Source organism: Falsiroseomonas sp. E2-1-a4 (assembly GCF_051433165.1).
Taxonomy (GTDB): domain Bacteria; phylum Pseudomonadota; class Alphaproteobacteria; order Acetobacterales; family Acetobacteraceae; genus Falsiroseomonas.
In genome coordinates this window covers 1-57,457 of record NZ_JBHMFS010000016.1, presented here as the reverse complement: position 1 = coordinate 57,457, position 57,457 = coordinate 1, and the positions used below count along the sequence as shown (strand labels likewise).

Here is a 57,457-nt window from a genome sequence, read left to right as displayed (position 1 = left end):
GTACCGCCTGGGATTTCCGCGGCGCCGATCGCTGCCGCGACGAACTGGACAATGGCGCGGCGCGTTTGCGCGTCGGCATCCAGCCGGAAGGGCGCCAGCCCGCCCGCGGCCACACGCCGATCCAGGCGGGTGGTTCCGTGGTGGGTGAGATCACCTCCGGCGGCTTCGGCCCCTCCGTCAATGCGCCCATCGCCATGGGCTATGTCGCGCGCGGCGCGGCGGCCGATGGCACCGCCCTCGAACTGATGGTGCGGGGCAAGGCGCTGCCCGCCCGCATCTGCGCCCTGCCCTTCGCTCCCCACCGCTACGCTCGCTGAGAAGGTTCACGACAATGGCCGAACTGCGCTTCACCAAAGACCATGAGTGGATCCGGCTGGAAGGCGATGTCGCCACCATCGGCATCACCGACCACGCCCAGAACGCGTTGGGCGACGTGGTCTTCGTCGACCTGCCGGAAGCCGGCCGCGACGTGACCGAAGGCGAGGCCTGCGCCGTGGTCGAGAGCGTGAAGGCGGCCTCCGACGTCTATGCCCCCGTCGCGGGCAAGGTTGTCGAGACCAATGCCGCGCTGGTGGAGAACCCGGCGCTGATCAACAGCGCGCCGACCGGCGAGGGCTGGTTCTTCAAGATCGGCGGCGTCGAGGCCGCGACGGTCGAGGCGCTGATGGATGAAGCCGCCTACGCCGCCTTCGTGGACACCCTCGCATGAACGCCATCGCCGAGCTTTCCGCGCTTGAGGACAAGGGCGAATTCGCGCGCCGCCATATCGGGCCTTCGGAAGCCGAAATCACCGCCATGCTGAAGGTGGTGGGCGCCGAGAGCCTGGAGGCGCTGGCCGCCCGCACCGTGCCCGCCGATATCCGCAGCACCGCGCCGCTGCCCCTGCCGCCCGCGGCGACGGAGGCCGAGGCGATCGCGGAACTCCGCGCGCTGGCCGGCAAGAACCGCGCCGACATCAAGTCGCTGATCGGCATCGGCTACCACGGCACGCTGACGCCGCCCGTGATCCTGCGCAACGTGCTGGAGAATCCAGGCTGGTACACGGCCTATACGCCGTACCAGGCCGAGCTCGCGCAGGGTCGGCTGGAAGCGCTGCTGAACTTCCAGACGATGGTGACGGACCTGGCCGGGCTGCCGGTGGCGAACGCCTCGCTGCTCGATGAAGCGACGGCGGCGGCCGAAGCCATGGCGCTGGCGCATGCGGCGACGCGCGGCAAGTCGGACACGCTGGTGATTGCCTCGGACGTGCATCCGCAGACCCGCGCCGTGGTGTCGGGCCGTGCGGAGCCGCTCGGCTTCCGGGTGCTGATCGCGAAGCCGGCGGACATCGTGGCGACCTGCAATGCGGAAAAGCCCTTCGCGCTGCTGCTGCAATATCCGGGCACGACCGGCGAAGTGCGCGACCTGACGCGGGAGATCGCGGCGGTGCATGGCGCCGGTGGCCTCGCCATCGTCGCGGCCGATCCGCTGTCCCTGGTGCTGCTGAAGCCGCCGGGCGAGATGGGGGCGGATGTCGTCGTCGGCTCGACGCAGCGCTTCGGCGTGCCGATGGGCTATGGCGGGCCGCATGCCGGCTACATGGCGGTGAAGGATGCGCATAAGCGGCTGATGCCGGGCCGGCTGGTGGGCGTTTCGCTCGACGCCGCCGGCCAGCCCGCGATGCGCCTGGCGTTGCAGACGCGCGAGCAGCACATCCGGCGCGAGAAGGCGACGAGCAACATCTGCACCGCGCAGGTGCTGCTGGCGGTGATGGCCAGCATGTATGCCGTGTGGCACGGGCCGGAGGGCCTGGCCCGCATCGCCAAGCGCGTGGCCTTGAAGGCGCGTCTGCTGGCGGGCGCCGCCAAGCGCGCCGGCTTCGCGCTGCGCCACCGCGACATCTTCGACACCATCTGCATCGAGGCCGGCGGCAAGGCGGAGGCACTGATCGCCGCCGCCCTGAAGCGCGGCTTCAACCTGGCGCGCCATGAAGGCGGCGGTGTCGGCATTGCGCTGGATGAGACGGTCACCCGGCAGGATCTGCTGGCGCTGGTGGATGCGATCGCGGAATCGGCCGGCCAGGCCGCGCCGCAGATCGACGGCATCGACCCGGAAGGCGGCATCCCCGCCTCCCTCACCCGCACCAGCGCCGTGCTGACCGCCGAGGTGTTCCGCAGCCATCACGCGGAACACGCGATGCTGCGCTACCTGAAGAAGCTGGAGGACAAGGACGTCGCGCTGAATCGTAGCATGATCCCGCTGGGGTCCTGCACGATGAAGCTGAACGCGACGGCCGAGATGATTCCCGTCACCTTCCCGGGTTTCGGCAACATCCATCCCTTCGCGCCGGTGGATCAGGCCAGCGGCTATATCGAGATGATCCGCCGCCTGGAATCCTGGCTCTGCGCCGTCACCGGCTTCGCCGCCGTGTCGCTGCAGCCGAATGCAGGCAGCGCCGGGGAATATGCCGGGCTGCTGGCGATCCGCGGCTGGCATCGCGCCCGCGGTGACATGGCACGCGACATCTGCCTGATCCCGTCCTCCGCCCATGGCACCAACCCGGCCTCTGCCGTGATGGCGGGCATGAAGGTGGTGGTGGTGGGCTGCGACCGCGACGGCAATGTCGATCTGGATGACCTGCGCGCCAAGGCGGACCAGAATGCGGACCGTCTCGCCGCGCTGATGGTCACCTACCCCTCGACGCATGGCGTGTTCGAGGAAGCCATCCGCGAGATCTGCGCCCTGATCCATGAGAAGGGCGGCCAGGTCTACATGGACGGCGCCAACATGAACGCGCAGGTCGGCCTCACCTCCCCGGCCCTGATCGGCGCGGATGTGTGCCACCTGAACCTGCACAAGACCTTCTGCATTCCGCATGGCGGCGGCGGGCCGGGTGTCGGCCCGATCGGCGTCGCGGCGCATCTGGCACCCTACCTGCCGGCGCATCCTATGCTGGCGGAAGCCGGTCCGCAGGCAACCAGCCATGGGCCGGTGGCCGCGGCCCCCTTCGGCAGCGCATCCATCCTGCCGATCTCCTATGCCTATATCCGCATGATGGGGCCGGATGGTCTGAAGCGCGCGACGGAGGTTGCGATCCTCAACGCCAACTACATGGCGGTGAAGCTCTCCGAACATTTCCCGGTGCTGTATCGCGGCCGCCAGGGCATGGTCGCGCATGAATGCATCCTGGATTGCCGCGGCTTCCAGCAGAATGGCGGCGCCTCGGTCGAGGATATCGCCAAGCGGCTTCAGGATTACGGCTTCCACGCGCCCACCATGTCCTGGCCGGTGACGGGCACGCTGATGGTGGAGCCGACCGAATCCGAGACGATGGGCGAGCTGGATCGCTTCATCGCCGCCATGGTCTCGATCCGCGGCGAGATCCGCGCCATCGAGCAGGGTCGCATGGACCGCGCCGACAACCCGCTGAAGAACGCCCCGCACACGGCGGTGGAGGTGACGGCCAGCGACTGGTCGCATCCCTACACCCGCGAACAGGCCGCCTTCCCGCTGCCCTATGTGGCGCGCCAGAAATACTGGCCACCGGTGAAGCGGGTGGACAATGTGCATGGCGACCGCAACCTGGTCTGCACCTGCGCGCCGCTCGAAGCCTATGCCCATGCGGCGGAATAGGTGCAGGACCTGTTCGCCACCGGTGAGATTGTCGGCGCGCTGCTGAAGGCGCGGCGAGAGACGGTGGCGGTGGCCGAAAGCTCCGCCGGCGGGCTGATCTCGGCCAGCCTGCTCGCGGTGCCTGGGGCCAGCGCGTATTTCCTGGGCGGTGCCGTGGTGTACACGGCGACGGCGCGGGAACAGCTGCTGGGCATCACCAAGGAGGAGATGGCCGGCATGCGGTCCTCCTCCGAACCTTACGCCCTGCTGCTGGCGCGAACCCTGCGGGCGCGCTTCGGCACGGTCTGGGGCATTGCGGAGACGGGTGCGTCCGGGCCCACAGGCAACAGCTATGGCGATGCGGCCGGGCATAGCTGCCTCGCCATTTCCGGCCCGGTGGAGCGTGTGATGACGCTGGAAACCGGGCATGGCGACCGCGCCGCCAACATGCAGCACTTCAGCCTGGCACTGCTCGGCCTTTTCGAAGCGGCCCTGTCGGAACCTTAGGGTCGGAACCTTAGGCCGGAATCGGCACCCGGGCGGCGAGGGGGTCGATCAGGCTCTCGATCTGCGCCGATTCGGCCCATTCCAGCCCCACCGTCACAACGGTGACGCGGGACCGGAACTGCGCCGGGATGCGGACGAAATCCTTCTTGGTGGTGACAAGCTGGGCGCGGGCGGCATCCGCCTGCGCCAGCAGTTCCTGGATTTCGGCGGCATCGTATTGGTAGTGGTCGCCGAAGGCCTCCCGCCCCGCCAGCACGGCGCCGGCCTCCTGCAGAGTGGCGAAGAATTTGCGCGGGTTGGCGATGCCGCAGAAGGCATAGACCGGCTGGCCACGCAACATCAGCGCCTCCGGCCCCGGCACCAGGCGCGCGTTCAGCACGGGCAGGCCGGGTGGCAGCAGCTCCAGCGCGCCGGTCTCATCCTCCCCGATCAGGACCGCGACCTGGCAGCGGGCGGCGGCGGCGGCCACCGGTTCGCGCAGCGGGCCGGACGGGATGACGCGATTATTGCCGAAACCGAAACTGCCATCGATCACCAGCAGCGACAGATCCTTGACCAGGCCGGGGTTTTGCAGCCCGTCATCCATGACGATGGCGCGCGCATTGCCCGCCACCGCTGCCTGCGCGCCGGCGGCACGGTCGGCGCAGACCCAGGTGGGGCGGACCTCGGCCAGCAGCAGCGCCTCATCGCCGACCATGGTGCTGTCATGCGTGGCGGGATCGACGCGCACCGGCCCCTTCAGCCTGCCGCCATAGCCGCGCAGCAGGAAATGCGCGGCGATGCCACGATCGGCGAGGCGCCGGCCGAGGTCCATCGCCACGGTGGTCTTGCCCGCGCCGCCGGCCGTGGCATTGCCGCAGCAGATCACCGGCACCGGCGCCTGCCAGCCGGGCTGCGCCATGCGGCGCGCGGTGGCTTGCGCGTAAAGCGCGGAGAAGGGGGACAGCAGCAGCGGCATCACGCCGCCACTGCCCGCCCAGAAGGCGGGTGCTCGCATCAGGCCTCGACCATCAGGTTTCGTTCACCAAATCGCCGCGAAGGGCGGCTTCGACGCGGGGCCGCCCGTGGCGGCCGGCCCCAAACTAACGCCCCGGCTCATAGGCCCCGAGCGGAGGCCGCGCGCCACCCTCGGAAGGTCCGGAGTCATCCGGCAGCAGATCCAGCAGCGCCGTGGCCACCATGTCCGGCAGACCGGCTTGGCCCGCCGCGATGGAAGCGGCGGCGGTGACCATAACCTGACGCCTAGCTTGATCGGATAGCATACTGGCCACCTTCTCCGCCAGCGCCACGGGTTCGGCCATCACCCGCCGGGCAGCGCCGGCCGCCAGCAGCCGCGCCACCGGTTCCTCGAAATTGTCGGTATGCGGGCCGAGCAGGATCGGGCAGCCCAGCCGCGCCGCCTCCAGCGGGTTCTGGCCGCCGCGCGGCACCAGGCTGCCGCCCACCAGGGCGAGTGTGGCCAGGCGATAGAACAGGCCAAGCTCGCCCAGCGTATCGGCCACATAGACCGCCACATCCGCCCCCGGCGCGCCGCCGCCGGCCCGCCGCGCCACCGCCACCCCCTGCCGCGCCGCCAGTTCCGCCACCGCCACGCCGCGGTCCGGGTGGCGTGGCACCAGCACGGTCAGCAGCCGCGGCCAGTCCGGCGCCAGGCGCGCATGGGCGGCCAGCAACAGCGCCTCCTCCCCCGGATGGGTGGAGGCGGCGAGGAAAACCGGGCGGTCGCCGATCAGCGCGCGCAGCCGTTCCAGCGCCTCCGCATCCGCCGGCAGGGGCTCGGCCGCGGCCTTCAGGTCGCCCCAGCATTGCGGCGCCGCCGCGCCCAGCGCCGCCAGCCGGGCGCGATCCCCCTCCGACCGTGCCAGCACCAGGGCGAAGCCGCCCAGGATCTCGTCGGCGCTGCGCGGAAAACGGCGCCAGCGGGCGAAGGAGCGTGGGCTGATCCGGGCATTGAGCAGCGCCATCGGCAGGCGCCGGGCGCGGGCAGCGGCGATCAGGTTGGGCCAAAGCTCGCTTTCCACCAGCACGCCCGCATCCGGCCGCCAGCCATCCAGGAACCGCGCCACCCAGGCCGGCACGTCCAGTGGCAGGAAGCGGTGGGTGACGCGCGGGAAGCCGGATGCGCCCGGCGCGGCCGGCGCCGCGGGCAGGCGGTCCATCAACGCCTGCGCGCCCGTCACCGTGCCGGTCGTGACCAGCAGGTGCAACGCGGCGTCGCGTGCCAGCAGCGCCTCCAGCACCGGCAGGGCGGAAATCGCCTCACCGACGCTGGCGGCGTGCAGCCAAAGCAGGCGTCCTGGTGGCCGGGCGGCGGCCAGGCCCTGGCGCTCCGGCAGCCGCGCCGCGATTTCCTTGCCGCGCCGGACGCGGCGGCCGAGGTGCCAGCGCAGCAGGGGCGCCGCCAGGGCGGTGGCCAGGCGCCAGGCGGTGGTGGGGATCGTCACGGTCGCGGCCGGCTTCGCTTGGCGGGACGGTCCGGCACATCGACAACGCCGCATAGCCGGTCGGCCTCCCGGCAGGCCTCGGTCAGCGCCGCGGCGATGCCGGGCAAGGCCGCCTCCGCGGCGTCACGCGGGACGGTGATGGGGGGGCCGCAGACCACCACGCCGCGACCGAAGGGCAGCGGCAGCATCAGGCGGTCCCAGGAGCCGAGCCGCCGCTGCGCGCTGCTGGAGGCCCCCAGCGGCACCACCGGCGCGCCGGACAGCGCCGCGACCTGCGCCACACCCGGGGCCGCCTGGCGCCGCGGGCCGCGCGGGCCGTCCGGCGTGATCAGCACCGGCTGTCCACGCCGCAGCGTGCGCAGCAGCGCCGTCAACGCCCCTGCCCCGCCGCGGCGGGAGGAGCCGTAGATCATCTCCACCCCGAATCGCCCCACGGCGGCGCCGATGAAGCGGCCATCGCGGTGCTGGCTGACCAGCACATGCGGCCGCAACCCTGCCGCCGCCGGTTCCCGCGCGCGGGCCAGGTCGAACAGCGCCGGCATCAGCGGCAGGCGTTCATGCCAGAAGGCGAGGATCAGCGGCTGCCCCGCGGCCACCAGCGCCAAGGCCGGTTCCGCCCCCACCAGCCGCCATCGCGTGGTCCGCACCACGAGCGCCAGATACAGCCCGACCAGCCGCGCCAGCCCCCCCTGGACCGCCGGATGCCGGATGAAGCCGCGGATCATGGCCAGAGTTGGCGCCGTTGAAGGGGGCGGGGGTGGGGGCACGCCATGCAAGGCCGGTAGCATGGCCCGGGGGGCGTGGGAAATCCGCCGTCCGGCCCCCTCAGGGACACAGCATCAGGCTGTCGCGGAAGCGCCGCGCGCAGGCGGCCCAGGAAAACCTCGTGGCGTGGGCGCGGCAGGCGGCGGGGTCCGCCTGCAAGGCGCGCAGGCAGGCGGCCCGCAAATCCTCGTCCAACGCCCCCACCGGATGATCGCCGATGATGTCGAGCGGCCCGGTCACCGGAAAGGCCGCCACCGGCGTGCCGCTGGCCAGGGATTCCAGCAGCACCAGCCCAAAGGTATCGGTGCGGGAGGGGAAGACGAAGACATCCGCCTGCGCATAGGCCCGCGCCAGCGCCGCGCCTTCCCGCCATCCAGTGAAATGCGCGGCGGGGAAGCGCCGTGCCAGGGCGGCGCGCTGCGGGCCATCGCCCACCACCACCTTGCTGCCCGGCAGGTCCAGCGCCAGGAACGCTTCCAGGTTCTTTTCCACCGCCACCCGCCCGGCGCACAGGAAGATCGGGCGCGGCAGCGATTCCCACGCCTCCGCCGGCCCTCGCCCCGCCGAATCCGGGTGGAAGCCCGCCAAGTCCACGCCGCGCGACCAGGGCACGACATGGGCAAAGCCGCGCGCGGCTAGTTCCGCCGCCAGCGTCGGCGTGGCGCAGAGCGTGCCGGCGCCGGCCGCGTGGAAATGCCGCATCAGCGCCCAGGACCAGTCCCTCGGGATGCGGGTGCGGGCGTGCAGATAATCCGGAAACTTGGTGTGGAAGGATGTGGTGAAGCGCCAGCCCCGCGCCCGGCAGATCGCCCGCATCGCCCAGCCGAGCGGGCCTTCGGTCGCGATATGCACCGCATTCGGGCGGAATTCATCCACCATCCGGGTCAGGCGGCGCTTCGGCGCCAGCGCCAGGCGGATCTCGGCATAACCGGGGGTCGGCACGGTCGGGAAGCGGTTCGGCCCGATCACCTCCACCACATCGCCCAGGCGTGCCAATTCCGCGACGACGGTGGCCATGGTGCGGACCACGCCATTCACCTGCGGCGTCCAGGCATCCGAGACGACAAGGATGCGGAGCGGCCCGTTCGCGGCGGTCATTTCCGTTGGCTCCAGCGCACCCATCCCCCAAGGGGCATGTCCGCAGGGGGGTTCCTCGTCCAAGCCGGTCCTCTCGCCTCAAGCCTCTGCGGCGGCGCGCATCGCCCCCCTGGTGCCCGAGAAATGCGTGGCCGGGAAGTGGCGAAAGCGGCCCGGGGCCGGGCCATGGCCCGGGCGCTACACCGTTTCCGGCAAGGCGGCCGGGACGGGAGCCGGGGTTGAGGGGGCGCGGAAGAAGCTGAGCTGATTCTCGCGCGCCCAATCGACCAGTTCGAACCGCCCATCCGCATGCTCGACCAGCGCGGTGCAGCTTTCCACCCAGTCGCCGTCATTCATGTAGAGCACGCCCTGCACCTCCCGCATCTCGGCGTGGTGGATGTGGCCGCAGACCACGCCATCAAGCCCGCGGCGGCGGGCCTCCTGGGCCAGCGCCGTCTCGAAGCGGTCGATCGCCTTCACCGCTTCCTTGACCTGCCGCTTAAGCCATTGGGAAAGCGACCAGTACGGATAGCCGAAGCGCCGGCGCAGCGCGTTGAACCAGCGATTGGCGACCAGCGCGCTGTCATAAGCCCAGTCGCCCAGATGGGCCAGGAACTTGGCGTAGCGCACCACACTGTCGAATTCGTCGCCATGGATCACCAGGAAGCGGCGGCCATCGGCGGCGTTGTGCACCGCCTCCTTCGCCAGCCGGACGCCGGCGATTTCCAGCCCGAGCCAGTCGCGCAGCATTTCGTCATGGTTGCCGGGGATGTAGGTGACCTGGGTGCCGTTGCGCGCCATTTTCAGCACCAGGCGGATCGCCTCGTCATGGTCCGCATCCCAGTACCAGGATTTGCGGAGCCGCCAGCCATCGACGATGTCGCCCACGAGGTAGAGCTGCTCGCATTCCGTGCGGCGCAGGAAATCCACCAGGAAATCCGCGCGGCAGCCGCGCGTGCCGAGGTGCATGTCGGACAGGAACACCGTGCGGTAGCGTCGCCGGGGTTCTCCGCCGAGCGTGCCTGCCATGCCATCCATGCCCTGCCCTCTGCTTCGCCATGCGGCGCCTGACGCGGCCGCACCGGTTGCGCCGAGGCGCCCCCGGCGATCTGCCGGCCGGCCCCGTCGGCTGACCCACAGGCCGCGCATCAGGTGAGTCTCGCTGACCTGACGGCGGCCTGCCGGGCGTCTACCCCTTCAGGCGGCCTGACGACGTGAATCTTGCATGAAGGCAAACAGGGCGCCGGCGTTATCGCTTTGTCAGCAGCCTGACTGTCATGAAGGGGGCTGCCATCAAGGCCCCCCAGGGCGAAGGAGGTTGCCATCGACTGCGACGCCGCCTGCGCCATGCACGCCATCGCCGCCGCGCCGGGGCAGCAGGCCGCGCCGCGCGCCCGCCGCTGCGCCTGAATCCCGCCATGCCGAAGGAAGTCCGCTACATCCTGTTCTCACCGGCGGAGGTGCTGGATGCGCTGGTCGCCGGCATGGTCCTGGCCCAGCCGGGCTGGCAGACCGCGGCGGGGCGCGTGCGGCTGGACCTGGCAACCGCCCCCTCGGGCGAGGTGATGGCGCGGCTGGTGCCGCAAAAGCCCAGGTCGGGCCCGCGCGCCCACTGGTCCTTCACGGCCGGCGATCTGCTGACGATCCTGCTGCAGGCCTGCCGCCGGAGCCGGATTCCGCTGCCGCTGCGCGGCCACAAGCAGTTGGAACTGATGGGCACCAGCCTGTGCCTCATCATCATGATGGGCGACCCGCAGGCCATGCCTGAGGTGCGGATGGATGAAATCCGCTACCTGGACCCGGCCCTGGCCCCGCTACGCGCTCGCGGTGCAAGCGGCTGAATCGGCAGTCTTTCGAACCGCGCCGGCGCGCTGCTGGCCCAGGGCGAGCACCCCGGCGGCAAGGCCGGCGACAAGAGAAACCAGGCTAAAGCCGGCAGCCGCGGTCAGCCCCGCCAGTCCCAGGCCCATCGCCGGCACCAGCGTGACCGCAACGCTGAACATGCCGAGCAGCGCCGTGACACCGGCCAGGACGCAGAGAATGATCAACACTGGGCGCCCCCTAATCTTGGCAACAAGATGAACCCTTGCGCCTTTATTCGGCCATGATCCATTCAAAAAGGCGCGTGGTCCAGGTGCCGCGGCAGCGAGCAGCCCGGCCGCTGCCTTGGCCAATACCGTGATGCCGGCGTCGCAAGACCTGGGACGCGCCCGGTGAAACTGGCTGGACCGCAACCCGGCCGCGGTGGAGGATGCACGCCGACAGTCCAACTGGGAGTCCTTGCGATGGCTGGCTTCACCCTCTCCCGCCGCGGCGCGCTGGCGGCCGGCAGCGGCATTCTCGCGGGGCTGCGCCCGGGCCAGGCCCCCGCGCAAGGCTCGCCGGCACAGGGCGCGCCCATCAAGGTGGGGGAGCTGAATTCCTACGCCCGCATGGCCGCCTTCTCCGTGCCCTACCGCAACGCCATCCAGCTTGCGGTGGACCGGATCAACCAGTCCGGCGGCGTGATGGGCGGGCGGAGGCTGGAATTCATCTTCCGCGACGATGGGTCCACCCCCGGCGACGCGGTGCGCGTGGCGGAGGACCTGCTGACGCGCGAAGGCTGCGACTTCCTGGCCGGCACCTTCCTGTCCAATGTCGGGCTGGCGGTGTCTGACCTGGCAAACCAGCGCAAGAAGCTGTTCCTGGCGACGGAACCGCTGACCGATGCGCTGACCATGGCCCAGGGCAACCGCTACACCTGGCGCCTGCGCCCCTCCACCTACATGCAGACGCGGATGGTGGTGGAAGCCGCGCGCGGCAAGACGGCGAAGCGCTGGGCGATCGTGGCGCCCAACTACGAATACGGGCAGTCGGCGGCAGCCAATTTCAAGCGCCTGATCGGCAATTCGATCCCCGGCGCGGAGATCGTGGCGGAGCAATACCCGGCGCTCGGCCGCGTCGATGCCGGGGCCACGGTGGGCGCGCTGGCGCAGGCGCGGCCGGATGGCATCTTCAACGTGCTGTTCGGCGCCGACCTGACCGCCTTCGTGCGGGAGGGCAACACGCGCGGCCTGTTCGAGCGCCGCCTGGTACTGTCACTGCTGACCGGCGAGCCGGAATACATGATCCCGCTGGGCGATGAATGCCCGGATGGCTGGATCGTCACCGGCTATCCGTGGGAGCAGGTGGAGAACGCACCGCATAAGGCCTTCGTCGAGGCCTATCGCGCACGCTTCAACGACACGCCGCGCAAGGGCAGCGTGCTGGGCTACGTCACCGCGCAGGTGGTGGCCAGCATGCTGAACAAGGCGAATTCGACGGAGACGGAGGCGATGGTGGATGCGCTGGCGGACCTGCCGACGCAGACCATCGTCGGCAACGTCGTGATGCGCGCACTCGACCACCAGGGCACCATGGGCACCTGGGTGGGAGAGACGGAGCTGCGCGGCCGCACCGGCACCATGCGCAACGCCCGCTACGCCGATGGCGCCGACTACATGTTCCCCGAGGCTGAAGTGCGCGCCGCGCGCCCGCGGAGCTGATCGCGGCGCATGGATTTCGGCTTCCTGGTGGTCCAGTCCCTGTCGGGACTGGCCAGCGCCTCATCCCTGTTCGTCATCGCATCCGGGCTGACGCTGGTGTTCGGCGTCACCCGCATCGTCAATTTCGCGCATGGCAGCTTCTACATGCTCGGCGCCTATATGGCGGTGACGGTGGTGCCCTGGCTGCTGGACTTTGATCGTTCACCGCTGCTTTTTTTCACCGGCGTTCTGATCTCGGCCATCGTGGTGGGCGTGCTCGGCGTGGTGATGGAGGTGCTGCTGCTGCGCCGCCTGTACAAGGTGCCGGAGCTGTTCCAGCTTCTGGCCACCTTCGGCGTGGTGCTGATCGTGCAGGATGCGGTGCTGTGGCTTTGGGGGCCGGTGGAGATTTCCGGGCCGCGCGCGCCGGGACTGCGACATGGCGTGGAGATTCTGGGCCAGCGCTTCCCGGCCTATGAGCTGTTCCTGATTTGCGTCGGCCCGGGCGTGCTCGGCCTGCTGTGGCTGCTGATGCACAAGACGCGCTTCGGCATCCTGATCCGCGCGGCGACGCGGGACCGGGAAATGGTGGGTGCGCTGGGCGTGAACCAGGCGATGCTTTTCACCGGCACGCTGTTCCTCGGCGCCTTCCTGGCCGGGTTGGGCGGGGCGCTGCAAATTCCGCGCATCGCGGCGAATTCGCAGATGGATCTGTCGATCATCACGGAAGCCTTTGTGGTGACGGTGATCGGCGGCATGGGCTCCGTGCCCGGCGCTTTCCTCGCGGCGGTGCTGATCGGGCAATTGAATGCCTTCGGCGTGCTGATCTTTCCCAAGATCACGCTGGTGCTGGTGTTCCTGCTGATGGCGGTGGTGCTGGTGGTGAAGCCCTGGGGACTGCTCGGACGGCCGGAAGCGGCGGCGGGGCGCGCGGCCTTGCCGGAGGGAATCCTGGCGACGCCGCGCTTTGGGGTGTGGGAGAAGGTGATCCTCGGCGTCGTGCTGGCCGCGACGCTGGCGGTGCCGCTGTTCGGCGACGCCTATACCGTGAAGGTGGCGACGGAGGTGCTGATCTTTGCCCTCGCCGCCTTCTCGCTGAATTTCCTGGTCGGCAATGGCGGCATCGTCTCCTTCGGCCACGCTGCCTATTTCGGCCTCGGCGCCTATGCGGCCGGGTTGCTGGTGACGCGCGGCGGCTTCGCGATGGAGCCGGCGCTGATCGCGGCCCCCATCGCGGGGGCGGCCTTCGCCGCGCTGTTCGGCTTCTTCGTGGTGCGGCTGACCGGAATCTACCTGGCGATGCTGACACTGGCCTTCGCGCAGATCGCCTATGCCGTGTGCTTCCAATGGGTTGAGGTGACGGGCGGCGACAATGGCGTGGTCGGCGTCTGGCCCTCCGGATGGGCCAGGTCGCGAGAGGCATTCCATTATCTCGTCGCCGCCTGCTGCATCCTGGGCATCGCGGCGCTGCGCCATGTGATCTACGCGCCCTTCGGCGCCACATTGCGGGCGGCGCGGGATTCGGAACAGCGGGCGGATGCCATCGGCGTGGATGTGCGAATGCACCGCTGGCTGGCCTTCACGCTGGCCGGCGCGGCGGCGGGGCTGGCGGGTGGGCTCTATGCGTTTTCCAAGGGCTCGATCGACCCGACGCTGCTCGCGATTCCGATGTCCATCGACTTCCTGGCGATGCTGCTGCTAGGCGGCATGCAGACGGTGATGGGGGCCGTCGCCGGTGCCGCGGCCTTCCACACCATCAAGGACTTCTTCATGCCGCTGACGGACCATTGGCGGTTCTTCCTCGGCGCCTCCATCATTGCGCTGGTGCTGATCTTCCCGCGCGGCCTGTCCGGTGCCTATGGCGCGCTGCGGAGGCGCCCATGACGCTGCTTTCGGTCGAAGGCCTGAACAAGCGCTTCGGCGGCGTGGTCGCGGCGAAGGATGTGTCCTTCGCGCTGGCGGCGGGCGAGATGCTGGCGATCATCGGGCCGAATGGCGCGGGGAAATCCACCACCTTCAACATGGTGGGCGGGCAATTGGCGCCGAGTTCCGGCCGCGTGATGCTGGCGGGCCAGGACATCACCGGGCTGCCGCCGCGCCAGGTCTGCAAGCTCGGCGTCGGTCGCACCTTCCAGGTGGCGCAGACCTTCCTGTCCATGTCCGTCGCCGGCAATGTGCAGATGGCACTCACCGCCCATCACGGCCGCACCCGGGACCTGGTGGCGGATGCGGCGTCGCTCTACCGGGCGGAGGCGCTGGCGCTGCTCGCACAGGTCGGCATGGCGGAGGCGGCGGATCGCCCGATCGGCGAGCTGGCCTATGGCGATGTGAAGCGCGTGGAGTTGGCCATCGCGCTGGCCGCCGCGCCGAAACTTCTGCTGATGGATGAACCCACCGCCGGCATGGCGCCACGCGAACGCGCCAGCCTGATGCAACTGACAGCCGGCATCGCGCGCGGCCAGGGCATCGGCGTGCTGTTCACGGAACATGACATGGACGCGGTCTTCGCCCATGCCGACCGCATCCTGGTGCTGGTGCGGGGCGAGGTGATCGCGGAAGGTTCTCCTGAGTCGGTGCGGGCGAACCCGGAGGTGCAACGCGTCTATCTCGGCCAATCCGGCCACAAGGCGGCCTTGCGGGCGAGGCGCGCGGCGCATGACTGACCTGGTATTGGAGGTCTCCGGTGTCACCGCCGGCTATGGCCCGGCAGAGGTGCTGTTCGGCGTCGATCTCACGCTTGCGCGCGGCGAGGTGGCAGCGCTGATGGGCCGCAACGGCGCCGGCAAATCCACCACCATGAAGGCCATCATGGGCCTGCTGCCGCCGCGTGCGGGCAAGGTGCGATTCGCGGGCCAGGACATTACCGGCTGGGCACCCTTCCAGATCGCCCGCGCCGGCCTCGGCTATGTGCCGGAGGATCGGCGCATCTTCACCGATCTGACGGTGGCGGAGAATCTGGAGGTCGGCCGCCGCGCCGCACGAGGCGGGCGCGCGGCCTGGACGGTGGAGCGGCTCTACGAGATTTTCCCCAATCTCGCCGAGATGCGCGGCCGCCGCGCTGCCGCCATGTCGGGCGGGGAACAGCAGATGCTGACCATCGCCCGCACATTGATGGGCAACCCGGAGGCTGTATTGCTGGACGAACCCTCCGAGGGCCTGGCGCCGGTAATCGTGGAGCTGATGGCGGAGGCCGTGCTGCGGATGAAGGCGGAGGGGCTGGCCGTGCTGCTCTCCGAACAGAGCCTGGATTTCGCCGCCGCCGTCTCCGACCGCGCCTTCGTCATCGAGAAGGGCAGCATCCGCTTCGCCGGCACCATGGCGGCGCTGGAAGCGGATGAGATCATCCGCACCACCTATCTGACGGTCTGATACGCATGTCCCGCATCACGGCTGGCATCGATGTCGGCGGCACTTTCACCGATCTGCTGCTGCAGGATGCCGAAGGCCGCGTGCGGCTGGCCAAGGTGCCGACCACCACGCCGAACCAGGCGGAGGGCGTGCTGGCGGCGATCGCGGCGGCGGGCAGTTCCCCGGCCGCGCTCGACCTGATCATCCACGGCACCACTGCGACGACCAACGCCGTGCTGGAACGCAAGCTGGCCAAGGTGGGGCTGATCACCACCGCCGGCTTCCGTGATGTGCTGGAACTTGGGCGTCGGACACGGCCCAACCCCTATGGCCTGAAAGGCAGCTTCGAACCGCTGGTGCCGCGTGAATGGCGGCGCGAGGTGTCGGAACGCATGGATGCGCGCGGCGCCGTGGTCACGCCACTGGATGAAGACGCCGTGGCGCGCGAGGTCCGTGCCCTGCTGGCCGAGGGCTGCGAGGCGCTGGTGGTGCATTTCCTGCACGCCTACGCCAACCCCGCGCATGAACGCCGCGCCGGCCAAATCGCGCGCGCCATCTGGCCGAATGACTACGTCACGCTGGGCCATGAGCTGCTTTCCGAATTCCGCGAATATGAACGCGGCACCACGGCCGCGGTGAACGCCGCCGTGCAGCCGATCCTGGACCGCTACATCACGCGCCTGCAGGCGCAGCTCGCCGCACAGGGCCACAAGCGCGAACTACTGGTGATGAACGGCAATGGCGGCACCGTGCCGGCCAGCCTGGTTGCGCGGGAGGCGGCGAAAACCGTGATGTCCGGCCCCGCCTCCGGCGTCATGGCCGCGGCGGCGACACTGGCGCAGAGCGGGTTGCGGAACGCCATCACCTACGACATGGGCGGCACCTCCACCGACGTCGCGCTGATCGCGGGCGGCGTGCCGGAGGTTTCGGCGGAACTGTCCATCGCCTATGGGCTGCCGATCCATCTGCCGATGGTGGATGTGCGGACGGTCGGCGCCGGCGGCGGCTCCATCGCCGGGATCGATCGCGCCGGGATGTTTCGCGTCGGCCCGGAAAGCGCGGGCAGCCTGCCGGGGCCGATCTGCTTCGGGCGCGGCGGCACGCGGCCCACCATCACGGATGCCAATCTGGTGCTCGGGCGGCTCGATCCTGCGCGGCTGCTGGCGGTGCAGGACACTGTGCCCCTGGAACGCATTCGGGAAAGCTTCGCGGAGCAGATCTGCGCGCCGCTTGGCATGAGCGTGGAACAGGCGGCGGAGGCGACGCTGCGGCTGGCCAATGTGCATATGAGCGGCGCGATCCGCATGGTCTCACTCTCCCGCGGCCATGACCCGCGCGATTTCTGCCTGTTCGCCTTCGGCGGCGCCGGGCCGCTGCATGCGGTGGCCCTGGCGCGGGAGATCGGCATCCCGATGGTGCTGGTGCCGGCGCGGCCTGGGCTGACCAACGCGCTGGGCTGCCTGGTGGCCGATTTGCGGCAGGATGCGGTGAACACGCTGAACCGCGGGCTGGACGACATCACTGAATCGGAAATTACGGAGACCTTGACCGCGCAGCGCGATCGTGCGCTCGCCGTGGTCACCGCCGACAGCGCCGAGGTGGAGCGGACAGACGTGCTGCACGCGGCGGATATGCAGTTCCGCGGCCAGACCCATCTCATCCGCGTCGCCCTGCCGCGCGCGGACATGACCCGCGCCGAGATCCAGGCTGCCTTCGAGACCGCCTATTTTGCCCGGTTTCAGGTGCAGCTTCCGGAAATTCGCGCGGTGCTGGTGAACCTCATCACCACCGTCATCGGCCGCCGCCGCGCCTTTCCGCTTGCATCATTGCTCGATCCTGCCGCGCGTGTCGGGGAAGCGAGAGTTGGAGAGCGTGACCTCTACGCCGAGGGCACCTGGCATCGTGCCCTGGTGTGGCAGCGGGAAAGCTTGGCGGAAGGCGCGCGCATCGCGGGCCCGGCCATCATCCAGCAGGCGGATGCGACGACGGTGCTGGAACCACGCTCCGAAGCCGTGGTCGATGCCATCGGCAATCTTCGTATCACGGTACTGGCATGATCGATGCCCTGACGCTCGCGGTGATCCAGGCCGGCTTGCAGCAGGTCTGCAACGAGATGGACATCACCTTCTCCCGCACCGCGTTTTCGCCGGTGATCGCGGAGGCGGATGATCGATCGGATGGCATCTACGCGGCGGAGGATGGCGCGCTGATCGCGCAGGGCGAGCTCGGCCTGCCGGTCTTCGTCGGCACCATGGCGCATTCGGCGGCACATCTGGTGCGACTAATTGGCGAAGGTGCGGTGGCGGCGCCGGAGCCGGGCGACATCTACATCGTCAACGACCCGTATCTGGGCGGCACGCATCTGATGGATGTGCGCTTTGCCAGGCCCTTCTTCGTCGATGGCGAGCTGTTTTGCTGGCTTCAGAACACCGGCCATTGGCCCGATATCGGCGGCATGGTGCCTGGCGGCTTTTCCGCACATGCGACGGAAATCGAGCAGGAGGGCCTGCGCCTGCCGCCCGTTAAACTGTTCAAGAAGGGCGTGCTGGACCGCGAGATCCTGTCCATCATCCAGTCCAACATCCGCGTCGCCGACCAGCGCATCGGCGACATCAAGGCGCAGGCCGCGGCTTTGCTGGTTGGCGAGGCGCGGCTCGCGGAAATGGTCGCGCGCTACGGCCTCCCCACGCTGCGCGATGCCATCGCCGGCATTCGCGCGCGCGCAGCGGAACGGATGCTGGCGGAAATCCGGCGCATCCCGGGTGGCGTCTACCTGGCTGAAACTTTCGTGGATTCGGACGGTGTGGTGGATGCACCGCTGCGGATCGCGCTGACCGTCACGCGGCAAGGTGATGAGCTGGTCTTCGATCTGGGCGATTCCTCGCCACCCTGCCAGGGTCCGATGAATTCCGTCTGGGCCACCACCTGTTCCGCCGTCTATCTCGCGATGAAGCACATCTTCCCCGATGTGCCGATCAATGCCGGCACCTTCGCGCCTTTGCGCGTGATCCGGCCGGAGGGCACGTTTCTGGACGCGCGCTATCCACGCCCGGTCTCCGGCTGCGCTGCGGAAGTGTCACAGCGGATTGCGGAGGCCGTGTTCCTTGCCATCGCGCAGGCGCTGCCGGGGGAAGTCTGGGCCGCACCCGCCGGCACCTCCGGCAATTTCGCGCTTGGCGGCTTCGACCCGGCGCGCAACGCGGGCTATGTGATGTACCAGATCACCGGCGGCGGCTATGGCGGCAATGCGGAGGCCGATGGGCTGACCAACGGCTGCTCCACCATCGGCATCAGCAAGACCGCCCCGGTGGAGGTGATGGAGCAGTACTATCCCGTCCTGTTCCGGCGTTTCGCGATTCACGAAGCCTCCGGCGGCGCCGGCGCGCATCGTGGCGGTTTTGGCGTGCACTACGAAGTTGAGCTGCTGCGCGGCGAAGCCAAGGCAAGTTTCGTCATGGACCACGGCCGCTTCGGGCCGCCCGGCGTGCTGGGTGGCGGGGAGGGCGCGAAGAATGTGGTGAAGCTGCATCGCAGCGGCACCACCACCATCCCGCTACATCTATCGAAGGACCAGGGGCTGCATCTGCGGGCCGGTGACCGGGTGGAGGTGATGACGCCTGGCGGCGGCGGCTACGGCAATCCGCGCGACCGCGACCCCGTGCTGATCGCGCAAGATGTGCGGCGTGGCTATTACACCGCGGACCAGGCGAAGGCGCTGTGGGGATGACGGCCTATCATCGCCCCACGACGCTGCAGGATGCGCTGGCCATTCGCGCGGGCGCGGATGTGGCGGTGCTGGCCGGAGGCACGGATGTCTTTCCCGCCCGCACGGCGCGCGCCGCCTGGGGTGATCCGACGCATAAGGACGTGCTGGATATCAGCGCCCTGCCCGGCCTGCGCGGCATCGAGGAAACCGATGAGGGCTGGCGCATCGGCTGCCTCGTTACCTGGTCTGCGCTGACGCGCGCGGCGCTGCCGCCCTTGTTCGACGGGCTGAAGGCCGCCGCGCGTGAAGTGGGCGGCATGCAGGTGCAGAATCGCGGTACGATCATCGGAAACCTCGTCACCGCCTCACCGGCCGGCGACGGCATCCCGAACCTGCTGGTGCTGGACGCTGCGGTGGAGATCGCGGGGCCGCGCGGCACGCGCAGGCTTTCGGTGGTCGATTTCCTGACCGGCTATCGGGCGACGGCGCTGGCAACGGATGAACTGGTGACAGCCCTGCATGTGCCGCGGCTGGCGGGCGCGCAGGGTTGCTTCCGCAAGCTCGGCGCGCGGCATTACCTGGTGATTTCGATTGCCATGGCGGCGGGCGTCATCGCCACCGATGCCGTCGGGCGTATCACCACGGCACGTGTCGCGCTCGGCGCCTGTTCGGCAGTGGCGCAGCGCCTGCCGGGGCTCGAGGCCGCACTGGTCGGTGCGGACCGCAGGCTGGCCGCGCAGATGGTGCAGCCGCATCATCTGGAGCTGCTGGCGCCGATCGACGACATCCGCGCCAGCGCCGCCTATCGCCGTGACGCCGCGCTGGTGCTGCTGCAAGACCTGTTGCAGTTGCGCACATGATCGACATCGCCTTCACCCTGAACGGCGCGCCTTGCACCGTCTCCGCGCCCCCCTTCGCGCCGCTGTCGGATACGCTGCGTGAACGGCTCGGCCTGACCGGCACGAAGGAAGGCTGCAACGCCGGCGATTGCGGCGCCTGCACGGTGCTGGTGGATGGCGCCCAGGCCTGCGCCTGCCTGGTCCCTTCCGCGCAGGTGCAGGGCGCACAGGTGGAGACGGTAGAAGCGACAGAAGGCGCGGTGGGCGTGGTGCTGGCGCGGCTGCGCGCCGCCTTCCTCGCGCATGGCGCGGCGCAGTGCGGCATCTGCTCGCCGGGCATGCTGATGGCGGCAGCGGACCTGCTGCTGCGCGATGCGGCGCCGGATCGCGCGGCGGTGCGGGATGCGCTGGGCGGCGTGCTGTGCCGCTGCACCGGCTACGCCAAGATCCTGGACGCGGTGCTGGATGCGTCGCCGCAGGCCACCCCCTCACCACTGGCGGGCGAGGCGGTCGGCGCCAGCATCGCGCGGCTGGATGGCGCGGCGAAGCTGGATGGCACGGATCGTTTCGGGGCGGATGAGGCACCGGCGGATGTGCTGTGGCTGCGCGTGGTGCGGTCGCCCCATGCCAGCGCGCGTTTCTCGCTCGGCGATCTGGAGGCGGCACGGCGAGACCTGGGGCTGGAGGCGATCCTCAGCGCCGCCGATGTGCCGGGTGTGAACGCCTTCGGCATCATGCCAAATCTCAAGGACCAGCCCGTGCTGGCCGATGGCCTCGTGCGCTTCCGGGGCGAGGCTGTACTCGGGCTGGTGGGGGCGCGGGACGCGGTGATGGTGGTACGCGATGCGGCGTTGCCAATCACCTGGCACCCCCTGCCCGCGCTGCACGGCGCTGCCGCGGCATGCGCGGCCGATGCGCCACAGATCCACGCGCATGCACCGGGCAACCTACTGATCGAGGGCCGGCTGAACCGCGGCACGCCGGCGCGTGATGCCGCCAATGCGGAGGGCTGCTTCACCACGACCTTCGTCGAACACGCCTATCTCGAGCCCGAAGCCGGCTATGCACAGCCCGCGCCCGATGGCGTCGGCATGGAGATCTTCGCCTGCACCCAGGCGCCGTATATGGACCGAGAGGAAACCGCGCGCGTCCTCGGCGTGGCGGAAGACGCGGTGCGCATCCGGCCCAGCGCCTGTGGTGGCGGGTTTGGTGGCAAGCTGGATGTCTCGGTGCAGCCCTTGCTCGCGGTTGCAGCGCGCAAGCTGAACCGCGCCGTTCGCATTGTCTATTCGCGTGCCGAAAGCATGGCGAGCACCACGAAGCGCCACCCTGCCAGCATCACCGCACGCCTGTCCGCCGATGCGGAAGGCCGCTTCAGCAGCTACGAATTCGATGCGGATTTCAACACCGGCGCGTATGCCAGTTGGGGCGCGACCGTTGCCAACCGCGTGCCGGTGCATGCCGGCGGTCCCTATCGCATCCCAAACCTGCGCAACCGCGCCCGCGCCATCTACACCAACGACACGCCCGCCGGCGCCTTTCGCGGTTTCGGCGTTCCGCAGGCAGCGATCGCGACGGAGTCGCTGGTGGATGACCTGGCCGCGCAGCTCGGCCTGGATCGATGGGAGATTCGCCGCCGCAACGCCATTGGCCGCGGCGACACCACGCATAGCGGCCAGGTGCTGCACGCCTCCGCCGGGCTGCCGGAATGCCTGGATGCGCTGAAGCCGGAATGGGATGCCATGCTTGCGCAGGTGACCGCACACAACGTGACGGCGCCGCGTGTGAGGCTCGGCGCCGGCATTGCCTGCATGTGGTATGGCTGCGGCAATACCAGCATGTCCAACCCGTCCCGCATGAAGCTCACGCTGGCGCGCGATGGCACGCTGACCTTGTTCAACGGCGCGGTGGACATCGGCCAGGGCAGCACCACGGTCATGGCACAGATCTGCGCGGATGCACTCGGCCTGCCGCTCGCGCAGTTCCGCTATGTGCTGGGTGATACGGCGCGCACCTTTGATGCCGGCAAGACCAGCGCCTCCCGCCAGACTTTCGTCAGTGGCCGCGCCGCGATGGAAACGGGGCTGGCGCTGCGGCGGCGCATCCTGGCGCTGGCCAATGCGGGGGAGGATGCGGCCCTGAGGTTGGAAGGCACGCAGCTTCACGTCGGCAGCGCGCGCGTGATCGACCTGGCCACGCTGGCGGAAGACCTGGAGGCGGAAGGTCGCTACGATCCGCCGACCACGGCGCTCGACGAGAACGGCCAGGGCACGCCCTACGCCACCTATGGCTTCGCCGCGCAGATAGCGCTGGTGGCGGTGGATACGGCGCTGGGCGTCACGAAGGTGCGGCGGATCGTCGCAGCGCAGGATGTCGGGCGGGCGGTCAATCCCACGCTGGTGCTCGGCCAGATCCATGGCGGCATCGCGCAGGGCCTCGGCCTGGCACTGATGGAGGAATTCATCCCCGGCCGGACCGAGAATCTGCACGACTACCTGATTCCGACCGCGGGCGACGTGCCGGAGATCGAGGTGCATCTGATCGAGGACCCCGAACCCGAAGGCCCCTACGGCGCCAAGGGCGTTGGTGAGCCAGCACTGGTGCCGACCGCGCCGGCCATTCTCTCGGCCATCCGCCACGCCACCGGAATCACCATGCGCCAGGTGCCCGTGCTGCCGCATCGGCTATGGGAACAGATGCGATGAGCGACCATGGCAGCCTCGCCGCACGGTCCCAGAAGTTCGGGGCGGCGGAGGGCGACCAGGGCATCGTGCGCTGCGATGCCTGCCCCGTGCTGTGCCGCATCCGCCCCGGCCGCAGCGGCGCCTGTTCACGCTATGACAACGAGAATGGTCAACTGGTCCGCACCGACCCGGCGGTGACGCTGGCGCGCGCCGTCGAGACGGGCGAGCCGGTCGTGGCCTTTGCGGAAGGTGGCTGGGATGGGCAGTTGCTCGATCCCGCCCGCGCCTTTGTCACCGGTATCGGCGCGGGCACCACCTATCCCGACTACAAGCCCGCGCCCTTCATCGTTGGCGCCAGCCATGCGGGGGTGGATACCGTCACCATCGTGACGGAGGGAATCTTCAGCTATTGCGGCGTGAAGGTGAAGATCGACACGGATCGCCACCTGGGAGCCGAGGCCGCCGCCGTGCGCGCGAATGGTGAGCAGGTGGGCCATGTCACCACCGCCGAATATGGCAGCCAGATGCTGTCCCTCGGCGGCGTGCGGCATCTCACCGGCGGCAGCAAGCGCGAGGGCACCACCACCTGCGACACGCTGCTGAAGCTGTGCGCGGGGGAGGCGGTGGAGCTCACCATCGATGGCGGTCACGCCGTGCGCGTGCAGGCCGGCCAGGCGCCGGTGGTGGACGGGAAGGCGGAGGTGCGGATGCGCGTCGGCTGCGGCAGCGCCACCATCGGCATCTTCGCGCAGCAATGGCTTGGCCAGGTGGATGAAGTGATCGTGGTGGATGACCACATCACCGGCCAGCTCTCCGAACATCAGGCCGGCAAGGTGCTCGGCATGAAGCCCACCGGCATTCGCCTGCGCGGGCGGCGATCGACGCCGGGGCGGTATTTCCAGGTGGCCAATCCCGGCCTCGGCTGGGGCGGCACGGATATCAGCGATCCGCTTTCCATCATTGAGGCGATCGACCCGAAGACGGCCTGGCCCGGCCTGCGCCTGCTGCTGACCTCCACCACGGGTGAGGATGCGCTCTGGTGCGTGCTGGATGAGGCGCTGCGCCCGATACCCGCCGAGATGCCCGCGGGCGTTGCGAAGGTGGTGGAACGCATTGGCGAGAATTGCGAACCCTCACTCTGCACCGTCATCTTCATGGCCGGTGCCGGCGGATCGCTGCGCGCGGGTGTCACGGAAAATCCCGTGCTGCTGACGCGCAGCGTGGCCTCGGGCGAGACGCGCGTCACCATGGGTGGCGCGCCGGTCTATCTCTGGCCCGGCGGTGGCATTACCGTCATGGCGGATGTGCTGCGGCTGCCGAAGAACGCGTTTGGCTATGTGCCCACGCCCGCGCTGGTCGCGCCCATCGAATTCACCCTGCCACGCGCGCTGTATGAACGCCTCGGCGGGCATGTTTCCGAAATTGTGCCGGTGCAGGATCTTCTCCGAGATCTCGGGCCCGCGTTGCGCATCGAGGATTGGCAGGCGGGCAATCCCTGGCCTTTCCCGGGGTGATGCCCAGCGTGCAGCGCCTGACTGGCGATCGGCTGCATCTGCAGCACGGCCCGATCGACGTGGTGCTGCGCGCCTGGGGTCCGCCCGATGCCGTCGCCGCGGCGGAAGCGGCGGCCACTGCGCGGTTCCAGACGGTGCTGGACGAGCTAGCCGCCGAACTGCCGCTGCTGCGCCGCGCCGCCGATCCCGCCACGCCACCGCGCGGCGCCATCGCGCAAAAAATGCACGCTGCCTGCCTGCCCCATACGGCACGCAGCATCTTTGTCACGCCCATGGCTGCGGTGGCGGGCGCCGTGGCGGATGCGCTGCTGGCGGCGATGCGGGATGCCGCGCCGGGCCTCACCCGCGCCTTCGTCAATGATGGCGGCGACATCGCCGTGCTGGCCGGCGATGGCCTGGACATCGGCATGGTGGCGAACCCGCTGCCCGGCGGTGGCTTCGATGGCGCGCTGCATCTGCGTGCGACGGATGGCATTGGTGGCGTTGCCACCTCCGGCCGCTATGGCCGATCTTTCTCGCTCGGCATTGCCGATGCCGTCACCGTGCTGGCGCCCAGCGCCGCCGCGGCGGATGTGGCGGCGACGCTGATCGCCAATGCGGTGGATGTGGCCAGCCCGGCCATCATCCGCCGCCCCGCCTGTGCGCTGGACCCGGATAGCGACCTCGGCGCGCGTCTGGTGACAATGGAGGTCGGCGCACTCACCGCGACCGAGATCACCACCGCCCTCGCATCCGGCGCCGCCTTTGCCGAAACCTGCTGCGAGGCCGGGCTGATTTGCGCCGCCGCGCTACGCCTCGGCGGGCAGTTCTGCCTTGCCGGTGCGAAAACCCTTCTCCTGAAGGAGCCAGACCGATGACCCAGACGCTGCACATCCGCAAGACCGTGCTCTGCGTGGAGGAGGTGCACCATGATGGCGGCCCGCCCCTCACCACCCCGCTGCGCAAGGGCTGGTGCGCCGTGATCCTCAAGAATCCCTTTGCCGGGCGGCATGAGCCGGATCTGATGTGGATGATGGAGGCGATGAAGCCCATCGGCCTGATGGTCGCCAAAAAGCTGCTCGCCGGCCTGGGCGGCGACCCGGCGCGGATCGAGGCCTATGGCAAGGGCGGCCTGGTCGGCGCGGAAGGGGAGTTGGAACACGGCGCGCTGTGGCACGTCGCCGGCGGCTATGCGATGCGCGGCCTGCTCGGCCAGGCGCTGTCCATCGTGCCGTCGATGACCAAGGTGGGGCAGATGGGCGCGATGCTGGACCTGCCGATTCATCACCGCAACGCGGCCTATGTGCGCAGCCATTTCGATGGCATCACCGCCACCGTGCCGGATGCACCGCGCGCGGATGAAATCCTGTTCGCCCTCGCCATGACCACCGGCGGTCGCCCGCATGCGCGTGTCGGCGGGCTGACGCAGGATGCGATCAGCGCCTGGGACGGGCAGCGCTAAAGCGTGACGGCTTGAGGTGGAAGCACCGGAAAATTCGAATCACGCGACCAGACACTTCACGCAACCTCGCCCCTGCACGCCGCGTCCTATGTGGCAGATGATGAAGGAATCGACGATGCAGCTTCACGGAATCCATCACCTGACCGCGGTCTCGGCCGATGCGCCGGGCAATCACGACTTCTACACCCGCATCCTCGGCATGCGGCTGGTGAAGAAGACGGTCAACCAGGATGATGTCAGCGCCTACCACCTGTTCTACGCCGATGGCCTGGCCAGCCCGGGCACCGACCTCACCTTCTTCGACTGGCCGGTCGGGCCGGAACGGCGCGGCACCCAGGCTATTACGCGCAGCGCGCTGCGCATCGCCGGCGCCGAGACCTTCGCCTACTGGGCCGCGCGGTTCACGGAACACGGCGTGAAGCACGGCCCGGTGCAGCTTGTGGCGGGGCGCCAGCAGCTCGATTTCGAGGATCCGGAGGGCCAGCGCCTGACGCTGCTGGATGATGGTGGCACCGGCCCCTTCCACCCCTGGGATCGCAGCCCGGTGCCGGCGCAGCACCAGATCCGCGGCCTCGGTCCCATCACCCTCAGCGTGCCGGACCTCGCCCCCACCGCCCTGTTCCTGACGCAGGTGATGGCGATGCGCCCGGCCGGCGACCACCCGGCGCCGGATGATCCGCGCAGCCGCATCCATGTCTTCGAGATGGGTGAGGGCGGCCCGGCGGCGGAGTTGCATGTGCGGGTGGAGCCGCATCTGCCGCAGGCCCGCCCCGGCGCCGGCGGCGTTCATCATGTCGCCTTCCGGGTGCGGGATGATGAGTATGAGGGCTGGGTGGATCGCCTGCAGCGCCTGCGCATCCCCTCCAGCGGCCCGGTCGATCGCTTCTACTTCCGCAGCCTGTACACGCGGGAGCCAAACGGCATCCTCTACGAGATTGCCACCGACGGCCCCGGCTTCGCCACCGATGAGCCGATGGACAAACTGGGGGAAAGCCTCGCCCTGCCACCCTTCCTGGAGCCGCGCCGCGCCGAGATCGAACGCGGGCTGAAGCCGCTCTCGACGCGGTGAGACGGTCAGGCCCGCTTTACTGCGCGCCCAGGCCCGCCGCGATCCAGCCGCGGCGGGCGGCCGAAGCGCGCGGCATAGGCGCGGGAGAAATGCGCCGCGCTGACGAAGCCGCTGGCCATCGCCACCTCCAGCACCGACAGCGCGGTCTGCTGCAACAATCGCCTGGCATGGTCCAGCCGCAGGCCGAGGTAATGCGCGCCGATGGTGCAGCCGAGATGGCTGCGGAACAGCCGCTCCAACTGCCGCACCGAAAGTCCGGCGGATTCGGCCAGCGCGTCGCGCGGCAGCGGGTCCTCGATGGCGCGCTCCATCTGGTCCAGCACCGCCAGCAGGCTGGGGTGACCGGTGTCGTAGCGTTCGCGCAGGCTCATCCGCTGCGGCTCATCCCCCGCGCGCGGCCTGGTGTGCAGGAACCAGTCCGCCACGGCGAGGGCCAGGGCGCGCCCGTGCGCCGCGGCGATCAGCGCCACCATCATATCGAGCGCCGCGGTGCCGCCGGAGGCGGTGCTGCGATCGCGGTCCACCTCATACAGCGACCGGGTCAGGGTCAGGCTGGGGAAGCGTTCCGCCATGGCCGGAATGTATTCCCAATGCGCGGTGCAGCGATAACCCGCCAGCAGCCCGGCACGAGCCAGGATGTAGGGGCCGCCGGAGACGCCGCCGATGCGGATGCCGCGCGCCGCCTCGGCCCGCAGCCAGGCCAGCGTTACGGCATCCTCGAAGCCCGCGGGGTTGCCGCCGGCGCAGACGAACAGCGCATCCACCTGGCCGGGCTGGTCCGTGCCCTGTTCCGCCACGATGGACACGCCGTTGGACGCGCGCACCGGCAGGCCATCCGGCGAGATATGCACCCAGCGGTAGAGCTCGGCGCCGGCCAGATCATTCGCGGCGCGGAAGGGCTCCACCGAACAGGCATAGGTCAGCATCGGAAAGCCGGGTATCAGGACGAAGCCGACCCGCAGCGGCGCCGCGCCGGGCTTCAGCCCCAGCCCATCACGTGCCACCGGCCCGCGAGGGTCTGGTGGCCCGGAAGCGGGGAAGCGGCTGGTTGGCGTGCTTGTCATCTGGACACGTCATGGTGGCGCCCCGACCTGGCGCTGTCTACCGGCGGCTGCGGCCCAAATGCGGGGGACCCGCCCTGGATTCCCGCGGGGGTCCCGACCTGGCTCAAGCGGGGGACCCGCCTCGGCCCAATGCGGGGAACCCGCGCGATTTCATTTCGTTCACGTCATTGCGTTTCGGCGCCAACGTCATCTTTCACTCAAGGAGTCCGCCATGCGCATCAGCGCCGGCTGCCAGATCACTTACGAATGCCCGCAGCCGACCCCGATGCTGCTGATGATCAGCCCGCATCCGTCCCGCACCCCGGACCTGATCGGCCCGCACCAGGTCACTTTCGAGCCGGCCATCCCCGCCCGGCACTACCGGGATGGCTTCGGCAACACCTGCACGCGCATCGTCGCCCCCGCCGGGCGGCTGGTGATCTCGACCCGTCTGCTGGTGCAGGATACCGGGCGGCCAGACCCGCTGCTCCCCTATGCCCGCCAGCACCGGGTGGAGGATCTGCCGGATGAGGCGCTGGTCTACCTGCTGGGCAGCCGCTACTGCGACACGGACAAGCTGGGCGATTTCGCCTGGGCGCAGTTCGGCCAGGGGCCGGAAGGCTGGGCGCGGGTGCAGGCCATCTGCGACTACGCCCACAACCACATCAAGTTCGACTACATGAAGGCCAGCGCCACCCGCAGCGCGCATGACGCGCATCGGGAACAGGTCGGCGTCTGCCGGGACTTCGCGCATCTGGCCGTCACGCTGTGCCGCTGCGTCAACATCCCGGCGCGCTACTGCACCGGCTACCTGGGTGACATCGGCATGCCGCCGCCCTACGGCCCGATGGATTTCGCCGCCTGGTTCGAGGTGTATCTGGACGGCGCCTGGCACACCTTCGATGCGCGCAACAACACGCCGCGCATCGGTCGCATCCTGATGGCGCGCGGGCGGGATGCGACGGATGTCGCCATCACCACCACCTTCGGCCAGTGCACCATGACCGATTTCCAGGTCTTCACCGATGAGGTTCCGGCTTGAGTGGTCCGCCCGCCGTCAGCGTGGTGAATGAGAACGGCGCCTCGCCACTGGTGCTGGTCTGCGAGCATGCCAGCAACCACATCCCGGCGCGTTACAACGCGCTGGGCCTGCAACCGGCGGAGCTGCAGCGCCACATCGCCTGGGACGTCGGCGCGGCGGCGCTGGCCGGACGGCTCGCGGCGCTGCTGGATGCGCCTCTGTTCCTGTCCGGCTATTCGCGGCTGCTGATCGACTGCAACCGCCCGCCCGGCGTGCCCAGCAGCATTCCGCTGCGCAGTGAGGCGACCGACATCCCCGGCAACCAGGGGCTGACGGCGGCGGAGGTGGCGCAGCGTCAGGACGACTATTTCTGGCCCTTCCAGCACCGCATCGCGCGCTTCCTGGATGCGCGGCCGACGCGCTTCCTGCTTGGCGTGCACAGCTTCACCCCGGTGTTCCACGGCATGCCCCGCCCCTGGCAGGCCGGCGTACTGTATGGCGAGGCCACCGGCTTCGGCACCGCGCTGATCGCCGGGCTGCGCCAGGACCCCGCGCTGACGGTGGGCGACAACGAGCCCTACCGGATCGAGTTGGCGGAGGACTACACCGTGCCGGTGCATGGCGATGCGCGCGGCATCCCGGCCGCACTGATCGAGGTGCGGCAGGATCTTCTGGCCGATCCGGCCGGGATCGAGGCCTGGGCGCAGCGCTTGGCACCCATCTTGGCGGGAACCATGGGCTGAAACCGTCGCACTGAACGGTTTGGACTTGCACGGACCCTCGCGCAGGCCGATATCTCTGGCACTCCGAGGGGCCGAGTGCCAGCCCGCGCGGCTGTCCCCGTTGGGACGCGACATCCTCAAAAGAGTCCGACCATGAGCTTCCGCCCCCTGCAGGACCGCGTCCTGCTGCGCCGCATCGCGGCTGAGGAAAAGACCGCCGGCGGGATCATCATTCCCGACACCGCCCAGGAGAAGCCGCAGGAAGGCGAGATCATCGCCACCGGCCCGGGCGCGATCCACGCCAATGGCAAGCTGACGCCGCTGGATGTGAAGGCCGGCGACCGCGTGCTGTTCGGCAAATGGTCCGGCACCGAAGTCAAGATCGACGGGGAAGACCTGCTGATCCTGAAGGAATCCGACCTGCTGGGCGTCATGAAGGCCTGATGCCGGCGGCCGCAGGGCCGCCACGCCGTGCCTCTCATGCCTGGGCCATGCGCCCAACAAGGAACTGAAAAAATGCCAGCCAAAGACGTGCGCTTCGGCGCCGATGCCCGCAAGCGGATGCTGCGCGGCGTGGACACCCTCGCCCAATCCGTGAAGGTCACGCTCGGCCCCAAGGGTCGCAATGTGCTGCTGGCTAAAAGCTGGGGCGCGCCGCGCATCACCAAGGACGGCGTTTCCGTCGCCATGGAGATCGAGCTGCCGGACCGCATGGAAAACATGGGCGCGCAGCTCGTGCGGGAAGTGGCGTCCAAGACCAAGGACATCGCCGGTGACGGCACCACCACCGCCATCGTCCTCGCCCAGGCCATCGCCCGCGAGGGCATGCAGGCGGTTGCCGCCGGCATGAGCCCGATGGGCCTCAAGCGCGGCGTCGATGCCGCCGTGGTCGCGCTGGTGGCGGAGCTTGCCGCGCGCAGCCGCCCGATTGCCAGCGAGGCCGAGATCGCCCAGGTCGGCACCGTCTCCGCCAATGGCGAGGCCGAGATCGGCCGGATGATCGCAGAAGCGATGACCAAGGTCGGCAAGGAAGGCGTCATCACCATCGAGGAAGGCAAGATCGCCGCTACCGAGCTGGAGATCGTCGATGGCATGCAGTTCGACCGCGGCTATCTCTCGCCCTACTTCGTGACCAATGCGGAGAAGATGGCGGTCGAGCTGGACGCGCCCTACATCCTGATCTGCGAGAAGAAGCTCTCCGCCCTGCAGGCCTTCCTGCCGCTGCTGGAAGCCGTCGCGCAATCCGCCCGCCCGCTGCTGATCATCGCCGAGGATATCGAGGGCGAGACGCTGGCGACGCTGGTGGTGAACAAGCTGCGCGGCGGGCTGAAGGTGGCCGCCGTGAAGGCGCCGGGCTTCGGTGACCGTCGCAAGGCGATGCTCGAGGACATCGCGGCGCTGACCGGCGCGCAGGTGATCTCCGAGGATCTCGGCATGAAGCTCGAGAACGTCACGCTCGAGATGCTCGGTACCGCCAAGCATGTGCGGATCGAGAAGGAAACCACCACCATCGTCGATGGCGCCGGTGCGAAGGACGCGATCCAGGCGCGCATCGCCCAGATCAAGGCGCAGGTGGAGGAGACCACCTCCGACTACGACAAGGAAAAGCTCCAGGAACGCCTGGCCAAGCTGGCCGGTGGCGTCGCCGTCATCAAGGTCGGTGGCAATACCGAGGTCGAGGTGAAGGAACGCAAGGACCGCGTCGAGGACGCGCTGCATGCGACCCGTGCCGCGGTTGAGGAAGGCATCGTCCCCGGCGGCGGCGTGGCGCTGCTGCGCGCCAGCCTGATCCTGGCAAACCTGAATGCCGAGGATGCCGACCAGAAATTCGGCATCGAGATCGTCCGCCGCGCGGTGGCTGCACCGCTGCGGCAGATCGCCACCAATGCCGGCGAAGATGGCGCCGTGGTGGCCGGCGACGTGCTGCGCAACCCGGATCCGAATTGGGGCTACGACGCCCAGGCCGGCGAGCACAAGGACCTGGTCGCGGCCGGCATCATCGACCCGACCAAGGTGGTGCGCGCCGCCTTGCAGCACGCGGCTTCCGTCGCGGGGTTGCTGATGACGACCGAGGCGATGATCTGCACGGCGCCCGAGCCGGGCGAATCCGAAGGCTGAGCAACGGGCCGGAAGCGGGGTCTCCGCTTCCGGCCACCCGGCCTATTGTGCTGCGCGCACCAACTGGCCCGGCCGCGCGCCTGTCTCCTGCCCCCGTTCCATGATCGGCTGGCCAGAGACGATGGTCATGTCGTAGCCCTCCACCCGCTGCACCAGGCGACGGCCGCCGGCGGGCAGGTCGTAGATCATCTCCGGATGGTGCAGGCGCAGCGCCTCGAAATCGATGACGTTCACATCGGCCTTCTTGCCGACCTGCAACCGGCCGCGATCGGTCATGCCGAAGAAATCCGCCGTCTCGCTGGTCTGGCGCTTCACCGCGAATTCCAGCGACACGCGATCGCCGCGCACCCGGTCGCGCACCCAATGCGTCAGCATGAAGCTGGGCATGGAGGCATCGCAGATCACGCCACAATGCGCGCCGCCATCGGACAGCCCGTTCACCGTATGCGGGTGCAGCATCATGTCATGCACGACCGAAAGATCGCCGCCGACATAATTCACCACGGGGAAATACAGCATCCGCCCGCCATCATCGGCGGTCAGGTAGTCGTAGCAATAGGCCGCAGGGTCCTGGCCGGCCTTGGCGGCCAACGCGGCGATGGAACGCTCCGGCGGCGGCTCGTAATCCGGCGGGTCACCGAGGGCGAACATGTTGTCCCAGCGCGTCGCGATCTGCCGCGACAGCGGCGGCACCACATGCAGCAGCCGGGCCGAGGCTTCCTCCGCCAAAATCTTCGCCCGAATCGCCGGCTCCCGCAGTTTTGCCAGCTGCTCCTTTGGCGGCAGCGCCGCCAGTTCGTGAAAACCCTCGCGCAGGGCAAAGGGATTCAGCGAGGTGGTGAGGCCCAGGATCAAGCCCACCGGCCGGCAAGCCACCTGCGCGGATAGCGGCAGGCCATCGGCGCGGGCCGCATCCACATTCGCCATCAGTCGGCGCCAACGCTGCGGGTCGTAGTTGCGGTCCGTCAGCAGGAACCAGACCGGGCGGCCGGAGATGGTGGACAACTCCCGCATCCAGCGAAAATCCGCCGCCTCATCCTCGAAATCGGACAGCATCCCGAAGGTGCCGCGACCGGCGCGGCCCATGGCGCGGCCGATCGCCAGCAATTCCTTCTCCTCGGCATAGCGGCCGGGCACCAGGTCGCCCGTCGGCGTCTTGTGCTGGTCGGTGCGGGAGGTGGTGAAGCCGAAGGCGCCGGCGCGCAGCGCATGCTCCGTCAGCGTCGCCATCTCCTCCATGTCATCCGCCGTCGCCGCCTGCCGGTTCAGCCCGCGCTCGCCCATCACATAGACGCGCAGCGGGTGGTGGGCGATCTGCGCGCCGATATCGATGGTGCGCGGCATGGAACCCAGCACGTCGAGGTATTCCGGGAAGCTCTCCCAGTTCCACTTCAACCCCTCGGTCAGGGTGATGCCGGGAATGTCCTCCACCCCCTCCATCAGGTCGATCAGCGCCTTGTGGTCGCGCTTGCGGACCGGCGCGAAGCCGACGCCGCAATTGCCGAACAGCACGGTGGTGGCGCCGTGCCAGACGCTGGGCGCCAGCACCGGGTCCCAGGTGGCCTGGCCGTCGTAATGGGTGTGCACATCGACCCAGCCGGGCGTCACCAGCCGGCCTTCGGCCTGCACGTCCCGCTTCGCCGGCCCGGCCTTGCCGCCGACCTGCGTGATGCGGTCGCCGTCGATCGCCACATCGCCGATGAAGGCGGGCTGGCCGGTACCGTCCACGATGGTGCCGCCACGGATGACCAAATCGTGCATGGGAAGCCCCTCTGCCTGATGCGCCCCGAACCGGCGCTTGCATCCCAGTCTTGATATATTTGCCGGAAGCGGTGTCAATGCGCGCGGGGCGAACAGGGAACCGAATTGATGACGATCGAACGGCGCGACCTTCTGCTGGGCACCGCGGCGCTTGCCGCCGGATCCTCGCTCGGCGCCCCCGCCGCGCTGGCGCAGCGCGGCGGCCGCACCCTGCTGCTGGCCGCCCCCGGCGCGCCGGAAGGTTTCGATGGCGATGCGCTGCGCCCCGGCACCCAGGAAACGGTGGTGCAGGTCTATGAGGGCCTGACCCGCTACGGCCGCACCGAACGCGACGGCCGGCCCTACCTGAACCCGGACGTGATCGAGGGCCACCTGGCCGAAAGCTGGACCAGCTCCGCGGACGGCAAGAGCTGGGTCTTCAAGCTGCGCCAGGGCGTGAAAAGCTTCTACGGCAATGAGCTGACGGCGGCGGATGTGGAGTGGAGCTGGGCCAAATCCTTCGCCCAGCGCCGCACCGGCAATTTCATCGCCAATGTCGCCAACGTCACCGCCGTGAAGGCGACCTCCCGCTACGAGGTGGAATTCACCCTCTCCGCCCCCAGCCTGATCCTGCTTTCGGCGCTAACCCTGTATGTGCCGGGCATCTACGACAGCACCGAGGTGAAGAAGCACGCCACCGCCGAGGACCCCTGGGGCCTGAAGTGGATGGAGACCCACACCGCCGGCTTCGGCGCCTACCATCTCGATTCAGTGCGATCCGGTGAGCAGGCGGTGTTCGTCGTCAACCCGAACTACTTCCGCGAACAGCCGCATTTCAACCGCGTGATCTTCCGCGCCGTCCCCTCCGCCGCCGCCCGCATCACGCTGCTGCGCGGCGGCCAGGTGCAGTGGATCCATCGCCCGCTGCTGCAACAGGTGGCGGAGCTGCGCGCAGATCGGCGGGTGAAGACGCAGGACAGTTTCGGACGCACCATCGCCTCGCTGCGCATGAACCTCCGCTTCCCGCCCTTCGATAGCAAGCTGGTGCGGCAGGCCTTCAACTATGCGGTGGACAAGCAGGCGCTGATCCAGGGCGTGTTCTTCGGACTGGCGGAACAGGCACGATCCATCATCCCGCCCATCGTCGCCGGCTACGACCCCAGCGCCTACAAATATGACTACAACCCGGACCAGGCGAAGGCGCTGCTGGCGCAGGCGAATTTCGACTTCAACCAGGAGGTCGAGATCCTCTACAGCCAGATCTTCAACTGGGAGGAGGCGCTGTCGATCCAGGTGGCGTCCCAGCTTCAATCCATCGGCGTGAAGGCGCGCGCCGTGCGGATCAGCGACAGCGACATGCGCGCACGCGGCGCCCCGGCGCGGCAGGACATGCCGTTCTTCGCCTTCGAGGATGGCGGCATCGTGCTGGACCCCGTCTACACCACCTATCTGCTGGCGCATTCGCAGGGCGTTTCCAACCGCGCCCGCTTCGCCGATCCGCGCATGGATGCGCTGATCGACGAGGCGCGGCAGAGCCTGGACGTGCCGCGCCGCAACGACCTGATGCGCCAGGCGCAGGCGCTGTGGATGGAGGAAGCGCCGTGGATCGCCACCGTCTATCCCAGCGTGTGGGAAGCGATGGCGCCCAACATCTCCGGCTGGTGCCCGCATCCGGATGACCATGAGCGCTGGTACGATCTGAAGGTAGGTTGATGTCCGGGCTTCTCGCCCGGCGCATCCTGCTGGTCGTGCCGCTGCTGGCGGTGATCCTGTTGTTCACCTTCCTGCTGGTGCGGATCAGCGGCAGCGATCCGGTCGGGCTGCTGGCCGGCCCCACCGCGACGACGGAGGAAATCGCGCTGGTCCGCGCCTCGCTCGCGCTCGACCAGCCGATCTGGGTGCAGTTCGGCGTCTATTTCGGCCGCGTGCTGCAGGGCGACCTCGGCAATAGCTGGCTGAGCAACCGCCCCGTACTGGCCGAGATCCTGGACCGCGCGCCGGCAACGATCGAGCTGCTGTTCTGGGGCGTGCTGATCGGCGCGGCCATCGGCATCCCCACCGGGCTGCGCGCCGCATTCCGGCCGGATGGCGCCTTCGATCAGGTCACGCGCTTCCTGTCGCTGCTGGGCTTTTCCGTGCCGACCTACTGGCTCGGCCTGATCATGCTGTTCGTCTTCTTCTACCTGCTCGGCTGGGCGCCGCCGGGGATGGGGCGGATCGACCTGTTCCTGACGCCACCGGACCGCATCACCGGCAGCTACCCGATCGACGGGCTGCTGGCGGCGGATTGGGAAGCCGCCGGCTCCGCCTTCAGCCAGCTTGTGCTGCCGGTGCTCTGCGTCGCAATCATCTCCGCCGCGCCGATCATCAAGCAGACGCGGGCGATCGCGCTGGAGGTGCTGGCCTCGGACTACATCCGCTACGCCCGTGCGCAGGGTCTGCCGCATGGGCAGGTCCGCGCCATGGCGCTGCGGAACAGCATGACGCCGGTGGTGACCTTCATCGGCACGGAGATCACCGGGCTGGTCGGCACAACCTCCCTCATCGAATACGTCTTCGCCTGGGGGGGCCTCGGACAATATGGGCTGTCGGCCATCATCGCCGGGGATTTCGCCGTGGTGCAGGGCTATGTGCTGGTCCTGGCGCTGTTCTCCGTGCTGGTGTTCCTGGCGGTGGATGTCTTCGTCATGCTGACCGAGCCGCGCGCGGGGGCGGCACCATGAGCGCGACGGTCGCGGCCCCGCCGCGCTGGGCGCTGCGCATTGCCGGCATCACGCGGCGCAGCCCGACCCTGGCCATCGGCGCGGCCATTCTGCTGGTCTTCGGGCTGATGGCCATTTTGGCGCCCTGGATCACGCCCTTCGACCCGGTGCAGGCGCAGCCACGCAATGTGCTGGCACCGCCGGGCGGGGCGCATCTGTTCGGCACAGATGGCAACGGGATGGATGTGCTGTCCCGTGTCATCGCGGGTGCCGGCTGGGCTTTTGGTATCGCGATTCCGGCGGTGCTGGTGGGGCTGCTCGCGGGCGTACCGCTCGGCCTCTACACCGGGTATCGCGGCGGCTGGCCGGACGAGATCATGATGCGCGGCTTCGATGCGCTGCGCGTGTTTCCCTCGATCATTCTCGCACTCGCCGTGGTCGCTGCCGCGGGGCCTTCGCTGCTGAATGTGGTGCTGGTGATCGGCTTCCTCGACAGCCCGGTCTTCGCCCGCGTCGTGCGGGCGGAAGTCATCGCGCTGCGCGGTTCCACCTTCGTCGAATCCGCCGTCGCCGCGGGCAACCCCACCTGGCGCATCCTGTTCGTGCATATCCTGCCCAACGCCATCCAGGGCGCCATGGCGCAGACGGCTGTGCGCGCCGCCTGGGCCGTGCGGATTTCCGCCACGCTCGCCTTCCTCGGCGTCGGGATTCAGCCGCCGACTCCGGAATGGGGCGCGATGATCCGGCAAGGGGCGGAGTATCTCGTCACCGGCCAATGGTGGGTCGGTATCTTCCCGGGCCTGGCGCTGATTCTCATGGTGCTGGGGCTGAACATGCTGGGCGATGGGATGCAGGACATGCTGGACCCGCGCCGGAAGGCCGCCACGCGGTGATACCGTTGCCTCAGATGTCTGACATGCGGCCTGCATCTTTTGCAGGCCGAGCGGCCGAATGGCCGCCGCGCCTTGTGGCGCGCAGCCAAGCCCCCAAAGGGGGCGCCCGGCGCTTGAGGGTAGGGGCATGACGCTGCTATCCGTCGAAGACCTGCACACCCACTTCATCTCGCGCGACCTGGACAACCAGATCCGCACCGCGCGCGCGCTGAACGGCGTGTCCTTCAAGCTGGACGCTGGCCGCATCCTCGGCCTGGTCGGCGAGACCGGCGCCGGCAAATCGCTCACCGCCACCTCCATCATGGGCCTGCTGCGCCCGCCGGCGCGGGTTGTCGGCGGACGTGCGCTGTTCGAGGGCCAGGACCTGCTTGCGATGCCGGACGCGCAGGTGAACGCGCTGCGGGGCCGTGACATTTCGCTGGTGGTGCAAAGCCCGAAATCCTCGCTCGACCCACTCAGCCGAATCGGCGACCAGCTCATCCGCATCCACCGCGCCCATCGCAAGGTGAGCGAGCGCGTGGCACGCGACCGCGCGGTGGAGATGCTCGCCTCGCTCGGCATCCCGGACCCGGCGCGGCGCATGGCCGCCTGGCCGCATGAGCTTTCGGGCGGCATGGCGCAGCGCGTGCTGATCGCGCTCGCGCTGATGAACGCGCCGCGGCTGCTGATTGCGGATGAGCCGACCACCGGCCTCGATGTGACGGTGCAGGCGCAGATCCTGGACCTGCTGCGCGACCTCGTCCGCCGCACCGGCATCGGCGCCATGATCATCACCCATGACCTCGGCGTGGTGGCGCATTACTGCGACGAGATGGCGGTGATGTATGCCGGCGCCATCGTGGAATCCGGTCCCGTACGCCAGGTCTTCGCCAAGCCGTCGCACCCCTACACCGCCAACCTGATCGGCGCGACGCCGGAGCGGTTGCAACTCGGCGGACCCCGCACCGTCGGCGGCCCGCCCCCGAACCTGTTTCGCTTGCCGGAGGGCTGCGCCTATCGCGACCGCTGTCCGCAGGCCGGCGCGGATTGCGCGCAGCCGCCGCCGGATGTGGCACTCGGCGCGGGCCACATCGCGCGCTGTCACCGGGTGGCGGCATGACCACGGTGCTCGATGTCGAGGCGCTGGAAAAGCGCTTCCCTGCCCAGGGCGGCCGCACCGTCCATGCGGTGAATGGCGTGTCCTTCACCATCAATGCCGGCGAGACGCTGGGCGTGGTCGGCGAAAGCGGTTCCGGCAAATCCACCATCGGCCGCGCCGTCATCCGCCTGCTGAAGCCCAGCGCCGGCCGCATCCGCTTCCAGGGCCGCGACATCACCACCCTGCCCGAATCCGCCTGCCGCCCGCTGCGCGCGGAGATGCAGATGGTGTTCCAGGACCCGTGGAGCGCGCTGAACCCGCGCATCCGCATCGGCGAGCTGATCGCGGAACCACTACTTCTGCACACGAAGCTCTCACGCAGCGAGCGCCGGGACCGCGCCGAACACCTGGCCCGCCGTGTGCGCCTGACCACGGAATTGCTGACGCGCTACCCCTCCGAACTCTCCGGCGGCCAGTTGCAGCGCGTCTGCATCGCGCGCGCCATCGCCACCCAGCCGAAGCTGATCGTGCTGGACGAACCCACCAGCTCACTCGACCTGTCGGTCCGCGCCGGAATCCTGGAATTGCTGGCGGAGCTGAAGGCGGAAACCGGCGTCGCGATGATGTTCATCAGCCACGACCTCGGCACGGTGAAGCTGATCTCCGACCGCATCATGGTGCTGTATCTCGGCGGCGTCGTGGAATACGCGCCCGCCGCGCAGATCTTCGCCGATCCCGCGCATCCCTATTCACAGGCGCTGATCTCCGCGCATCTGCCGGCGGACCCGGAAGCGGTGCTGCGGCGACATGTGCTGGAGGGCGAAATCCCCTCCCCCATCGCGCTCCCGCCCGGCTGCCACTTCGCCAGCCGTTGCCCGGTGGCCGCGCCCATCTGCCGCGAGACAGGGCCGGAGCTTCGCGCCATCCGCGGCGATGCAGCCCACCAGGCTGCCTGCCTGCGCATCGCGGAAGGTGCCAACCGCATCCCGGAGGTCGCCCTGCGCTAGCGCGGCGCCATGAAACCGTCACGTGACGGCCCGTTCCGCCTGCGCCATCAAGCCGCGCGGAACGCCCGGAGCCGCCACCATGAACCGCCGCACCCTGACCGCCACCGCCGTCGCGCTCGCCTGCACCCTGCTGCCCCCCGCCGCGGAAGCGCAGCAGCGCACGCGCCTGACCGTCTATACGGCGCTGGAGAATGAGCAGCTCGCCCCCTTCAAGCGCGCCGCCGAAGCCGCGGTGCCCTCCATCGAGATCGCCTGGGTGCGCGACTCCACCGGCATCATCACCGCCCGCCTGATCGCGGAGCGTCAGAACCCGCGCGCCGACATGGTCTGGGGCCTTTCCGTCTTCTCGCTGCTTCAGATGGAAGCGCAGGAGATGCTGGAGCCCTACACGCCGCAGGGGGCGCAGGCGCTGCGCCCGAACTTCCGTTCCGACCGCAGCCCGATGACCTGGACCGGCATGGACGCCTTCGTCTCGGCCATCTGCTTCAACACGGTGGTCGCCCAGCAGCGCAACCTGCCGCGGCCGAGCACCTGGGCGGATCTGCTGAACCCGGCCTATCGCGGCCAGATCGTCATGCCGAACCCGGCGTCTTCCGGCACCGGCTTCCTCAGCGTCGCCGGCTGGCTCGGCGCCCAGGGCAATGACGCGGCCTGGACCTACATGACCGGCCTGCACGAGAACATCCAGGTCTACACCCACAGCGGCAGCGCCCCTTGCAACAACGCCGCGCGCGGCGAATACGGCCTGGGCATCTCCTTCGACATGCGCGCCGTGACGCTGCGCAACCAGGGCGCGCCGATCGAGATCATCGTGCCGACGGATGGCGTGGGCTTCGACCTGGAGGCGACCGCCATCCTGCGCGGCAGCCGCAACATGGAAGCGGCGAAGCGCCTGGCCGATTTCGCCGTCAGCCGCCCGGCGATGGAGCTGTATGGCCGCTACTACGCGCTGGTCGCCCTGCCCGGTGTGCAGCCTACGGTGCAGAACTACCCGGCCGAGTTCGAGCAGCGCCTGGTCAGCCAGAACTTCCGCGACGTGGCGCTGCGCCGCGACGCGATCCTGCGCGAATGGGCCAGCCGTTTCGACAACAAGTCGGCCCCGCGCAACTGATGAGCGCGCAACTGGCCGCGGCGCCGGCGACAGGCACCGCGGCCGCCACCGCGCCGCCGCCCTATCTGGTGGTGGAACAGGTGTCGAAGCATTTCGGCACCACCATCGCACTGGAACGCGCGAGCCTGACGGTGGCGGCGGGGGAATTCGTCTGCTTCCTCGGCCCCTCCGGCTGCGGCAAGACCACGCTGCTGCGCGCCATTGCCGGGCTGGATCCTGCCACCAGCGGGCGCATTCTGCAGGATGGGCGTGACATCACCTTCCTGCCGCCGGCCGCGCGGGATTTCGGCATCGTCTTCCAATCCTACGCGCTGTTTCCCAATCTCAGCGTGAACGAGAACGTCGGCTACGGGCTGCGTGGCAAGGCCTGGCCGTCGCCGCGCCGCACCCAGCGCGTGGCGGAACTGCTGGAGCTGGTCGGTCTTTCCGAACATGCCCGCAAATATCCGGCGCAGCTTTCCGGCGGCCAGCAGCAGCGCGTGGCGCTGGCCCGCGCCTTGGCCGCGGAACCTGGCCTACTGCTGCTGGATGAACCGCTCTCGGCCCTCGATGCCCAGGTACGGCTACATCTGCGCCAGGAACTGCGTGCGCTGCAACGCCGCCTCGGTGTGACAACGGTGATGGTCACCCATGACCAGGAGGAGGCGATGGGCGTCTCCGACCGCATCGTCGTCATGTCCCGCGGCCATATCGAGCAGATCGGCACGCCGGAGACCATCTACCGCCACCCGGCCAGCGCCTTCGTCGCCGGCTTCGTCGGCCATGCCAGCCATTTCGAGGCGAAGGTGGATGCCACGCCCGGCACGCTCGCGGCAGACGGGCTGACCCTGCCCTGCCTGGGCGCGCGCCGCATGCTGTATGGCACGCCGGTGCAGGCCTTCATCCGGCCGGAGGATGTGGCGCTCGGCCCCAGCGCCTCCGCGCTGGAGGGGCATTTCGCCGCCCGGGTGATCCACCAGGAATTCCTCGGCCCGATCTGCCGCGTCACCCTGCAAGTGGGACGGCTGCAATTGGAGGCGGATGTGAACCCCGGCGTGGCGCCCGCGATCGGCGAGGTGCTGCTGGCCGCCCTGCCCGCCGAACGGCTCATGGTCTTCCCGCGGGATGTCTGACACCGCGCTGCCGGCCCGCCCACCTTCTCCGGTGGTGGTGCCGCTGGAGGCGCGGCTGCTGCGGGGCGGTTTGCTGCTGGCCTTCGCGGTGCTGCTGGCGGGGCTGGTTCTGCCGCTCGGCACGCTGCTGCTGCGCGCCTTCCAGGACCCGCAGGGCAGCTTCGTCGGCCTGTCCAACTTCGCCGAATACGCCACCACGCCGAGCCTGCGCCAGGCCGCCTGGAACAGCGTCTGGACCGCGGCGCTGACCACGGCGCTGGTGGTACCGCTGGCCTTCGGCTTCGCCTATGCGCTGACGCGCGCCTGCATCCCGGCCAAGGGCTTCTTCCGCTCCGCGATGCTGCTGCCGGTGCTGGCGCCGTCGCTGCTGCCGGCGCTGGCGCTGATCTACCTGTTCGGCAACCAGGGCATGCTGCGGGACCTGCTATTCGGCCACAGCATCTACGGCCCGATCGGCATTGTGGTGGCGCAGGTCTTCTACTGCTTCCCGCATGCGGCGCTGATCCTGGTGGTCGCACTCTCCACCGCCGATGCCCGGCTGTATGAGGCCGCGACGGTGCTGCGCGCCGGCCACCTCCGCATCTTCGGCACTGTGACGCTGCCGATGGCGCGCTACGGGCTGGTCTCCGCCAGCGTCGTGGTCTTCACGCTGGTGGTGACGGATTTCGGAATTCCGAAGGTCATCGGCGGGCAGTTCCCGGTGCTGGCGACGGACGTCTACAAGCAGGTCGTCGGGTTGCAGAACTTCAACATGGGCGCCGTGGTGGGGCTGGTGCTGCTGCTGCCAGCGCTGCTGGCCTTCGCCGCGGATCGCTGGGCCAACCGGCAGCGCAGCGGCCTGCTATCCGGCCGCGCCGTGGCCTACATGCCGCAGCCCCGCCGGGCGCGGGACCTGCCGCTGCTGGGGCTGTGCGTGCTGGTGGCGGTGGCGCTGGTGGGGCTGGTGGCGGTGGCGGTGTGGGGGTCGCTGGTCACCTTCTGGCCCTACAACCTGAGCCTGACCTTGCAGAACTATGACTTCGACCGCTTCGACACCGCCGGCTGGTCGGCGCTGTGGAATTCCGTACGGATCGCGGCGGCGGCGGCCATCTGCGGCACCGCGCTGATCTTCACCACCGCCTGGCTGCTGGAGCGTGGCGCGCCGGGCGGGGCCCTGGCCAGCGCCGTGCGCTTCATCGCCGGCGTGCCGCTGGCGGTGCCAGGGCTGGTGCTCGGCCTCGCCTTCATCCTGTTCTTCAACCACCCGGCCAACCCGCTCGTCTTCCTCTACGGCACGCTGGCGATCCTGGTGCTGAACGGCGTGGTGCATTTCTACACCGTGATGCACCTGACGGCGGTCACGGCGATCCGCCAGCTCGACCCAGAATTCGAATCGGTCGGCGCTTCGCTGAAGGTCCCGGCGGTGGTGACCTTCGGGCGGGTGACGGTGCCGATCTGCCTGCCGGCGATCCTGGACATCGCCGTCTATGCCTTCGTCAATGTGATGACGACCGTCTCGGCCGTAATCTTCCTGTACGGCCCGGATACCAAGCCGGCCTCGGTCGCCGTGGTGCATATGGATGAGGCCGGGCAGTCCAGTGCTGCCGCGGCAATGGCGGTGACAATCCTGGCTATCACGGCTTCGGTGAAGCTGCTCCAGCTCGCCACCGGCGGGCTGGTGGCACGCACGACACAGCGCTGGCGGCAGCGGTAGTCAGCGAGCGATGCGGCCTTCCAGCGGATAGGCCGGATCATTGTAGCCGGGGGTGGAGGGATGGCCGGCGGCGACCAGCCCATCCACCAGCGCCTCATCTTCTGCCGTGAAGCGGTAATCCAGCGCGCCCATGTAGTCCGCCCAATGCGCCTCCGTCCGCGGACCGACGATAGCGCCGGTCACGAGCCGGTTGTTCAGCAGCCAGGCCAGCGCGAACTGCCCGGGCGAGACGCCACGCTCCGCCGCGCGCGCCGCCATCTCCGCCGCGATGCGCAGGCTTTCCGGGCGCCACTCGGTCTCCATCATGCGCTTGTCCTGCCGCGCCGCGCGCGTGCCCTCCGGCGGCGCTGCACCCGGCTTGTACTTGCCGGTCAGCACGCCGCGCGCCAGCGGCGAATAGGGAAACACGCCGAGGCCGAGATGCGCGCAGGCCGGCAGATGCTCCACCTCCACCATCCGGTTCAGCGCATTATACAGCGGCTGGCTGACCACCGGCCGGTCGATGCCCGCCAGGTCGCACAGCCGGCAGATCTCCGCCACGCGCCAGGCCCGGTGGTTGGAGACGCCGAAATGCCGGATCTTCCCGGCGCGGACCAGATCCGCCATGGCGTGCACCGCCTCCGCCAGCGGCGTGCCGTGATCCTCCTTGTGCCAATACAGGATGTCGATGCAATCCGTGCCCAGCCGCTTCAGGCTGGCTTCCACCGCCAACATGATGTGCCGCCGCGACAGCCCGGCCCCGTTCGGCCCCGGCATCACCGGGTTCGCCAGCTTCGTCGCCAGCACCCACCAGGCGCGATCCGCGGCGATGGCGCGGCCCACCACCTGCTCCGAGGCGCCGCCATTATAGGCATCCGCCGTGTCGATGAAATTGATGCCCTGGCCGCGCGCCGTATCGATGATGCGGCGGCTGGTGGCCTCATCCGTGGCACCGCCGAACATCATGGCGCCGAGGCAGAGCGGGGAGACGCGCAGGCCGCTGCGCCCAAGATTGCGATAGTTCATTGGCGTATCCTCACCCGGCGTTGTGCAAATTCTCTCGCAATGTAGACCCGGCATAGGCGGTACGGAACAGGCCGCGGCGTTGCAGTTCAGGCACCACCATGGTGCCGAATTCCTCGAAGCTGGTGGGGAAGGTGGTGGGCGGCAGGATGAAGCCGTCGCAGGCGCCGGATTTAAACCAATCCTCGATGATATCGGCGATCATCACGGGTGTGCCGGCCGTCAGGTCGCGTGGGCGGCGCACGGCTTCCGCGAAGCTGATGCCCTTGGCCTTGGCCACCTGAATCATCCGGTCCCGGTGACCCTGGACGCCCTGGTTGCCGCCCTGGCCCTCGATCGCCTCCGGCGTCTCCAGCAGGCTGAGATCGGCAGCCACGGCCCAGGAACTGGCGGCGAGCACCAGCTCCGGATCGGCCAGGGAGGCGTAGAGCTCCGCCTTCTCCTTCGCGATCGACTCCGTCTCCCCGATCACCAATTGCAGTGTCGGCAGCACGGCGCATTCGTCCGGGTTGCGGCCGATGGCTTCCATCCGCTCGCGGATATCGCTGCGATAGGCGATGGCCGCCGCCTTGGTGGCCGGCGAGCAGAAGATCATCTCCGCCCAGCGCGCCGCGAATTGCCGTCCGCGTTCGGAGGACCCCGCCTGCATGATGACAGGCCGCCCCTGCGGACTGCGCGGGATGGAAAGCGGCCCGCGCGAGGAGACATGCTGGCCCACATAATTCGCGTAGCGGATTTTCTCCGCGTCAGCAAAAACGCCGCTGGCCTTGTCGAGCACCAGCGCATCCGCATCCCACCCATCCCACAGCGCAAAGCAGGCTTCCAGGATCTCATCCGCGCGGTCGTAGCGCGTTTCCTTCGGCGGCAGGGATTCCGGCCCGCAATTCTGCGCCTCGAACTCCCGCGCCGTGGTCACAACATTCCACGCCACCCGTCCCTTGCTCAGAAGGTCAAGCGAGCCCAGCGAGCGCGCCAGATTGTAGGGGTTGTGGAAGGTGGTCGACAGCGTGGCGCCGAGGCCGAGATGCTGCGTCACCCGCGCCATCAGCGGCAGCACCACCATCGGGTCCAGCATGCTGGTCTGCCCGCCGCGCCCGGCATAATCCGCGAAGTGGTTCTTGTAGTTGTCCGGCAGGCCGAGGCCATCGGCGAAGAAGCAGGCATCGAAGCAGGCCGCTTCCAGCACGCGCGCGATATGCTCGTAGCGGGAGGGTTCGAACAGATCGTGCAACGTCGCCGTCGGGTGGCGCCAGCTTCCGGGGTAGCTCGCACTCGGCCCGGTCTTCAGATAGGCGACCAGGTGCATCTTCTTCGACATGGTCACGCCTTCACACATCCAGCCAGTTCAGCTTGCGCGGCGGCGGCAGGTCCGGGTTGTTCGCCAGCATCCGCGCCCAGACCGCCTTGGTCACCGCCTGCGCTTCCTCAAGCAACGCCATCTCATCCGCCACCAGCAACTTACCGTCGCGCAGCACGAATTCGCCGTCCACCATCACGGATTCCACCGTGCCCGGATGCCCGTAATGCACGATGTTGCCGATGAGGTTCGTCACGGGCCGCAGCGCCGGCGTGTTCAGGTTGAGGAAGGTCAGGTCGGCCTTCTTGCCGATCTCCAAGCTGCCGATATCATCCTGCCGCCCGATGCTGCGCGCACCGTTGCGATTGCAACTGTCGAAAATATCCTCCGGCTGCGGCTCCGTGCCCTGCTGGTTCTCGGCACCCCGATGCACGATCAGGCCGATCTTCATGGCGTGGAACATGTCCTCCGTCATGTTATCGGTGCCGAAGCAGATGTTGATGCCGGCACGGCGGATGGATTTCGCCAGCACCGGATGCGGGCCACGACGAGACCCATTGGCAGGGCAATGCACCATCTGCATGCCGCGCTCGCCGAGCAGCGCGATGTCGCGCTCCGTCAGATAGGTCCAATGCGCGCCGACCACATCGGGTTCCGCCCAGCCGTGGCGCGCCAGGTATTCCGCCGGCGTGCAGCCGTACTTCTCCCGGATCACCCGGATTTCCTCCACCGACTGCGCCAGGTGGATGGTGCGTGGCATGTTGTGCTGGCGCGCAAGGTCCGTCAGCTTCTCCAGGTATTCCGGCGTGCAGTTATCCGTCGCATGCGCCGCGATCTGAATTTGCAGCCGCCCCTCATGCGTATTGTGGAAACGCGTGATGCCATCCCGCGTGCGTTCGAGAAAACCCTCGCCAAAGGCCGGGTCCTGCGACCAGTCGCCATGGCGGATCTTCAGCGTGTTCACATCCGCGCAGTTCTCGCTGAGCACCAGGCGAACCCGCAGGGACGCCATGGCATCGGCATAATCCGGCACATGCCGAAAGGGATCGACGAAGGTGGTGGCGCCGGAGCGAATGCCCTCGACAATGCCGAGCATGCCCATCACCGCGCGCTCATGCGGCGTCATCGTGTACGAAACCGGGGACATGTAGCCATAGACGGCATTGCCCGACCAATCCTCCACCGTCGCCCGCAGAACCGTCAGGATCGTATGCGTGTGCGCGTTCACAAAGCCCGGCAGCACCGCCTTGCCGCGGCCGGCCATGCGCGGCAGGTCCGGGTGCGCGGCCTCCAACCGATCGGTTGGCCCGATATCGGCAATGCGGTCACCGCGGATCGCGATCGCCCCTCGGTCAAGAATCGTGCGCTCTGCATCCTGGGTGACGATGACTGCATCGGTGACGAGCAAATCCATCGGTGCGGCTTCCCCTGGCGATATGACAAGGCAGTTGCGGTCGCTTTGTGTGACCCATACGATGCCTGCGACGAGCATGTCCGGGGAGATACCCATGCACAAGACCCTGCTGGCCACAACCTTCCTGGCGTTCAGCGCAATGGCGGGCGCCTCAGCGCAGAATTTGAGCATCGCCGTCGGCGGCGCCTTCACCTCGATGGACCCGCATTACCACACGCTCACGCCCAACAACGCGCTGAACAAGCACATCTTCGACCGGCTCGTCGGCACGGATGAGGATTTCCGCCTGCGCCCGGGCCTGGCCGAATCCTGGGCCTCAATCAGCCCCACCGTATGGGAGTTCAAGCTGCGCCAGGGCGTCACCTGGCATGACGGCACGCCCTTCACGGCGGAGGACATCGTCTCGACCTTCGCGCGCGTGCCGAATGTCCGCAACAGCCCCGGCAGCTACACCATCTACACCCGCCAGGTGCAGCGGCTGGAGGTGGTGGATGACCACACCATCCGGATGCACACCGCCTCCCCGAACCCGCTGATGCCGAACTGGATGAGCGGCATTTCCATCATCAGCCGGACAGTCGGCACGGATATCGACACCGCAGATTTCAACAACGGCCGCGCCGCCATCGGCACCGGCCCCTACCGCCTCGTCTCCTACGAGCCGGGCACCCAGGCGGTGATGGAGCGCAACCCGGCCTGGTGGGGCCCCGCGCAGCCCTGGGCGCGGGTGAACTACCGCATCATCGCCAATGACGCATCGCGCATCGCCGCATTGCGCGCAGGCGACGTTCAGGCGATCGACGCCGTCTCGACGCGGGACGTCGACACGCTGCGCAACGACCCGAACATCCGCATCGCCAGCCGCGCCGCGCTCCGCAACATCTACCTGTATGTGAACCATGCGACCGACGATCCGCCTGGCCTCACCGGCCCGAATGGCGAGAAGCTGGAGCGCAGCCCGCTGCGCGACAACCGGGTGCGGGAGGCGCTGTCGATCTCGATCAACCGCGATGCCATCGTCAGCCGCGTGATGGGCGGCTTCGCCTCGCCCTCCGGCCAGTTCCTGGCGGAAGGCGTCATGGGCCACGACCCCACCCTGAAGCCCGCGCGCTTCGATGCGCCGCGCGCACAGCAATTGCTCCGGGATGCCGGCTTCCCCAACGGCTTCCGCGTGATGCTCGCCGGCCCCAACAACCGCTATGTGAATGACGAGCAGATCATCCAGGCCGTGGCGCAGATGTGGGCGCGCATCGGTGTGCGCGTGGATGTGCAGGCGATGCCGTCCAACGTCTATTTCAGCCGCTCCGCCCGCAACGAATTCCCCATTGGCCTCTCCGGCTGGGGCACCGGCACCGGTGAACCGGACAGCCCGATGGTCGGCCTGATCGCCACGCCGAACCGCGAACGCGGCCGCGGCACCTCCAACCGCTCGCTCTATTCCAACCCGGAATTCGACGCACTGCTGGAACGCGCGCTGACCACGATCGACGTGGAAGAGCGCGAGGAGTTCTACCGCCAAGCCACCCGCGTCGCGATGGCCGACCACGCCATCATCCCGCTGCACCACCAGGTGAACATCTGGGCCTCGCGCCGCAGCATCGAGGTGATCGCGCGCAATGACGAGGAAACCTATGCGATGTCGATGAAGCCGGCGCAGTGACCGGCTGCTCCTCAGAATAGTTCGAAATACTCGCGGTGTTCCCATTCGGACACCTCGGCCTCGAAGCGGGCGATCTCCGCCCGCTTCAACCGCGCAAAGTAGCTCACGAAGGTGTCGCCAAAGGCGGCGCGCGCCGCGGCGCTATCCTCCAGCGCAGCGACCGCCTCCGCCAGGCCGCGCGGCAGCAGCGGTGCGTCGGTCTCATAGGGCGTATCGGCGGGTGGGCCAGGGTCGCGCTGCGCGGCAATGCCCTCCAGCCCATAGGCGAGCTGTGAGGCCAGATAGAGATACGGGTTTGCCGCCGGCTCCCCCACCCGGTTCTCCAGCCGCGTCGCCGCATCCCCCGGCGCACCCAGCGCGCGCACCATCACGCCGCGATTATCGATGCCCCAGATGGCGCGGTCCGGCGCCAGGGAATGGCTGCGGTAGCGGCGATAGCCGTTGATGGTGGGCGTGGAAAAGGCCGCTGCCGCGCGTGCATGGTGCAGCAACCCGCCGAGGTAATGCCGCGCCGTCTCCGACAGCAGCGTGCCCTCGCCGATGAAGGCGTTGCGGCCATCCTTCACCAGCGACTGGTGCAGATGCCAACCGCTCGACATCACATTGGGGATGCGCGGGCGGCACATGAACGTCGCGTGGTAGCCGTGCCGCCGCGCCACCTGCTTCACCGCGCTGCGGAACAGCACCATCGCATCGGCGCTCGCCAGACCCGACTGCGGGCCGAAGGTGAACTCCACCTGGCTCGGCCCGTACTCAACCTCCATCGAGCGTAGCGGAAGGCCGAGCGCCTGGATCTCGCGGCGCAGGATTTCCAGCACGCTGTCGATCTGGTCGTAGCGCAGCTCGGTCAGGTAGTTGTAGCCCTGCGTCAGCAGCGCGACCTCCGGCGGCGTGCCCGGCTGGCCGGCATCGGCAGGGGCCAGCTTCGGGTCCACCAGGCGGAACAGGTGGAACTCCACCTCCAGCCCGGTGACAAAATCGAAGCCCAGCTCGGCCGCTTTGGAAACCTGTTGGCGCAGCAAATGGCGCGTGCCCAGCGGCACCGGGCGGCCATCCGGGAAATAGGCGTCGCAGAGGACCCAACCCGTATGCGGCGCCCAGGGCAGGATGCGGAAGGTGGCGGGGTCCGGGATCAGCAGCGCATCCGCCGCGCCCTCCATCGCCTTCTCGCCCATCGCGCCACCGGCAGACCAGACCGGGAAGACGGTGCGGTGCGAGGAATCCTTCAGCAGCAGCGTGGTCGTCATCGCCACGCCATTGGCCAGCGCGCCCGCGGCCTCGCCCGCCATGATTGTCTTGCCGCGCAGGATGCCGTGCTGGTCCGGGAAAGCCAGGCGCAGCACGCCAAGGCCCGCGGCCTCGATCTGTCGCAGGACATCGGCGCGTAGCACGGGCTGATCCAGCCCGTGCCGCTCGACAAAGCTCATTCCGCGGCGAGCGCCGGCGGCGCCCAGGGGGCGGCGCCCTGGCGGCGCGAAACGGCGTCGCGCCAACGCGTTTCCCATTCCGCGGTTGGCGCCATGGTGTCGATGGCGGCGGGGCCGATGATGCGCGCGGTGGTCTCCGCATCCTGCATCAGGGGCGGCGCGCGGCCTTCCTCCATCGCGGCCATGGCCCGCATCAGCAGGCGGCGATTGGCCGCGATCGCCTTGTCGCTGCTCGCCAGGTTTTCGCGCGTGCGATCCTGGATGGCACCCTGCGATTCCACCGCCCATTGGTCATGGACATTGATGTCCTCGCCCATGCCCGTATAGGTCTCGGTCGCCTGTTCCTCGGGGTCGAAGCCATAGTCGTTGTGGCGGCCGAGCTTCGGCAGATAGTCCGGCAGGCTGTAGGATTCCAGCCGCTGCGCCCGCATCTGCGCGCGGTCCACCGGCTTCGCGAAGCTGGTGAAGATCGCGATCCAGTAGGTATGCGTGTCATCCACCGGCATGTGCCACTGGGTGATGGTCATCTCCGCGCTCATCGGAATCACGAAGGCCTGCGGAAACACCAGGTTGGTGACGCGCACATGCGTCGTCGCCTCGTTGATGGTGCGCAGCGCCGTCACGCGCAGGCCGTACTCCGTGTTCTCCACCTCGATCCGCGGCCTGGCATATTCGCGCAGCACATAGGTCATCGGCAGGTCGGAGCCGTCGGAGGTGGCGCGGAACTGCTTGCCATAGGCATCGGCCGCGTCGCCATCCTCGAAGAAGCGATGCAGGAAGCTGGCATGGGCGGGGTCGATGCCGACCTCCAGCGCCTGCAGCCAGTTGCAGGAGATCAGCCCCTTGAAGGCGAAGGTGTGGCTGCCCGGTGCGGTGAAGCAATCCAGCGCCGGGAAGGGCGGCGCCACGCCTTCGCCCAGAAACGCGAAGACGATGCCGCTGCGAATTTCCACCGGGTAGGATCGCTGACGGATGCGCGTGCACAGCGTGCTGCCCTCCGGCTCCGCCGGCGTGTCGAGGCATTTTCCCTGCACGTCGAACAGCCAGCCATGGAACGGACAGCGCAGCCCGCCATCCTCCAGCCGTCCGAAGGCGAGGTCCGCGTTGCGGTGTGGACAGTCCCGGTCCAGCAGGCCGATTTGCCCCTGCTCGTCGCGGAACAGCACGAAATCCTGGCCGAGCGCGCGCACCGCGCGCACCGGGCGCTTGTCCTCCAGCTCATCCAGCAGCGCGATCGGCTGCCAGTATTGCCGCAGCACGCGCCCGCCCGGCGTGCCGGAGCCAACACGGGTCAGGCGTTCGTTCAATTCGGCGGAGATCATGGTGCGGCGGCTCCGGCAGCAAGTGTTCACTGACCGAACACTTGTGCGATAGTAGCCAAGCCCCAGCTTCCCGCACAAGCCGCAATTGGAAGGTCCCGCCATGCCGCGCCTGAATGCCGAGGATGCCGAGCGCCGCGAGGCCGCCGGCCACGGCCCGGATTTCCTCGAAGCCCTGGCGCGTGGCCTGGCGGTGCTGCAAGCCTTCGGGCCGGAGCGCCGGCAGATGACCTTGGCGGAGGTCGCGCGCACCGTGGACCTGCCGCGCGCCACCGTGCGCCGCGCGCTGCACACGCTGGTCGTGCTTGGCCATGTGGAAGCGGAGGGCAAGCTGTTCCGCCTCACACCCGGCGTGCTGCGCCTGGCGGCCGGCTATCTCGGCGCCAATGGCCTGTCGAACATCCTCCAGCCCCGCTGCGAGAAGTTAAGCGCGGAGGTCGGCGCGCCCTGTTCCGCCGCGGTGCTGGATGGGGCGGAGATCGTCTTCATCGCCTATGGCCAGCCGGCCCGTCTGCTGAACCTGACAACGAATGTCGGCCTGCGCCTGCCCGCCTTCTGCACCGCCCTCGGCCGCGTGCTGCTGGCCGGGCTGCCGGAGGCCGAGATGGAGGCGGTGCTGGCCAGGCACCCGCCCGCGGCCCTCACGCCGCAGACGGAGCTCGACCCGCTGCGAATCCGCAAGCGCATCGCCAAGGCGCGCAGCGATGGCTTCGCCCTGGTGGATCAGGAAGCCGAGCAGGGTTTTCGCTCGCTCGCCGTGCCGCTGCGGCGCTACGACGGGCGCGTGGTGGCCGCGCTCAACATCGGCATGCACACGGAACGCGGTACGGCGACGGCCTTGCGCGAAGGCTACCTGCCGCTGCTGCGCGCACAGGCGGCCGAACTGGCGCAGCAATTATTGTAGCGCGTCGTTGCGTGTTGCGCGGAACGCGCGCTAGCATTCGCACAGATGTTCGGTCTTCGAACATTTGCCAGGTCAGGGGCCCAGCATGCGCATTGCGGTGATCGGCAACGGCATCGTCGGCACCGCCACCGCGGCCTGGCTGCAACGCGATGGGCACGAGGTGATCTTCGTCGATCCGCTCGGTCCGGCGGAGGCGACCTCCTTCGGCAATGCCGGCTCGCTCTCACCCTCCGCCTGCCTGCCGGTCGGCATGCCGGGGATGTGGAAGAAGGTGCCGCGCTGGCTGCTCGATCCGCTCGGGCCGCTCGCAGTGCGCTGGTGGTATGCGCCCGTCGCTGCGCCCTGGCTGCTGCGCTTCCTGCAGCATTCCTCGCGAGATGAAGTGGTTCGCATCGCCACCGCACTGCGCGGGCTGCTGGCGCCGATCTTCGAGTGCTACGAGCCGCTGCTGCAGCGCGCCAATGCCAGCGGGCTGATGCGCCGCAGCGGCTGCCTCTATGTCTATTCCGGCGCGGAGGCCGCGCGCCAATGGGCCTGGGGGATGAATCTGCGGCGCTCGCTGGGTGTCGAGATGCGTGATGCGGCCGAGGACGAACTCGTCGCGCTGGAGCCGGACCTGAAGGGCCGTTTCCGCTTCGGCATTCTGGCGCCCGAGAATGGCAGCACCCTCGACCCCGCCGCGATGACGCGCGCGCTGTTCGAACAATGCGAGCGCGATGGCGCCCAGGTGCACCGCGCCCGCGTCACCGGTTTTCGGGTCAAGGGCGGGTCGGTCCATGCGCTGGAGCTGGAGGGCGGCGAGTCACTGGTAACGGAAGGCGTGGTGCTCGCTGGCGGCGCCTGGTCCGCAAAGCTGGCGAACCAGCTCGGCCCACGCATCCCGCTGGAGACGCAGCGCGGCTATCACGTGACGGTCGCCAGCAACAACCTGGCGCTGCGCCACACCGTGATGGCGGTGGAGCACAACCTGATGGTGAACCCGATGCAGATGGGCCTGCGCCTAGCGGGGTCCGTCGAATTCGCCGGCCTCAACGCCGCGCCGGATTTCCGCCGCGCCGCCATGCTGCTGGCGCGCGGGAAGGAAATGTTCCCGCATCTCGATACCAGCAGCACCAGCAAATGGATGGGCCACCGCCCCTGCCTACCGGACAGCCTGCCGGTGATCGGCCGCGCGCCGCGCGTGGACAATGCCTGGTTCGCCTTCGGCCATGGACATATCGGCATGTGCGGCGCCGCCAGCACGGGGCGGGAGATCGCGCATCTGGTCGCCGGCCGCGATCCGGAGATCGACCTTTCGGCCTTCGCGCCGACGCGCTGGGCCGCCTGAGCATGACGCGCCGCCTCGATGTCGCGATCGATATCGGCGGTGATTTTTCGGATCTGTTCGCCAGCGCGCCCGGCTCGCCGCCGATCCTGCTGAAACACGCGAGCGACCACGCTGCACCGCTGCGCGACGGCATCGCGGCGCTGCTGGCCGCCGCCGGCATCGCGGCGGCGGAGGTGGCGCGGCTGCGCCTGTCCACCACGCTGGCCACCAACGCGCTGGTCAGCGGCACGGCGAGCCCGGTGGCATTGGTCACGACGCAGGGTTTTGGCGACGTGCCCGATCTCGGCCGCCAGTCGAAGCGCGACCCGATGGACGAGGCGCCACCACCGCCCACGCCGCCCTGGCTTTCCCCTCCCGCATGGCGCTGCGAGATCGCCGGCCGCATTGATGCGCGCGGCGCGGAGGTGGAACCCCTCGCCCCGCTGCCCGACCTGATCGCGACGCTGCCGGAGGGTACGCCGGTTGCCATCTGCCTGCTTTTCGCGCCGCTGAACCCGGCGCATGAACAGGCGGTGGCACAGGCCATTCACGCCACGCGCCCCGACCTGCGCCTGTCGCTATCGCACCGGGTCGATCCCGGCCTGCGCGAATTCGAACGCATGCTGGCGACGCTGGCCGATGCCGCGCTGAAGCCGCTGCTGGCAACACGCCTCACCGGCCTGCTGCCCGCCCCCTGGGTGCTGCGCGCGGAAGGCGGGCTGGCACCGCTGGCGGATGCGCTGGCGCAGCCCCTCGGCCTTGCCCTCTCCGGCCCAGCGGCGGGCGCGCGCGCCGTCGCGCATTGGGCGGCGGGCGAGGACGCCATCGGCCTCGACATGGGCAGCACCACGGCGGAGGTGAGCCTGGTGCGCGCCGGGGTGCCGCTGACGGCACGGGAGATCGGGCTGGGCGCGCTGCGGCTGCGCTGCCCGGCGCTGGATGTCGAAAGCCTGGCGATGGGCGGCGGCACGACGCTGACCTTGCAAGCCGGCCGCATCCGCTTCGGCCCGCCCTCCCGCCCCGCCTGCCGTGGCGGCACCCAAGCCACGCTGACGGATGCCGCGCTGCTGGCCGGCTGGCTGCCCGCCACGCTCTCCGGCCAGGCCCTGGACCGGCAGGCAGCCGCCACCGCCCTGCACGCGGCGCTTGGCACCACCGATGCCACGCCGGCGCTGGAATTGGCGGAGGCCCTGCTGGCAGGCGCCCTGCGCCGCATCGCGCTGCGCCGCGGGCTGGACCCGACCGTGGCGCTGCTGGTCGCCGGCGGCGGCGCCGGGCCGCTGCATGCGGCGGCCATCGCGCGGCGCATCGGCGCCCGCCGCGTGCTGGTACCGCCCGCGCCCGGCCTGCTTTCCGCCTTCGGCCTGGCCCTGGCACCGGCCTCCGCGTCGCTGGAGGCGCCCTGCGACCTGGCGCTGGACGACCTTCCCCAACACCAGGCCCTGGCGCAGGCCGCGGCGCTGACCATCCGCCTCGCCGCCTGGGGCTGCACGGCGGAACCCGCGCACAGCCTCGCCATGGCCTATGCCGGCCAGGCGGAGACGCTGGAGGTGCCCTTCACCCCCGGCGAGCCCGCCGCCGCGCTGGCCGCGCGCTTCGATACCGCCCACGCCGCCATGCGCGGCCATGCCCCAGGCGGTGCGCGCCGCATCCTGGCGCTGCGCTGCGTCGCAACAGCACCGCTCGGCCCGCCACCGCCCCACGCCGCCGCGCTACCCCTGGCCGAACGCCACCTGCCGGATGGCACGGTGCTGCGCGATTTCGCCGATGCCACCCTCCGCATCCCACCCGGCTGGCGCGCGACACCACGCGCCGATGGCGCGCTGCTGCTGGAAGATGCGGCATGAGCCTCGCCGAGGCCGCCTCCCGCGAAATCCTGCGCCTGGCGCTGGAGGGTCTGGCCGACCGCATGCAGGACAGCCTGCTGGCCAGCGCGCTATCCCCCGTCGCACGCGAAGGCATGGATTGCGCCGCCGCGCTGTTCCTGCCGGATGGCCGCGTGCTGGCGCAGGCACGGTCGCTGCCTTTGCTGCTCGGCGGCATGATCCCGGCCATCGCCGCCCTTGCCCGCGCCTTCCCGCCCGAGACACTTGCCGAGGGCGATGGCCTGTTGCTGAACGATCCCTGGTCCGGCGGCACGCATCTGCCGGATCTGATCGTGGCGCGGCCGGTCTTTGCGCAGGGCCGCGTGGTCGCCTTCGCCGCCACCATCCTGCACCACCAGGATATCGGCGGCATCGCCCCCGGCTCCGTGCCGCCCGATGCGGACAGCATCTTTCAGGAAGGCCTGCGCCTGCCGCCCGTGAAGTGGCGCCATGCGGGGGCGGAGGATGCGGGCATCGCCACAATCCTCGCCGCCAACACCCGCACGCCCGCGATGCTGGCGGGCGACCTCGCCGCGCAATGGGCCGCCGTGTCGCTGGCCGCGCGGGAGGTTTCGGCGCTCGCCACCACCATGGGTCTCGCGGCCTTCGCCCAAGGCTGCGCCGCCCTGCTGGCGGAAGCGCGCGACGCCTTGGCCCATGCGCTCGCCGCCCTGCCGGAAGCCGAGGCGATGGCGGAAGATGCGCTGGAAGGCGATGGCCGCAGCGCCGCCGCCGTACCCATCCGCGTCACGCTGCGCCGCCTGCCCGGCCCGCGTCTCGGTGTGGATTTCACCGGATCAGCGCCGCAGACCGCCGGGCCGGTGAATGCCGCGCCCTCCGGCCTGCTCGCCGCCTGCTTCTGCCTGTTGCAGCGCTTGGCGCCGGATGCTCCGGCCAATCATGGGCTGCTCGATCTGCTGGATCTGCATCTGCCGGAGGGCAGCGTGGTCAATCCGCGCTTTCCGGCCGCGGTGAATGCGCGCACCGCCACGGTGAAGCTGGCCTGCAACGCGCTGTTCGCCGCCCTGGCGCGGCTGTCCCCAAAACCCGCCGCCGCGCCCAATGCCGGCGTCGCCGTGGTGCTGTCCATCGGCGGCACGGATGCCGAAGGCCGGCGCTGGATTTTCACGGAAATTGTCGCCGGCGGGTCCGGTGGACGGCCGGATGGGCCGGGGCTGCCCGGCCTCTCGGCCGATGTCTCCAACGCCCGCAACCTGCCGGCCGAGATGTTGGAATCCGTGGCGCCGATCCGCGTCGAGGCGATCGCGCGCCGCCAGAACTCCGGCGGCGACGGGCTGCATCCGGGTGGTGATGGCGTGCGGCGGATCTATCGGCTGCTGTCGGGCACAGCGGAAATCTCATACCGCGGCGAGCGGCATCTGGCCGGCGCGCCAGGCGCGCAGGGCGGCGGGCCAGGGGCACCAGCTACGGCACGCATCCTGGCCGCCGATGGCTCCGTGCGGCACCTGCCGTCGAAGGCGCGCATCGCCTGGGCGGCGGGGGACCGCTTCATCCTGGAGACCGCGGGCGGGGGCGGCTGGGGCCCCGCACAACAACAACAGGGAGACCTTGGATGACCCTTACCCGACGCAGCCTCGGCGCCGCCCTCGGCGCGGCCTTGGCCACGCCCGCACTCGCACAGACCTGGCCCAGCCGCACGCTCCGCATCGTCGTGCCCTTCCCGCCCGGTGGCAGTACGGACACGCTGGCGCGGCGCCTGGCGGAGAAGCTGACGGTCGCCCTCGGTCAGACCGTGGTGGTGGAAAACCGCCCCGGCGCCGGCGGCACGGTGGGCGCGGACATGGTGGCGAAATCGCCGCCCGATGGGCACACGCTGCTGATGGGCGTCACCGGCAGCAATGCCATCGCCGGCAGCCTGTTCCGCAACCTGCCGTATGACCCGGCCACCGCCTTCGCGCCGCTATCCCGCGTGGTCTCCGCGCCGCTGATCCTGGTGGTGAACAAGGACCAGCCGATCCAGAACCTGGCGGGCTACATCGCCGCGGCCAAGGCGGCGAATGGCGGGCTGACCTATGCGACGCCGGGCAACGGCACCTCGATGCACCTGACCGGCGTGATGTTCGGCCAGGCGGCGAAGGTGGAGCTGACGCATGTGCCCTATCGCGGCTCCGCCGCCGCGCTGACGGACCTGGTCGGCGGCCAGGTGCAGTCCAGCTTCGCGGATTTCCTGGTCTCGCTGCCGCAGGTGCGCGCGGGGGCAATCCGGCCGATCGCCGTCACCTCCCCCGCCCGCCACCCGCTGCTGCCGGAGGTGCCGACAATGGATGAGGCCGGGCTGCCCGGCTTCGCCGCCACATCCTGGCAGGGCCTGTTCGCCGCGGCAGGCACGCCGGCCCCAATCATGGCCCGGCTGCATGCGGAGGTCGCCCGCGCCATGGCCTCGCCCGAGATCAAGGACAGCTTCGCCGCCCAGGGCTTTACCGTGGAAGCCACCACCCCCGCCGAATTCGATGCCTTCGTGCGGGCGGAGGTGGCGAAATGGGCCGTGGTGGTGCGCGAGGGCCGCATCTCCCT

Annotated in this window: 48 protein-coding genes (1 of these 48 cut by a window edge); 35 read left to right on the top strand and 13 right to left on the bottom strand. The window is 69.3% G+C overall.

Translation table 11 applies throughout. The features are described from left to right. The 4 genes in view from gcvT to ACFHNC_RS17335 are tightly spaced (at most 14 nt apart) and all read left to right on the top strand, a layout consistent with a single transcriptional unit that may run on beyond the window. Positions 1-317, top strand: partial view of a glycine cleavage system aminomethyltransferase GcvT gene (gcvT, locus tag ACFHNC_RS17350; protein ID WP_437170493.1) — the 3' end only. It extends 769 nt beyond the left edge of the window; only the last 317 of its 1,086 coding nucleotides appear in the window; the start codon falls outside the window, past its left edge; it ends in the stop codon at positions 315-317. A 14-nt stretch (positions 318-331) separates the two neighbouring features. Then, a complete protein-coding gene (gene gcvH, locus ACFHNC_RS17345) occupies positions 332-709 on the top strand; it encodes a glycine cleavage system protein GcvH (protein WP_437170492.1) in 378 nt (125 codons plus the stop codon). Next, positions 706-3,612 (top strand): aminomethyl-transferring glycine dehydrogenase, encoded by a 2,907-nt coding sequence (gene gcvP / locus ACFHNC_RS17340; RefSeq protein ID WP_437170491.1) that lies wholly within the window; start codon positions 706-708, stop codon positions 3,610-3,612. The genes gcvH and gcvP overlap by 4 nt, the downstream gene beginning before the upstream one ends. Continuing rightward, entirely contained in the window at positions 3,613-4,098 is a 486-nt protein-coding gene (locus ACFHNC_RS17335) for a CinA family protein (protein WP_437170490.1), read from the top strand. Positions 4,099-4,108: 10 nt separating this feature from the next. Here the strand turns inward: ACFHNC_RS17335 and lpxK are convergent, their stop codons facing one another. The 5 genes from lpxK to ACFHNC_RS17310 all read right to left on the bottom strand — a co-directional run bounded on the left by lpxK (position 4,109) and on the right by ACFHNC_RS17310 (position 9,422). Next, positions 4,109-5,095, bottom strand: a complete 987-nt coding sequence (gene lpxK, locus ACFHNC_RS17330) for a tetraacyldisaccharide 4'-kinase (protein ID WP_437170489.1) — start codon at positions 5,093-5,095, stop codon at positions 4,109-4,111. Positions 5,096-5,180: 85 nt separating this feature from the next. Further along, positions 5,181-6,542 (bottom strand): 3-deoxy-D-manno-octulosonic acid transferase, encoded by a 1,362-nt coding sequence (locus ACFHNC_RS17325; protein ID WP_437170488.1) that lies wholly within the window; start codon positions 6,540-6,542, stop codon positions 5,181-5,183. Continuing rightward, a complete protein-coding gene (locus ACFHNC_RS17320) occupies positions 6,539-7,267 on the bottom strand; it encodes a lysophospholipid acyltransferase family protein (protein WP_437170487.1) in 729 nt (242 codons plus the stop codon). Before ACFHNC_RS17320 ends, ACFHNC_RS17325 begins: the two co-directional genes overlap by 4 nt. A gap of 100 nt (positions 7,268-7,367) precedes the next feature. After that, the gene (locus ACFHNC_RS17315) at positions 7,368-8,405 is read right to left on the bottom strand and encodes a glycosyltransferase family 4 protein (RefSeq protein WP_437170486.1); all 1,038 of its coding nucleotides are present in this window, start codon (positions 8,403-8,405) and stop codon (positions 7,368-7,370) included. 177 nt (positions 8,406-8,582) lie between these two features. Continuing rightward, positions 8,583-9,422 carry a UDP-2,3-diacylglucosamine diphosphatase gene (locus tag ACFHNC_RS17310; protein ID WP_437170485.1) on the bottom strand — a complete coding sequence of 280 codons (840 nt, stop codon included), beginning with the start codon at positions 9,420-9,422 and terminating at the stop codon, positions 8,583-8,585. 380 nt (positions 9,423-9,802) lie between these two features. Here ACFHNC_RS17310 and ACFHNC_RS17305 point away from each other — a divergent pair, with 380 nt between their 5' ends. Continuing rightward, a complete protein-coding gene (locus ACFHNC_RS17305) occupies positions 9,803-10,225 on the top strand; it encodes a hypothetical protein (protein ID WP_437170484.1) in 423 nt (140 codons plus the stop codon). Here the strand turns inward: ACFHNC_RS17305 and ACFHNC_RS17300 are convergent. Further along, entirely contained in the window at positions 10,199-10,435 is a 237-nt protein-coding gene (locus tag ACFHNC_RS17300) for a hypothetical protein (RefSeq protein ID WP_437170483.1), read from the bottom strand. The genes ACFHNC_RS17305 and ACFHNC_RS17300 overlap by 27 nt on opposite strands. Positions 10,436-10,669: 234 nt before the next feature. On the opposite strand from ACFHNC_RS17300, the gene ACFHNC_RS17295 reads away from it, so the two are divergent. The 12 genes from ACFHNC_RS17295 to ACFHNC_RS17240 all read left to right on the top strand — a co-directional run bounded on the left by ACFHNC_RS17295 (position 10,670) and on the right by ACFHNC_RS17240 (position 26,488). Next, a complete protein-coding gene (locus ACFHNC_RS17295) occupies positions 10,670-11,908 on the top strand; it encodes an ABC transporter substrate-binding protein (protein WP_437170482.1) in 1,239 nt (412 codons plus the stop codon). 9 nt (positions 11,909-11,917) lie between these two features. Beyond that, positions 11,918-13,771, top strand: coding sequence for an ABC transporter permease (locus ACFHNC_RS17290; RefSeq protein WP_437170481.1), 1,854 nt, complete (start codon positions 11,918-11,920; stop codon positions 13,769-13,771). Next, complete coding sequence (locus ACFHNC_RS17285) at positions 13,768-14,550, top strand: ABC transporter ATP-binding protein (RefSeq protein ID WP_437170480.1); 783 nt, start codon at positions 13,768-13,770, stop codon at positions 14,548-14,550. Before ACFHNC_RS17290 ends, ACFHNC_RS17285 begins: the two co-directional genes overlap by 4 nt. Then, complete coding sequence (locus ACFHNC_RS17280) at positions 14,543-15,256, top strand: ABC transporter ATP-binding protein (RefSeq protein ID WP_437170479.1); 714 nt, start codon at positions 14,543-14,545, stop codon at positions 15,254-15,256. The genes ACFHNC_RS17285 and ACFHNC_RS17280 overlap by 8 nt, the downstream gene beginning before the upstream one ends. 5 nt (positions 15,257-15,261) lie before the next feature. Further along, positions 15,262-17,292 (top strand): hydantoinase/oxoprolinase family protein, encoded by a 2,031-nt coding sequence (locus ACFHNC_RS17275; protein ID WP_437170478.1) that lies wholly within the window; start codon positions 15,262-15,264, stop codon positions 17,290-17,292. Next, positions 17,289-18,962, top strand: a complete 1,674-nt coding sequence (locus ACFHNC_RS17270) for a hydantoinase B/oxoprolinase family protein (protein WP_437170477.1) — start codon at positions 17,289-17,291, stop codon at positions 18,960-18,962. The genes ACFHNC_RS17275 and ACFHNC_RS17270 overlap by 4 nt, the downstream gene beginning before the upstream one ends. Further along, positions 18,959-19,801: an FAD binding domain-containing protein gene (locus ACFHNC_RS17265; protein ID WP_437170476.1), complete on the top strand. Its 843-nt coding sequence runs from the start codon at positions 18,959-18,961 to the stop codon at positions 19,799-19,801. The genes ACFHNC_RS17270 and ACFHNC_RS17265 overlap by 4 nt, the downstream gene beginning before the upstream one ends. Further along, positions 19,798-22,485 (top strand): molybdopterin-dependent oxidoreductase, encoded by a 2,688-nt coding sequence (locus tag ACFHNC_RS17260; RefSeq protein WP_437170475.1) that lies wholly within the window; start codon positions 19,798-19,800, stop codon positions 22,483-22,485. Before ACFHNC_RS17265 ends, ACFHNC_RS17260 begins: the two co-directional genes overlap by 4 nt. Beyond that, positions 22,482-23,978 carry a 6-hydroxynicotinate reductase gene (locus ACFHNC_RS17255; protein ID WP_437170474.1) on the top strand — a complete coding sequence of 499 codons (1,497 nt, stop codon included), beginning with the start codon at positions 22,482-22,484 and terminating at the stop codon, positions 23,976-23,978. Before ACFHNC_RS17260 ends, ACFHNC_RS17255 begins: the two co-directional genes overlap by 4 nt. Before the next feature lie 8 nt (positions 23,979-23,986). Next, positions 23,987-24,835: a UPF0280 family protein gene (locus ACFHNC_RS17250; protein ID WP_437170473.1), complete on the top strand. Its 849-nt coding sequence runs from the start codon at positions 23,987-23,989 to the stop codon at positions 24,833-24,835. Next, the gene (locus ACFHNC_RS17245) at positions 24,832-25,419 is read left to right on the top strand and encodes an amino acid synthesis family protein (RefSeq protein WP_437170472.1); all 588 of its coding nucleotides are present in this window, start codon (positions 24,832-24,834) and stop codon (positions 25,417-25,419) included. Before ACFHNC_RS17250 ends, ACFHNC_RS17245 begins: the two co-directional genes overlap by 4 nt. Positions 25,420-25,534: 115 nt before the next feature. Beyond that, positions 25,535-26,488, top strand: a complete 954-nt coding sequence (locus tag ACFHNC_RS17240; protein WP_437170471.1) for a ring-cleaving dioxygenase — start codon at positions 25,535-25,537, stop codon at positions 26,486-26,488. A 5-nt stretch (positions 26,489-26,493) separates the two neighbouring features. On the opposite strand, the gene ACFHNC_RS17235 is transcribed toward ACFHNC_RS17240, so the two are convergent. After that, positions 26,494-27,552: a GlxA family transcriptional regulator gene (locus ACFHNC_RS17235; protein ID WP_437170470.1), complete on the bottom strand. Its 1,059-nt coding sequence runs from the start codon at positions 27,550-27,552 to the stop codon at positions 26,494-26,496. 211 nt (positions 27,553-27,763) lie between these two features. On the opposite strand from ACFHNC_RS17235, the gene ACFHNC_RS17230 reads away from it, so the two are divergent. The 4 genes from ACFHNC_RS17230 (at position 27,764) to groL (ending at position 31,392) form a co-directional block, all read left to right on the top strand. Then, positions 27,764-28,573: a transglutaminase domain-containing protein gene (locus ACFHNC_RS17230; RefSeq protein WP_437170469.1), complete on the top strand. Its 810-nt coding sequence runs from the start codon at positions 27,764-27,766 to the stop codon at positions 28,571-28,573. Continuing rightward, entirely contained in the window at positions 28,570-29,295 is a 726-nt protein-coding gene (locus ACFHNC_RS17225; protein ID WP_437170468.1) for an N-formylglutamate amidohydrolase, read from the top strand. Before ACFHNC_RS17230 ends, ACFHNC_RS17225 begins: the two co-directional genes overlap by 4 nt. 132 nt (positions 29,296-29,427) lie before the next feature. Further along, positions 29,428-29,718 (top strand): co-chaperone GroES, encoded by a 291-nt coding sequence (gene groES, locus ACFHNC_RS17220; protein ID WP_437170467.1) that lies wholly within the window; start codon positions 29,428-29,430, stop codon positions 29,716-29,718. A gap of 72 nt (positions 29,719-29,790) precedes the next feature. After that, positions 29,791-31,392: a chaperonin GroEL gene (groL, locus tag ACFHNC_RS17215; RefSeq protein WP_437170466.1), complete on the top strand. Its 1,602-nt coding sequence runs from the start codon at positions 29,791-29,793 to the stop codon at positions 31,390-31,392. Between the two features lie 42 nt (positions 31,393-31,434). Here groL and ACFHNC_RS17210 read toward each other — a convergent pair whose 3' ends face one another. Beyond that, complete coding sequence (locus tag ACFHNC_RS17210; RefSeq protein WP_437170465.1) at positions 31,435-33,153, bottom strand: N-acyl-D-amino-acid deacylase family protein; 1,719 nt, start codon at positions 33,151-33,153, stop codon at positions 31,435-31,437. 108 nt (positions 33,154-33,261) lie between these two features. On the opposite strand from ACFHNC_RS17210, the gene ACFHNC_RS17205 reads away from it, so the two are divergent. From ACFHNC_RS17205 to ACFHNC_RS17170, 8 genes are all read left to right on the top strand, one after another. Further along, on the top strand, positions 33,262-34,845 hold the full coding sequence (locus ACFHNC_RS17205; protein WP_437170464.1) for an ABC transporter substrate-binding protein: 1,584 nt from the start codon (positions 33,262-33,264) through the stop codon (positions 34,843-34,845). Further along, entirely contained in the window at positions 34,845-35,855 is a 1,011-nt protein-coding gene (locus ACFHNC_RS17200; protein WP_437170463.1) for an ABC transporter permease, read from the top strand. Before ACFHNC_RS17205 ends, ACFHNC_RS17200 begins: the two co-directional genes overlap by 1 nt. Continuing rightward, positions 35,852-36,727, top strand: a complete 876-nt coding sequence (locus ACFHNC_RS17195) for an ABC transporter permease (RefSeq protein ID WP_437170462.1) — start codon at positions 35,852-35,854, stop codon at positions 36,725-36,727. The genes ACFHNC_RS17200 and ACFHNC_RS17195 overlap by 4 nt, the downstream gene beginning before the upstream one ends. A gap of 127 nt (positions 36,728-36,854) precedes the next feature. Further along, entirely contained in the window at positions 36,855-37,826 is a 972-nt protein-coding gene (locus ACFHNC_RS17190) for an ABC transporter ATP-binding protein (protein ID WP_437170461.1), read from the top strand. Further along, positions 37,823-38,812, top strand: coding sequence for an ABC transporter ATP-binding protein (locus ACFHNC_RS17185; RefSeq protein ID WP_437170460.1), 990 nt, complete (start codon positions 37,823-37,825; stop codon positions 38,810-38,812). The genes ACFHNC_RS17190 and ACFHNC_RS17185 overlap by 4 nt, the downstream gene beginning before the upstream one ends. A gap of 79 nt (positions 38,813-38,891) precedes the next feature. Then, the gene (locus tag ACFHNC_RS17180) at positions 38,892-39,923 is read left to right on the top strand and encodes a putative 2-aminoethylphosphonate ABC transporter substrate-binding protein (protein ID WP_437170459.1); all 1,032 of its coding nucleotides are present in this window, start codon (positions 38,892-38,894) and stop codon (positions 39,921-39,923) included. Further along, positions 39,923-41,035, top strand: a complete 1,113-nt coding sequence (locus ACFHNC_RS17175) for an ABC transporter ATP-binding protein (RefSeq protein ID WP_437170458.1) — start codon at positions 39,923-39,925, stop codon at positions 41,033-41,035. Before ACFHNC_RS17180 ends, ACFHNC_RS17175 begins: the two co-directional genes overlap by 1 nt. Further along, complete coding sequence (locus ACFHNC_RS17170; RefSeq protein WP_437170457.1) at positions 41,028-42,728, top strand: putative 2-aminoethylphosphonate ABC transporter permease subunit; 1,701 nt, start codon at positions 41,028-41,030, stop codon at positions 42,726-42,728. Before ACFHNC_RS17175 ends, ACFHNC_RS17170 begins: the two co-directional genes overlap by 8 nt. Here the strand turns inward: ACFHNC_RS17170 and ACFHNC_RS17165 are convergent, their stop codons facing one another. From ACFHNC_RS17165 to ACFHNC_RS17155, 3 genes are read right to left on the bottom strand one after another with little or no spacing between them, the layout of a single operon-like run. Next, positions 42,729-43,733 (bottom strand): aldo/keto reductase, encoded by a 1,005-nt coding sequence (locus tag ACFHNC_RS17165; RefSeq protein WP_437170456.1) that lies wholly within the window; start codon positions 43,731-43,733, stop codon positions 42,729-42,731. It lies immediately after the preceding gene. Between the two features lie 10 nt (positions 43,734-43,743). Continuing rightward, positions 43,744-45,048 (bottom strand): NtaA/DmoA family FMN-dependent monooxygenase, encoded by a 1,305-nt coding sequence (locus tag ACFHNC_RS17160; RefSeq protein WP_437170455.1) that lies wholly within the window; start codon positions 45,046-45,048, stop codon positions 43,744-43,746. Between the two features lie 10 nt (positions 45,049-45,058). After that, the gene (locus ACFHNC_RS17155; RefSeq protein ID WP_437170454.1) at positions 45,059-46,441 is read right to left on the bottom strand and encodes an amidohydrolase family protein; all 1,383 of its coding nucleotides are present in this window, start codon (positions 46,439-46,441) and stop codon (positions 45,059-45,061) included. A gap of 94 nt (positions 46,442-46,535) precedes the next feature. Here ACFHNC_RS17155 and ACFHNC_RS17150 point away from each other — a divergent pair, with 94 nt between their 5' ends. Then, positions 46,536-48,101, top strand: a complete 1,566-nt coding sequence (locus tag ACFHNC_RS17150) for an ABC transporter substrate-binding protein (protein WP_437170453.1) — start codon at positions 46,536-46,538, stop codon at positions 48,099-48,101. Positions 48,102-48,112: 11 nt separating this feature from the next. Here the strand turns inward: ACFHNC_RS17150 and ACFHNC_RS17145 are convergent, their stop codons facing one another. Both ACFHNC_RS17145 and ACFHNC_RS17140 read right to left on the bottom strand, forming a co-directional pair. Then, complete coding sequence (locus tag ACFHNC_RS17145; RefSeq protein ID WP_437170452.1) at positions 48,113-49,528, bottom strand: glutamine synthetase family protein; 1,416 nt, start codon at positions 49,526-49,528, stop codon at positions 48,113-48,115. Then, positions 49,525-50,850, bottom strand: a complete 1,326-nt coding sequence (locus ACFHNC_RS17140) for a Rieske 2Fe-2S domain-containing protein (protein WP_437170451.1) — start codon at positions 50,848-50,850, stop codon at positions 49,525-49,527. Before ACFHNC_RS17140 ends, ACFHNC_RS17145 begins: the two co-directional genes overlap by 4 nt. A 100-nt stretch (positions 50,851-50,950) precedes the next feature. Between ACFHNC_RS17140 and ACFHNC_RS17135 the strand changes: the two genes are divergently transcribed. The 5 genes from ACFHNC_RS17135 to ACFHNC_RS17115 all read left to right on the top strand — a co-directional run. Continuing rightward, a complete protein-coding gene (locus ACFHNC_RS17135) occupies positions 50,951-51,751 on the top strand; it encodes an IclR family transcriptional regulator domain-containing protein (protein WP_437170450.1) in 801 nt (266 codons plus the stop codon). 85 nt (positions 51,752-51,836) lie between these two features. After that, entirely contained in the window at positions 51,837-53,078 is a 1,242-nt protein-coding gene (locus ACFHNC_RS17130; RefSeq protein ID WP_437170449.1) for an NAD(P)/FAD-dependent oxidoreductase, read from the top strand. Positions 53,079-53,080: 2 nt separating this feature from the next. After that, positions 53,081-54,904: a hydantoinase/oxoprolinase family protein gene (locus ACFHNC_RS17125; RefSeq protein ID WP_437170448.1), complete on the top strand. Its 1,824-nt coding sequence runs from the start codon at positions 53,081-53,083 to the stop codon at positions 54,902-54,904. Further along, positions 54,901-56,499 (top strand): hydantoinase B/oxoprolinase family protein, encoded by a 1,599-nt coding sequence (locus tag ACFHNC_RS17120; protein WP_437170447.1) that lies wholly within the window; start codon positions 54,901-54,903, stop codon positions 56,497-56,499. The genes ACFHNC_RS17125 and ACFHNC_RS17120 overlap by 4 nt, the downstream gene beginning before the upstream one ends. Continuing rightward, the coding region (locus tag ACFHNC_RS17115; RefSeq protein ID WP_437170446.1) for a tripartite tricarboxylate transporter substrate binding protein at positions 56,496-57,457 on the top strand (962 nt) is incomplete at its 3' end. The genes ACFHNC_RS17120 and ACFHNC_RS17115, both read left to right, overlap by 4 nt.

Bases quoted from the DNA above. Each gene is read 5' to 3' on its own strand.
- groL (WP_437170466.1), top strand. From the start codon at position 29,791: ATGCCAGCCAAAGACGTGCGCTTCGGCGCCGATGCCCGCAAGCGGATG.
- ACFHNC_RS17180 (WP_437170459.1), top strand. From the start codon at position 38,892: ATGAACCGCCGCACCCTGACCGCCACCGCCGTCGCGCTCGCCTGCACC.
- ACFHNC_RS17145 (WP_437170452.1), bottom strand. From the start codon at position 49,528: ATGAGCTTTGTCGAGCGGCACGGGCTGGATCAGCCCGTGCTACGCGCC.
- ACFHNC_RS17150 (WP_437170453.1), top strand. From the start codon at position 46,536: ATGCACAAGACCCTGCTGGCCACAACCTTCCTGGCGTTCAGCGCAATG.
- ACFHNC_RS17140 (WP_437170451.1), bottom strand. From the start codon at position 50,850: ATGATCTCCGCCGAATTGAACGAACGCCTGACCCGTGTTGGCTCCGGC.
- ACFHNC_RS17125 (WP_437170448.1), top strand. From the start codon at position 53,081: ATGACGCGCCGCCTCGATGTCGCGATCGATATCGGCGGTGATTTTTCG.
- gcvH (WP_437170492.1), top strand. From the start codon at position 332: ATGGCCGAACTGCGCTTCACCAAAGACCATGAGTGGATCCGGCTGGAA.
- ACFHNC_RS17310 (WP_437170485.1), bottom strand. From the start codon at position 9,422: ATGGATGGCATGGCAGGCACGCTCGGCGGAGAACCCCGGCGACGCTAC.
- ACFHNC_RS17255 (WP_437170474.1), top strand. From the start codon at position 22,482: ATGAGCGACCATGGCAGCCTCGCCGCACGGTCCCAGAAGTTCGGGGCG.
- ACFHNC_RS17135 (WP_437170450.1), top strand. From the start codon at position 50,951: ATGCCGCGCCTGAATGCCGAGGATGCCGAGCGCCGCGAGGCCGCCGGC.
- ACFHNC_RS17175 (WP_437170458.1), top strand. From the start codon at position 39,923: ATGAGCGCGCAACTGGCCGCGGCGCCGGCGACAGGCACCGCGGCCGCC.
- ACFHNC_RS17290 (WP_437170481.1), top strand. From the start codon at position 11,918: ATGGATTTCGGCTTCCTGGTGGTCCAGTCCCTGTCGGGACTGGCCAGC.
- ACFHNC_RS17240 (WP_437170471.1), top strand. From the start codon at position 25,535: ATGCAGCTTCACGGAATCCATCACCTGACCGCGGTCTCGGCCGATGCG.
- ACFHNC_RS17210 (WP_437170465.1), bottom strand. From the start codon at position 33,153: ATGCACGATTTGGTCATCCGTGGCGGCACCATCGTGGACGGTACCGGC.
- ACFHNC_RS17245 (WP_437170472.1), top strand. From the start codon at position 24,832: ATGACCCAGACGCTGCACATCCGCAAGACCGTGCTCTGCGTGGAGGAG.
- gcvP (WP_437170491.1), top strand. From the start codon at position 706: ATGAACGCCATCGCCGAGCTTTCCGCGCTTGAGGACAAGGGCGAATTC.
- ACFHNC_RS17320 (WP_437170487.1), bottom strand. From the start codon at position 7,267: ATGATCCGCGGCTTCATCCGGCATCCGGCGGTCCAGGGGGGGCTGGCG.
- groES (WP_437170467.1), top strand. From the start codon at position 29,428: ATGAGCTTCCGCCCCCTGCAGGACCGCGTCCTGCTGCGCCGCATCGCG.
- ACFHNC_RS17230 (WP_437170469.1), top strand. From the start codon at position 27,764: ATGCGCATCAGCGCCGGCTGCCAGATCACTTACGAATGCCCGCAGCCG.
- ACFHNC_RS17130 (WP_437170449.1), top strand. From the start codon at position 51,837: ATGCGCATTGCGGTGATCGGCAACGGCATCGTCGGCACCGCCACCGCG.
- ACFHNC_RS17260 (WP_437170475.1), top strand. From the start codon at position 19,798: ATGATCGACATCGCCTTCACCCTGAACGGCGCGCCTTGCACCGTCTCC.
- ACFHNC_RS17295 (WP_437170482.1), top strand. From the start codon at position 10,670: ATGGCTGGCTTCACCCTCTCCCGCCGCGGCGCGCTGGCGGCCGGCAGC.
- ACFHNC_RS17265 (WP_437170476.1), top strand. From the start codon at position 18,959: ATGACGGCCTATCATCGCCCCACGACGCTGCAGGATGCGCTGGCCATT.
- ACFHNC_RS17315 (WP_437170486.1), bottom strand. From the start codon at position 8,405: ATGACCGCCGCGAACGGGCCGCTCCGCATCCTTGTCGTCTCGGATGCC.
- ACFHNC_RS17170 (WP_437170457.1), top strand. From the start codon at position 41,028: ATGTCTGACACCGCGCTGCCGGCCCGCCCACCTTCTCCGGTGGTGGTG.
- ACFHNC_RS17235 (WP_437170470.1), bottom strand. From the start codon at position 27,552: ATGACAAGCACGCCAACCAGCCGCTTCCCCGCTTCCGGGCCACCAGAC.
- lpxK (WP_437170489.1), bottom strand. From the start codon at position 5,095: ATGCGAGCACCCGCCTTCTGGGCGGGCAGTGGCGGCGTGATGCCGCTG.
- ACFHNC_RS17195 (WP_437170462.1), top strand. From the start codon at position 35,852: ATGAGCGCGACGGTCGCGGCCCCGCCGCGCTGGGCGCTGCGCATTGCC.
- ACFHNC_RS17275 (WP_437170478.1), top strand. From the start codon at position 15,262: ATGTCCCGCATCACGGCTGGCATCGATGTCGGCGGCACTTTCACCGAT.
- ACFHNC_RS17155 (WP_437170454.1), bottom strand. From the start codon at position 46,441: ATGGATTTGCTCGTCACCGATGCAGTCATCGTCACCCAGGATGCAGAG.
- ACFHNC_RS17205 (WP_437170464.1), top strand. From the start codon at position 33,262: ATGACGATCGAACGGCGCGACCTTCTGCTGGGCACCGCGGCGCTTGCC.
- ACFHNC_RS17120 (WP_437170447.1), top strand. From the start codon at position 54,901: ATGAGCCTCGCCGAGGCCGCCTCCCGCGAAATCCTGCGCCTGGCGCTG.
- ACFHNC_RS17305 (WP_437170484.1), top strand. From the start codon at position 9,803: ATGCCGAAGGAAGTCCGCTACATCCTGTTCTCACCGGCGGAGGTGCTG.
- ACFHNC_RS17165 (WP_437170456.1), bottom strand. From the start codon at position 43,733: ATGAACTATCGCAATCTTGGGCGCAGCGGCCTGCGCGTCTCCCCGCTC.
- ACFHNC_RS17285 (WP_437170480.1), top strand. From the start codon at position 13,768: ATGACGCTGCTTTCGGTCGAAGGCCTGAACAAGCGCTTCGGCGGCGTG.
- ACFHNC_RS17190 (WP_437170461.1), top strand. From the start codon at position 36,855: ATGACGCTGCTATCCGTCGAAGACCTGCACACCCACTTCATCTCGCGC.
- ACFHNC_RS17270 (WP_437170477.1), top strand. From the start codon at position 17,289: ATGATCGATGCCCTGACGCTCGCGGTGATCCAGGCCGGCTTGCAGCAG.
- ACFHNC_RS17280 (WP_437170479.1), top strand. From the start codon at position 14,543: ATGACTGACCTGGTATTGGAGGTCTCCGGTGTCACCGCCGGCTATGGC.
- ACFHNC_RS17200 (WP_437170463.1), top strand. From the start codon at position 34,845: ATGTCCGGGCTTCTCGCCCGGCGCATCCTGCTGGTCGTGCCGCTGCTG.
- ACFHNC_RS17185 (WP_437170460.1), top strand. From the start codon at position 37,823: ATGACCACGGTGCTCGATGTCGAGGCGCTGGAAAAGCGCTTCCCTGCC.
- ACFHNC_RS17160 (WP_437170455.1), bottom strand. From the start codon at position 45,048: ATGTCGAAGAAGATGCACCTGGTCGCCTATCTGAAGACCGGGCCGAGT.